General features: G+C 44.4%; 45 protein-coding genes, 2 pseudogenes and 1 riboswitch. Of the genes and pseudogenes, 24 read left to right on the top strand and 23 right to left on the bottom strand.

Going from position 1 to position 57,671, the window contains the following annotated elements; translation table 11 throughout:
- Positions 1-79: 79 nt before the first annotated feature.
- Complete coding sequence (locus tag AB4384_RS13315) at positions 80-901, bottom strand: DUF4437 domain-containing protein (RefSeq protein WP_102320870.1); 822 nt, start codon at positions 899-901, stop codon at positions 80-82.
- A gap of 136 nt (positions 902-1,037) precedes the next feature.
- Between AB4384_RS13315 and AB4384_RS13310 the strand changes: the two genes are divergently transcribed.
- The gene (locus AB4384_RS13310; protein ID WP_102320871.1) at positions 1,038-1,991 is read left to right on the top strand and encodes a LysR family transcriptional regulator; all 954 of its coding nucleotides are present in this window, start codon (positions 1,038-1,040) and stop codon (positions 1,989-1,991) included.
- Positions 1,992-2,310: 319 nt separating this feature from the next.
- On the opposite strand, the gene AB4384_RS13305 is transcribed toward AB4384_RS13310, so the two are convergent.
- Positions 2,311-3,783, bottom strand: a complete 1,473-nt coding sequence (locus AB4384_RS13305) for a carboxypeptidase M32 (protein ID WP_372129661.1) — start codon at positions 3,781-3,783, stop codon at positions 2,311-2,313.
- Positions 3,784-4,079: 296 nt separating this feature from the next.
- On the opposite strand from AB4384_RS13305, the gene AB4384_RS13300 reads away from it, so the two are divergent.
- Positions 4,080-4,715 (top strand): LysE family translocator, encoded by a 636-nt coding sequence (locus AB4384_RS13300; protein WP_017077131.1) that lies wholly within the window; start codon positions 4,080-4,082, stop codon positions 4,713-4,715.
- 106 nt (positions 4,716-4,821) lie between these two features.
- Here AB4384_RS13300 and AB4384_RS13295 read toward each other — a convergent pair whose 3' ends face one another.
- From AB4384_RS13295 to AB4384_RS13280, 4 genes are all read right to left on the bottom strand, one after another.
- Positions 4,822-6,297, bottom strand: coding sequence for an aerolysin family beta-barrel pore-forming toxin (locus AB4384_RS13295; protein ID WP_017063796.1), 1,476 nt, complete (start codon positions 6,295-6,297; stop codon positions 4,822-4,824).
- Between the two features lie 560 nt (positions 6,298-6,857).
- Positions 6,858-7,319, bottom strand: a complete 462-nt coding sequence (locus AB4384_RS13290; RefSeq protein ID WP_372129660.1) for a hypothetical protein — start codon at positions 7,317-7,319, stop codon at positions 6,858-6,860.
- The gene (locus tag AB4384_RS13285) at positions 7,316-8,128 is read right to left on the bottom strand and encodes a transcriptional regulator (RefSeq protein WP_372129659.1); all 813 of its coding nucleotides are present in this window, start codon (positions 8,126-8,128) and stop codon (positions 7,316-7,318) included. The genes AB4384_RS13290 and AB4384_RS13285 overlap by 4 nt, the downstream gene beginning before the upstream one ends.
- 384 nt (positions 8,129-8,512) lie before the next feature.
- Positions 8,513-9,883, bottom strand: a complete 1,371-nt coding sequence (locus tag AB4384_RS13280; protein ID WP_017059726.1) for a sodium:alanine symporter family protein — start codon at positions 9,881-9,883, stop codon at positions 8,513-8,515.
- Positions 9,884-10,011: 128 nt separating this feature from the next.
- Positions 10,012-10,131: riboswitch (glycine riboswitch) on the bottom strand.
- Positions 10,132-10,740: 609 nt separating this feature from the next.
- On the opposite strand from AB4384_RS13280, the gene AB4384_RS13275 reads away from it, so the two are divergent.
- Positions 10,741-11,475 carry a chromosome partitioning protein ParA gene (locus AB4384_RS13275; RefSeq protein ID WP_372129658.1) on the top strand — a complete coding sequence of 245 codons (735 nt, stop codon included), beginning with the start codon at positions 10,741-10,743 and terminating at the stop codon, positions 11,473-11,475.
- Positions 11,476-11,797: 322 nt separating this feature from the next.
- The gene (locus AB4384_RS13270; RefSeq protein ID WP_065584878.1) at positions 11,798-12,025 is read left to right on the top strand and encodes a hypothetical protein; all 228 of its coding nucleotides are present in this window, start codon (positions 11,798-11,800) and stop codon (positions 12,023-12,025) included.
- Between the two features lie 143 nt (positions 12,026-12,168).
- Here AB4384_RS13270 and AB4384_RS13265 read toward each other — a convergent pair whose 3' ends face one another.
- From AB4384_RS13265 to AB4384_RS13240, 6 genes are all read right to left on the bottom strand, one after another.
- Positions 12,169-13,710: an alanine/glycine:cation symporter family protein gene (locus AB4384_RS13265; RefSeq protein ID WP_372129657.1), complete on the bottom strand. Its 1,542-nt coding sequence runs from the start codon at positions 13,708-13,710 to the stop codon at positions 12,169-12,171.
- A 560-nt stretch (positions 13,711-14,270) separates the two neighbouring features.
- The gene (locus AB4384_RS13260; RefSeq protein WP_102320370.1) at positions 14,271-15,443 is read right to left on the bottom strand and encodes an ABC transporter permease; all 1,173 of its coding nucleotides are present in this window, start codon (positions 15,441-15,443) and stop codon (positions 14,271-14,273) included.
- Complete coding sequence (locus tag AB4384_RS13255) at positions 15,440-16,741, bottom strand: ABC transporter permease (RefSeq protein ID WP_065583586.1); 1,302 nt, start codon at positions 16,739-16,741, stop codon at positions 15,440-15,442. Before AB4384_RS13255 ends, AB4384_RS13260 begins: the two co-directional genes overlap by 4 nt.
- A gap of 7 nt (positions 16,742-16,748) precedes the next feature.
- Positions 16,749-17,723, bottom strand: coding sequence for an HlyD family secretion protein (locus tag AB4384_RS13250; protein ID WP_017070946.1), 975 nt, complete (start codon positions 17,721-17,723; stop codon positions 16,749-16,751).
- Between the two features lie 3 nt (positions 17,724-17,726).
- Positions 17,727-19,163, bottom strand: a complete 1,437-nt coding sequence (locus AB4384_RS13245; RefSeq protein ID WP_017059718.1) for a TolC family protein — start codon at positions 19,161-19,163, stop codon at positions 17,727-17,729.
- A gap of 215 nt (positions 19,164-19,378) precedes the next feature.
- Positions 19,379-19,606: a hypothetical protein gene (locus AB4384_RS13240; RefSeq protein ID WP_009846577.1), complete on the bottom strand. Its 228-nt coding sequence runs from the start codon at positions 19,604-19,606 to the stop codon at positions 19,379-19,381.
- Between the two features lie 621 nt (positions 19,607-20,227).
- Here AB4384_RS13240 and AB4384_RS13235 point away from each other — a divergent pair.
- The 5 genes from AB4384_RS13235 (at position 20,228) to gnd (ending at position 26,764) form a co-directional block, all read left to right on the top strand.
- Complete coding sequence (locus tag AB4384_RS13235) at positions 20,228-21,880, top strand: sensor histidine kinase (protein ID WP_102320372.1); 1,653 nt, start codon at positions 20,228-20,230, stop codon at positions 21,878-21,880.
- A 66-nt stretch (positions 21,881-21,946) separates the two neighbouring features.
- A complete protein-coding gene (locus AB4384_RS13230; protein WP_017059715.1) occupies positions 21,947-22,642 on the top strand; it encodes a response regulator in 696 nt (231 codons plus the stop codon).
- A 410-nt stretch (positions 22,643-23,052) separates the two neighbouring features.
- Positions 23,053-24,555, top strand: coding sequence for a glucose-6-phosphate dehydrogenase (gene zwf / locus AB4384_RS13225; protein ID WP_017059714.1), 1,503 nt, complete (start codon positions 23,053-23,055; stop codon positions 24,553-24,555).
- Positions 24,552-25,286 carry a 6-phosphogluconolactonase gene (gene pgl / locus AB4384_RS13220; RefSeq protein ID WP_017066266.1) on the top strand — a complete coding sequence of 245 codons (735 nt, stop codon included), beginning with the start codon at positions 24,552-24,554 and terminating at the stop codon, positions 25,284-25,286. The genes zwf and pgl overlap by 4 nt, the downstream gene beginning before the upstream one ends.
- 29 nt (positions 25,287-25,315) lie before the next feature.
- Entirely contained in the window at positions 25,316-26,764 is a 1,449-nt protein-coding gene (gnd, locus tag AB4384_RS13215) for a decarboxylating NADP(+)-dependent phosphogluconate dehydrogenase (RefSeq protein ID WP_017059712.1), read from the top strand.
- Between the two features lie 135 nt (positions 26,765-26,899).
- On the opposite strand, the pseudogene AB4384_RS13210 reads toward gnd, so the two are convergent.
- A pseudogene (locus AB4384_RS13210) lies at positions 26,900-27,106 on the bottom strand (metal-dependent phosphohydrolase); the annotation flags it as partial.
- 239 nt (positions 27,107-27,345) lie between these two features.
- Here AB4384_RS13210 and AB4384_RS13205 point away from each other — a divergent pair.
- Positions 27,346-27,759: a VF530 family DNA-binding protein gene (locus tag AB4384_RS13205; protein ID WP_010438513.1), complete on the top strand. Its 414-nt coding sequence runs from the start codon at positions 27,346-27,348 to the stop codon at positions 27,757-27,759.
- A 117-nt stretch (positions 27,760-27,876) separates the two neighbouring features.
- Here the strand turns inward: AB4384_RS13205 and AB4384_RS13200 are convergent, their stop codons facing one another.
- The 5 genes from AB4384_RS13200 to AB4384_RS13180 all read right to left on the bottom strand — a co-directional run bounded on the left by AB4384_RS13200 (position 27,877) and on the right by AB4384_RS13180 (position 32,523).
- Positions 27,877-28,068, bottom strand: a complete 192-nt coding sequence (locus AB4384_RS13200; protein ID WP_017066914.1) for a hypothetical protein — start codon at positions 28,066-28,068, stop codon at positions 27,877-27,879.
- Positions 28,069-28,323: 255 nt separating this feature from the next.
- Positions 28,324-29,082, bottom strand: coding sequence for a sulfite exporter TauE/SafE family protein (locus tag AB4384_RS13195; protein WP_017062287.1), 759 nt, complete (start codon positions 29,080-29,082; stop codon positions 28,324-28,326).
- Positions 29,083-29,277: 195 nt separating this feature from the next.
- Positions 29,278-30,798, bottom strand: a complete 1,521-nt coding sequence (locus AB4384_RS13190) for a tripartite tricarboxylate transporter permease (protein ID WP_102320374.1) — start codon at positions 30,796-30,798, stop codon at positions 29,278-29,280.
- A 10-nt stretch (positions 30,799-30,808) separates the two neighbouring features.
- On the bottom strand, positions 30,809-31,309 hold the full coding sequence (locus AB4384_RS13185; protein ID WP_102320375.1) for a tripartite tricarboxylate transporter TctB family protein: 501 nt from the start codon (positions 31,307-31,309) through the stop codon (positions 30,809-30,811).
- 242 nt (positions 31,310-31,551) lie between these two features.
- Entirely contained in the window at positions 31,552-32,523 is a 972-nt protein-coding gene (locus AB4384_RS13180; RefSeq protein ID WP_136974310.1) for a tripartite tricarboxylate transporter substrate binding protein, read from the bottom strand.
- Between the two features lie 499 nt (positions 32,524-33,022).
- On the opposite strand from AB4384_RS13180, the gene AB4384_RS13175 reads away from it, so the two are divergent.
- The 11 genes from AB4384_RS13175 to AB4384_RS13125 all read left to right on the top strand — a co-directional run bounded on the left by AB4384_RS13175 (position 33,023) and on the right by AB4384_RS13125 (position 49,013).
- Positions 33,023-36,196 (top strand): HD domain-containing phosphohydrolase, encoded by a 3,174-nt coding sequence (locus AB4384_RS13175; RefSeq protein ID WP_372129656.1) that lies wholly within the window; start codon positions 33,023-33,025, stop codon positions 36,194-36,196.
- 391 nt (positions 36,197-36,587) lie between these two features.
- Positions 36,588-37,307 (top strand): GntR family transcriptional regulator, encoded by a 720-nt coding sequence (locus AB4384_RS13170; protein WP_108152223.1) that lies wholly within the window; start codon positions 36,588-36,590, stop codon positions 37,305-37,307.
- Between the two features lie 100 nt (positions 37,308-37,407).
- Positions 37,408-38,304: a methylisocitrate lyase gene (prpB, locus tag AB4384_RS13165; protein WP_017062292.1), complete on the top strand. Its 897-nt coding sequence runs from the start codon at positions 37,408-37,410 to the stop codon at positions 38,302-38,304.
- 146 nt (positions 38,305-38,450) lie between these two features.
- Entirely contained in the window at positions 38,451-39,662 is a 1,212-nt protein-coding gene (gene prpC / locus AB4384_RS13160; RefSeq protein WP_372129655.1) for a 2-methylcitrate synthase, read from the top strand.
- A gap of 101 nt (positions 39,663-39,763) precedes the next feature.
- Positions 39,764-42,382, top strand: a complete 2,619-nt coding sequence (gene acnD / locus AB4384_RS13155; protein WP_372129654.1) for a Fe/S-dependent 2-methylisocitrate dehydratase AcnD — start codon at positions 39,764-39,766, stop codon at positions 42,380-42,382.
- 9 nt (positions 42,383-42,391) lie between these two features.
- Positions 42,392-43,564 (top strand): 2-methylaconitate cis-trans isomerase PrpF, encoded by a 1,173-nt coding sequence (prpF, locus tag AB4384_RS13150; RefSeq protein WP_372129653.1) that lies wholly within the window; start codon positions 42,392-42,394, stop codon positions 43,562-43,564.
- 118 nt (positions 43,565-43,682) lie between these two features.
- On the top strand, positions 43,683-45,587 hold the full coding sequence (locus AB4384_RS13145) for a propionyl-CoA synthetase (RefSeq protein ID WP_372129652.1): 1,905 nt from the start codon (positions 43,683-43,685) through the stop codon (positions 45,585-45,587).
- Between the two features lie 147 nt (positions 45,588-45,734).
- Complete coding sequence (locus AB4384_RS13140) at positions 45,735-46,181, top strand: hypothetical protein (protein ID WP_050648228.1); 447 nt, start codon at positions 45,735-45,737, stop codon at positions 46,179-46,181.
- A 236-nt stretch (positions 46,182-46,417) separates the two neighbouring features.
- A complete protein-coding gene (locus AB4384_RS13135) occupies positions 46,418-46,819 on the top strand; it encodes a glycine zipper domain-containing protein (RefSeq protein ID WP_017062298.1) in 402 nt (133 codons plus the stop codon).
- Between the two features lie 215 nt (positions 46,820-47,034).
- A complete protein-coding gene (locus tag AB4384_RS13130; RefSeq protein ID WP_017062299.1) occupies positions 47,035-47,514 on the top strand; it encodes a GNAT family N-acetyltransferase in 480 nt (159 codons plus the stop codon).
- An 86-nt stretch (positions 47,515-47,600) separates the two neighbouring features.
- Complete coding sequence (locus AB4384_RS13125) at positions 47,601-49,013, top strand: NUDIX domain-containing protein (protein ID WP_372129651.1); 1,413 nt, start codon at positions 47,601-47,603, stop codon at positions 49,011-49,013.
- 100 nt (positions 49,014-49,113) lie between these two features.
- Here AB4384_RS13125 and AB4384_RS13120 read toward each other — a convergent pair whose 3' ends face one another.
- Entirely contained in the window at positions 49,114-49,923 is an 810-nt protein-coding gene (locus AB4384_RS13120) for a Cof-type HAD-IIB family hydrolase (RefSeq protein ID WP_065682179.1), read from the bottom strand.
- Between the two features lie 184 nt (positions 49,924-50,107).
- Here AB4384_RS13120 and queE point away from each other — a divergent pair, with 184 nt between their 5' ends.
- Complete coding sequence (queE, locus tag AB4384_RS13115; protein WP_346762947.1) at positions 50,108-50,776, top strand: 7-carboxy-7-deazaguanine synthase QueE; 669 nt, start codon at positions 50,108-50,110, stop codon at positions 50,774-50,776.
- A 58-nt stretch (positions 50,777-50,834) separates the two neighbouring features.
- Positions 50,835-51,530 carry a 7-cyano-7-deazaguanine synthase QueC gene (queC, locus tag AB4384_RS13110; RefSeq protein WP_372129650.1) on the top strand — a complete coding sequence of 232 codons (696 nt, stop codon included), beginning with the start codon at positions 50,835-50,837 and terminating at the stop codon, positions 51,528-51,530.
- 7 nt (positions 51,531-51,537) lie between these two features.
- Here the strand turns inward: queC and AB4384_RS13105 are convergent.
- The 4 genes and pseudogenes from AB4384_RS13105 to AB4384_RS13090 all read right to left on the bottom strand — a co-directional run bounded on the left by AB4384_RS13105 (position 51,538) and on the right by AB4384_RS13090 (position 56,090).
- Positions 51,538-53,517: pseudogene (locus AB4384_RS13105) on the bottom strand (diguanylate cyclase).
- A 162-nt stretch (positions 53,518-53,679) separates the two neighbouring features.
- Positions 53,680-54,030: a DUF2750 domain-containing protein gene (locus tag AB4384_RS13100; protein ID WP_017062305.1), complete on the bottom strand. Its 351-nt coding sequence runs from the start codon at positions 54,028-54,030 to the stop codon at positions 53,680-53,682.
- A gap of 135 nt (positions 54,031-54,165) precedes the next feature.
- Positions 54,166-54,783 (bottom strand): OmpA family protein, encoded by a 618-nt coding sequence (locus AB4384_RS13095; protein WP_102321441.1) that lies wholly within the window; start codon positions 54,781-54,783, stop codon positions 54,166-54,168.
- Positions 54,783-56,090, bottom strand: coding sequence for a TolC family outer membrane protein (locus AB4384_RS13090; protein ID WP_017062307.1), 1,308 nt, complete (start codon positions 56,088-56,090; stop codon positions 54,783-54,785). Before AB4384_RS13090 ends, AB4384_RS13095 begins: the two co-directional genes overlap by 1 nt.
- Before the next feature lie 402 nt (positions 56,091-56,492).
- On the opposite strand from AB4384_RS13090, the gene AB4384_RS13085 reads away from it, so the two are divergent.
- A partial coding sequence (locus tag AB4384_RS13085) for an Ig-like domain-containing protein (RefSeq protein ID WP_372129649.1) occupies positions 56,493-57,671 on the top strand: 1,179 nt, incomplete at its 3' end.

Here is a 57,671-nt window from a genome sequence, read left to right as displayed (position 1 = left end):
ACAGATTTGCGCGTCGATGGAAATTGCCACCGGTTTAAGGGGGATTAAGCCGATGGCGAGGGACAAAGCGAGCTAGGGCTTATTTCACTTGGTACTTGCTGTTAGTACGGATGTAGATTGTTGCCTCAGAGTCCCCCGTGTTGGTGATGTTATGAGAGAACTTGCCCTCAGATTCCACGTAGCTTCCCGGGTTTAAAGTAAGATTGCTGCTTTGTTCTTTTGAGTTGTACTCAATCGAGCCTGCAATCACAACGGCGCGGAACTCACTTGCGTCCGTGGTGATTTTTCCTTCAAAGCCGGCAGGCAGTTTGATCATTGAACCACCCATGTCAGAAGTGCTACCCCAAACATACGTTGATTGAACACCGTCTACTTTGATATCGTGAAGATCACTGCTGTTTAGCCACACGATATTGTCTTTATGCAAGTTTAGAGGACGTTCGCCATTATCGAACTTCTCTTCAGATGGTTGAACTAGATATGGACCCGCATCAATCTCAAGGTAGATTAGGTTTGTTTCACCGTTTGCGGCAGTGGTGTGGTCTTCACCTGCTGGTTGCGTCCAGAACGAGCCTGTTGGCATCCACATCTTTTCTGATGTTGGATCGTCATTATGCATTTGACCTTCAATGACCACACCGCGGTACGTGATGTTATGAATGTGCGGTGGTGACTCAAAACCCTTGTTAAAGCGTACCAACATACCTGTTGCGGTATCCGTTGTACGGTCACCCCAAAGGTCCGCAGCTCCCGGGCTAAGTACGCCGCGCAAAGGGTTTAGATAACCCCACTCAATATCGTTTACCGCGACAACTTTTGAAGAACCTTCATCGGCAAAAGAAGGTGTAGTAAGTAGCGTTGCGGCTAGTGCTAATGTCGATGCTTTAAATAATGATTTCATAGTAATGCCTCTGCTGTATTTGCTTGAGATTAATAATATTCAAAATTATTCATTCGATAAACGGGCTAATCTTTAATACACTTTCCTTAAATCGTGGATAATAAAACTGACCATTCGAGTAGTGAAGAGTATAGTGATGAAAATTTCAGATTTACAGGTTTTGTTGAAAGTTGCTGAGCTTCAATCGATTACAGCCGCGGCGAATCAACTTGATATGAGCTCTTCTGCTGCAAGTGTGTCATTAAAACGGATAGAGCAAGAGTTAGGAGCCGAGTTATTTGTTCGAACGACGCGAAAGATGCGCATGACCCCAGAGGGTGAGCGGTATCTACCTTTGTGCCAACAAGCATTGGATTTGTTGCAACAAGGGCAGGTGTTGGTCAATGAAGAGCAGCAATCCATCAGTGGGGAAGTTCGTATCGCGGTGTCTTCTGAGATGGGGCGCAACCTGATGCGCGTTTTGCTTAATGATGTAATGGACAAGCATCAAGACCTGTCATTGAGGCTCCATGTGAGTGATAGCCGAACCGATTTTTACCGCGATGGGGTCGATGTGGCGTTACGAGCTATGACTAAAGGTGCCGCGCAAGAATCCAACTTGTATGGATTTAAGATCTGCGATATCCCTCATGTTCTATGCGCTTCTCCTGATTATATTGAAAATCATGGTCGACCTTTGGTTCCTGATGATTTATATCAACATAAAGCCTTGCTCTACAAACTGTACGAAGTCGTGCACGACGGTTGGGATCTTTATCATGGTGATCAAAAATACAGAATAAAAATGAACAGTGATCGAGCTGTGAATGATGGTGATATTGTTCGTCGGTGGTGTATTGATGGGGTGGGGATAGCGAAGAAATCCGCTATTGATGTCGGTGAAGATTTACTCGCGGGCCGATTAGAGAGGATATTAGTTAATAGCGATATCCCACTGACCGAAATGTGGCTGATATTACCGAGTCGTCAGTTGATCTCTCCAGCGATTCGATTAATACGTGATGAGCTAAAAGTCAGGATTCACCAGCTTCGCGACAACTTGCTTGAGCAAGGGTTGATTGAAACTCGTGAATGGCCGTTGGATAACTAGCCGTGATCGCTAATAATGGTTCTGGGGACTAGTTAAACTAACGTTTGCCATACTTCAGTTAATTCGTCTTTCCCTAATTTAGCAAAAGTGCTAACTCAGAAATGTCCAGAACCTTCACAGATGGCACTTCGTAACTCATGTGATCACTTCGTAACTCAGAAGTGCCCCTTTTCTAGTTAGAACCAAAGCTACCCTTCAGCCATAATGCCATAATTGTGACTTTTGACTTACAATACTTGTACTATGCTTTTTTCAGCTTGGTTCTACTTACACAGCAAGCTCTGCAAGTAGAAACCTTCAATGTGGTTGGGCGTTTTATCTACAGATAACGACTTCTCAAATGGTCTTTGAAGTATTGCGCATTCAAGGTTTCGCCCGTTGCACCTTTCACCAAGTCATCGGTGGTCAGCAGGCTGCCTTTGCTCCAAATGTTCGATTCTAACCAAGTGAAGATAGGGGATAGGTCACCACTTTCAATCACAGAGTTCACATCGACCGTCTTCTTCATTGAAGCCATGAACTGAGCCGCGTACATCGCACCTAATGTGTAAGATGGGAAGTAACCAAATGCGCCGTCTGTCCAGTGGATATCTTGCATACAACCGTTAGTGAAATTGCCTTGAGTGCTCAAGCCAAGGTAAGACTGCATCTTGGTATTCCATAACTCTGGCACGTCAGTGTGTTTGATCTTACCGTTGATCAAGTCACGCTCAATCTCGTAACGCAGGATAACGTGTGCAGGGTAGGTGAGTTCATCAGCATCGACACGGATGAAGTCTTTCTTCACGCGCGTGTAGATCTTCTGGAAGTTCTCTTTCTCAAATTCTGAGCCTGAGAATTGCTGACCAGCCAAGTTCGCTAAGTGTCCAATGAACGGGTCGCTGCGGCCGACTTGCATCTCGAAGAATAAAGATTGAGATTCATGAATGCCCATAGAACGAGCTTCGCCCGCTGGTTGGCCTGCTAGGTGTTTTGGTAAGCCCTGTTCGTAACGCGCGTGCCCAGTTTCATGCACAATACCCATTAAGCTTTGAACGAACTCCGCTTCGTCGTAGCGAGTTGTGATACGCACGTCTGAAGGGACGCCGCCACAGAATGGGTGAACACTTTCATCCAATCGGCCGTGTTCGAAATCGAACTGAAGCAGCTTCATGACTTCTAAACCAAGAGCTTTCTGTTTCTCGGTCGAATAGATGCCAGATGGTGCGTTAAATTGCTCGCTCGATTGCTTTTCGATCACTTCATCAATCAAGCTTGGTAGCCAGGTTTTAACGTCTGCAAACAAGATATCAAGCGAAGCAGAGCTAGTGCCCGGTTCATAGATATCCAGCATCGCATCATAAGGCGTTAAATTAGCTGCGTCGGCGCGGATCTGAGCTTCTTCACGAGATAGCTCAACCACTTCACGCCAGTTCTTTTCGAATCCAACCCAGTCGTTGTTACCACGTTGGCTACGCCATGCATGTTCACACTTTGAACCTGCTAGAGATTTCGCTTCAACTAGCTTTTCTGGAAGTAGGTTAGCTTGTTGCCATTGGCGTTTTATTTCACGAAGTGACGATTGTTGTTCGTTATTTAGCGCTTCGTTTTCGGCGTCTGCAATCCAGTCACCAAGCTGTGGTTGCGTCATTAATCCGTGAATATGAACCGAAAGCTCTGCCATTGCTTCACTACGAGCTTGGTTACCACCTGCTGGCATCATTGAAGCTTGGTCCCAACCACAAATAGAGGCTAGGTGTTGAAAGCGTGAACATTTTTGAGAGTGTTCGACTAGTTTTTTGAATGCGCTCATTTGACTACTCTTAATTTGGTTTCTTTAAATGATCCTTAGGGCTGCGTCAGCGTTAAGGTTCATCTCGTGTACTTTGATTATGGCTTTGCTTTTTAATGACGCCGACCTTCGCAGTCGAAGATATAGCGAGAAAAGCATGAGGCGATACGATGCCTTGAATTTACTATTTCTTAACAAATCAAACTGTTCTATTGTGCACAAAATCAGTGAGTTGTATAGCTGGTGGCAATTGTTGCTTGCGAATTGTTCAGATACACGGTATTGATGATAGATCGCTGAACAAAAATGACAATGATATGGATATTTTGAACTTTGAGGCATTTCTAATTGCCATCACTATTTTAACGCTAACGCCGGGCTTAGATACGGCTTTGGTGATTCGCAATACTAGCCGCTCTGGCTTATCTGACGGTGTAATGACCAGCTTTGGTATTTGTAGCGGCCTCTATGTACACGCCTTTTTCTCTGCTGTGGGTATTTCTGCAATTCTTGCCCAGTCTGCTGAACTCTTTCAAGCCGTTAAGATGGTAGGTGCAGTTTACCTCATCTGGCTTGGCTTAAGCAGTTTACGAGCGTTGATGAAAAACGGTGGTGGTTTGAAGGTCGGTGAACAAGCTCAGCAAGCATACAGTGCAAAGCGTTCTTTGCGTGAAGGCTTTCTGTCTAACGTTCTTAACCCAAAAACAGCGGTTTTCTATCTGGCCTTTTTACCTCAATTTGTAAACCCTGAAGGTTCGCCTTTATTGCAATCTATGTTGATGGCTTCGGTCCACTTTATGATTGCGATGGTGTGGCAATGCGGCTTGGCTGGGGCACTTAACTCAGCTAAAAACTTGCTCAAGAACGCGAGTTTTATGAAGTGGATGGAAGGCGTGACGGGCATGGTGCTGGTTGGGCTGGGTGTTAAGCTTCTGATGGAAGAGCCTGTGTAGTTCACCGTTTTCAGTTGAACATGAATATATGAAAGCCCACGATGTGTCGTGGGCTTTGTGCTTTATTACTGGTAGATCTTTGTACCGATCTTATTCTACAGCGCAGTTATTCAACGACGCTAATGTTCATCTCAGCACCTTCGAAACCTAAGTCACTCAACTCATCGGCGTTAAAGTTGGTGGTAACTTCGATGTCGCCAATGCGCTCAGTAGATTCGTTGACGGAATCAGTACTTCTTTTGCTGCGTAGATTGTTAGTAATTGGTGTTGCTTGTCCAATTTCGATAGTACCTGCAAATTGAGATTCAGCGTAGAAATCTCCAGACACGTAAGAGTGGAAGGGGCGTAAGCTTCCGCCAGTCGCGTATTGCATGCTTGATAAGCCAGCTTCTTTAATCGCCCAGCCCCAATCCCACCATTTAGTTTCACCTGGGATGTAACGGTGATCCCATTGGTAGCGAATGTCGGCAGATTCACTGCTGCCACGGCCCATGGTGAAGGTATGAGCCTTGTACGGGCGGTTATCTGGATGAGAGTGCCACGCGTTGCCACCCCAACGAAGGAAGCCGTTGAATTCAACATCGTAGCTAATATCGGCGTTGAATCGGTACGGGTAAGAGATGCTTGAACGATACAGCTCAACTCGAATCGGTAGCTCCGAATTCGCAGGAACCATAGGACGAGCTTGAAGTGTTACTTGTTCGCTAGTGGAGTTGCCATTTGTTTCAGCGAAGCTTTGGTTAGCCTCGAACTTAACGGTGAGCTTAGTTTCGCCAACCAAAGGCCACTTGAAGGTGTTCTCTGTTTGAACGCTCTGTGAGAATCCGTAGCTGTTCGTTTTCGACCAGTTTGTTGATTCGTCTACTTTTAGGTCTACCACCACTTGTTGCGCGATGTTGCTGTTGTTTCTTGCCGTCGCGTAAACCGTTTTCACTAGTTCACGATCCGACTCGACAACATCACCATGCCAAAAGTTGTCGTCGTTAACGGTGTAGGCAAAATTGTCGACGGTGATTTTGGTTTTTTCATCACAGCGATAGCCGCTACAAGAGCCATTGTTATTTCCTTGTATTACCCAACTGTTGCCAGAGCGCTTTATCGTCATGTCTTCGCCCACGTACTGACTGTTATTACCGCCAACCCAAGCGTAACCTAGGTTGTGGGCTAAGTAGCTTAATGGGCGTACAAAGTCGTTACGGTTGTTCACTAATTCATACTGAACATCGATTTCGCTGCCTTCCTGAACCGATTTGGCGGAATAGTTGGGGATTTCAGATTGGTCGTTGTTTGGGTAACAGAACGTTGACCCACTGCTTGATTGCTTAATTTCGCCATGATAACCCGGCCCCATGATTACCCAGTTTCCTTTTAACCCGGTGATCTGCCAAGTGCCCATGCGAGCGACCAAAGTACTCTTCTGCTCTTCTGCTTCATAACGGTCTATAGGACGATAACCAGAGCGACAGACATCTTCACCAAGTTGGTCAAACACTATTTGGTCTGGGTAAATCTTCGCATTTACACCGGTTGATAGAACAGACAACACTGCGGTTGCTAAGAGACTTCTGTTTACTGTGATCATTAACAATTCCCTCATTTGTAATTTTTCTATTTTGATAATGTTTTGTGTGCCGTGCAGTTAACAAGACAAGTTCACTTTTTCATGTTGATAAATAGATAGATACTGAAAAGGGTTGAATTAAATTACCCAGTTAATTCAATGGCTTGTATTGTCATTAGTGTTTTTACGGTGAAAGAGTATGCAACTGAACGTAAATTGTTTGATGGGGCTCAAACCGTTTTTAGAAAAATGAAGGCCCATTATTCGGGCTTAGACGTCAAAATTATTTGACGTTATTTTTGGCGTTTGTATGAATGGTTAATTAGAAGAACAGGTATAACCATTCACAATACTCGTAGTTTTAAGGTGGGCAGGTAGTGAGTGACAAAGAGTAAAAATCTAACTTGAATATTTTGCTTTGCTATCGGTTTTAAAATGCAAACACTTAAAGTAAGGAAGACTGTAATAATTGTATTACTGATAAAATAATGAAAATAACCATCCGTTTTTTATGTGTAATATCGGAAAAGCTTGCTACTTGATAATAGGGCGCTTTTTGCTAGTGGTTAAACTATCTCTAATTATCGTTTGGCCAGAAGTTGCGTTCGGCCTGTATTACACGTTTTAATGATGGCAAATAAATCATTCGAACTTAAGATATCAATCTTTACCGTTAATGGGTCATTGTTGATTAACAGGTAAGGCGCCAATCGGCTGTCATTCATTGTTTTATTTATTTTTTGCAAAGAGACTAAGTCAATGGTGCCAGAAATAGAAAAGAAAAGTGATTGAGAAGGACGGGCTGTTCCTCTGAATCGCAGAACAAGTGGGTCGGGCATGTTGTCGTCTTGAACGGATATCAGGTGCAGCACCTTGTTGTTACTTATTTTCGTTAATCCGTCGGTACGTAATACATTGTCATTCACTATCAGGTCCACCACGCTATGTTGGTAGCGATGCTCTTCTTTTGGTTGGGGCGAAGGGATACTCCATATGCCAACCAATAAAACGAATGCAGAAATGAGCGCAACGATTGGCATCATAATTGACCTCTTTCTAGGAATAGGGCCAGTTCGGTACTGGCTTGATCTAGTTGGGTTGGCGTGTAAAAGATGTTGACGGACTGGCGTGTGGCTTTGTTCAGAATAGAGAGCTCAGAATATTCCGCTTCTTCGCTAATGTACGCCACGCAATCACATTGATACTGATAGAGAATGCTTTCTAGCTCTGGCGTCATCGCCATTTCAGGGGCTTGGAAAACTTGTATTTGACCTATCCATTGCTCGCTGAGCCGGTTAACGGGTTTGATATCGCTGAGGTTTCTCTCATTAACCTTAGCAAAAGCCAATAACGCTGATGCCAACAGTAAGCAGCCAGTGGTGAAGTAGCACAACTTGTTTCGGTTTTCAGCAGTGGGAAAGTAAGCCGACGAACTTTGTTTAGGGTTAGGCTTAGGTTCGACTGCAACAGCTGCACCGATAGCAATACCGTTATTGCCGACGGGTATCAGGTTGCTCGCATCAGCAAGGGGAGTTGTGGCTGCATTATTGATGGGGGAGTCGATTACCACGCACTCATCGATAAGGCGATAGCCCACCTTAAGAACGGTGACGATTGGGGTTTCTTTGATGCCTAATCTAACGAACCCTTGGCGCAGTAAACTTATACTTTTCGCTAGTGGCGTATCCCCTATGAACTCGTTTCCCCAAGCGAAGCTAATAATATCTTGTTTGTTAACAATATCGGGTGAGTTTTTATGTAATAACTCCAGGACCCGAGTTTCACGGTATCCTACTTTAATAGAACGTTCATCGTTATAAATACGGTTTTTAATCGGGTCGAATCTGATCATATAGCCAACGTTTTATTTTTATTATAATTCTCTCTACAATGTAGATGACTATAAACTGACTAATATATGAATTAAAGTCACATGTTTTATTCTTCTGGTTTTTTGTGTCGTTGAAACGAAAAGAAATTTAATATGTTTGTTACAAAACGCCTGACACCTACGCACAATCTGTTAAATATAAGTAATATCTAATTAAGTGTTGGTTTTATTAGTGTTCTTTTTAGTAGTCTTCTATCTTCTTTATTAAATCGCATAGTGGTCGATTTAATATTCTTGTTATTTATAAGGGCATATGTGCTACATAATAATTTAAGACGTTTCGCTATGTGATGAAAATAAAAAAGCCCGCAGTTGAATGCGGGCTTGGTATTCAATCACTTCAGTTTACGCTTTAACTGCTTCACAATCATTTGAAGACGTCAACGGTTTGAAGAATAGCTTGGTTTCTTCGATAACAACGTGGCGCAGCAAGATAAGCCCGATTAGGTTCGGAATTGCCATTAGGCCGTTCACGATATCAGCCATTATCCAGATCATGTCGAGCTTTAAGAATGCACCAGAAGCCACCAACGCAATGAAGATGATCTTGTAAGGCAATACAGCTTTGGTACCTAGCAAGAACACAACACAGCGCTCACCGTAGTAGTTCCAACCTAAAATTGTTGTAAACGCAAAGAAGATTAAGCCAACAGAAACCAACATAGGGCCAAGGGTATCTGCATTCAGACCAACAGCGAATGCGTGAGTGGTCATCGCAGCGCCTGAAAGATCAGTCTGCCAAGCACCCGTTAAGATAAGCGCCAAACCTGTCATCGTACAGATGATGATGGTGTCGAAGAAGGTACCTGTCATAGAGACAAGTCCTTGTTTCACACATGAGTCTGTTTTAGCCGCTGCTGCAGCCATTGGTGCGCTACCTAGGCCAGATTCGTTCGAGAACACACCACGAGCGATACCTGATTGGATAGCAAGCATGATGCTCGCGCCAAAGAAACCACCGGTTGCTGCTGTGTTGGTAAACGCAGAAGTCACAACAAGGGTAATGGCATTCAGTAGTTGGTCGGCATTTGAAATCAGAACGCTTAAACACGCGACGACGTACATAACCGCCATAGTAGGAACAACTTTCCCTGCCACTTTAGCGATAGATTGGATACCACCAAGGGTAACCACTGCCACTAATATCGTAAGAACGACAGCAGACATCTCACGCGAAGCGCCAAATGAGATTTGAGTTGCGTCCAAGATAGCGTTGACTTGTGGGAAGGTACCGATACCGAAGCAAGCAACGCCGAGCGCGAAGACAGCGAACATTACCGCTAAGATTCGTGAGCCGACACCGTATTGCAGGTAGTACATTGGGCCGCCAACCATTTCGCCATTGCTATCGGTTCTGCGGTATTTAACGGCGAGTAGACATTCTGCGTACTTGGTCGCCATACCAAATACAGCGGCAAGCCACATCCAGAATAGGGCACCAGGGCCACCAATCTTGATTGCGGTCGCTACACCAACGATGTTACCTGTACCAATGGTTGCTGAAAGTGCAGTACACAAAGCCGCGAAACTCGATACGTCACCCGTACCAGATTTGTCTTTGCTGAACACCATTTTCAGTGCAGTTGGGAGGTGTCTAAACTGGAGTAAGCCTAAGCGAAAAGTAAAGTAGATACCTGTACCCACTAGCAGAATAAGCAGTGGTGGTCCCCAAACGAATTGGTTAATGGTTTGTAGTGTAGCTTGTAGGTGGTTCATAGATTCCCCTTAATAAATTAAAAATTTAAGGAGAAGAGGGAAGGCAGTGCAGATCTCAGGGATCGGGGGCACTACTTAATACATACGGATTTCTAGATAGAATTCTTGTGTTAATTAAGGCTGTTGCTTTCCACTCCTCTGTCCTTTTGCCTGAGAGTTTCACTTAGCGAATCACTTATAGATAAGTAACGGGCACTAAGCTTGCTCCTTCGGCGACCGATCTAACGGTTCTCTCCAGAGGTTCCTCCAACGACAGTCCTCACTTTTCTGGATTTCTCCAGCATAAAGCACCTGAAAGATTTACTTCTTCGGCGGGTCAATCTAACTAAATGTTAATGTTTAGTTAAAAACCACTCTCCTGCAGTCTTCATCGGAACAATTACCTAAATAATTAGGTAATCTGTAGGCGTATCCTAGATCATATAAAATGTGATGTCAGCTACAAAATATCTGTTTGCACAAATGTTGTTCAACTAAATGATCAAACAACGAGTCTCTGACGTAACTTGCTTATTTAAATGGTATAAAATAGAGAAACAAGGAGGAGTTATGACTCGACTAATAGCGATTGTTTTTTTATTGGCTTTGGCATTTGTACTATTTCGTTACCGGACAAACGAAAAACTGCAAAAATGGGTAGTGATAGTTATCGTTAGCAGTTTCCTTTTGTATACTGCCAGCTTGATGATTTCGGAGTTAACTCGTTAAGCCTGCCTGTAAACAGGTGGGATGAATGTGTTAGTAAAGCTTAAGTGCTTCTGGCTTGAGCGATAGGTTTAACTGAGCCTTCACAATCAGTATTGGCATTCGTGTCAGTGACCGCGTAACGTTAAATAAATTTTTGGGAGTACCCGCTAGTGAACCAGCAATCTGGACAAAGCGAACAAGATGAAGTGGTTGTTATAGAAGAACGCGATAAGCGCAGTCAGCTCTATATCGGCATTGCTGCGGTTATAGGTTTAGCACTGGGTGGCTTAATTGGTTCTACAGTTACGGCTTCTAAGTGGGAGTCCACTTACCAGGTACTCGAAACTCGTTATCAAGAACTGCATGACAGCAGAGCACAGTTGATGGCATCCGTTGAAACTAAAGTGGCAAAAGTTGATACCGAAATCGATGCGAAAGTAGAAGCCGCTCTAGTGAAACAAACGGAAGAGCATCAAAAAGAGCTCCAGGAATTAGCGAAGCAGTCTTCGGTTTTAGAGAAGGCGAACTACTCGTTAGAGCAACAGCTAAATGAACAGAAGCAAACGTTAGAGCAAACTCAGCAAGACAACCAGAAACTTAATCGTCAGGCTGACATGCAATCGACTTTGTTTGAGCGTGCGCGTGAAGTTTTCCGAAAAGAATTACAGATTTCTCAAGAACTTGAAAAACTTGAGAAAGAAAGAGATCAACTCGAGCAGAATCTTGGTTCTCTTAAGAAAGCGTGTGATGTTTACTTAGATGGCACATCATGGGATGCGAAATCTGACGCGTGTGAGAAGCAAGATAACGCTAACTCTCGACTGAGTGATATAAGACAAATGATTGAAGTCCACACCATGGACCTCAAACAGATCAAAACTCTCACTGAAGAGATGGGTCTATAAGCCGAAGGCTTTACCAACCTAACGTTAGTTTTGCACTAAATATTGAAACGCCCACATCACACACGTGATGTGGGCGTTTTGCGTTTGTCGAGAGCATAGATCCGGTGCTTTCTCATTATTGATTATTTGCGTGTTTTCATTGTTTGCTTAGATATTTGTGAATAGTTACGTATATCCACAATGATATGTTACTTGTTGTCTATTAAATGACTTTGCATACATATTTTCAGCTCAGAGTCGCTGCATAATAGTGTTGTTCAGGATGAACACGCAGTCGATTGCTAGCTCGCATTTGGCTGCTTTGACGACAAGGGATGGAGTGATGCCAGAGTATCTTTGTGAGAACTGCACCATAGCTTATTGTTTCGATGATTGTCGCTCGCCATTAGCGCAAAAAGAGATGATCAAAGTAGAAGAGTTGGTTCGTCGTGTCGATGTTGAACACGATGATGAACAGAGTGAAAAGGGTGAAAAGAGTGAGCAGGGCATTGAAGGTAGTTATTCGCCTAATCGTTCAGACATAAAAAATCCCCACAAGCCAAGCTGGTAGGGATTTTGGATAAGTTGCAGTCCTGTTCTCGCTTTCTCAAGCAAAGGGTCTTACAAAAATTTTTAGAACAGTTTCGTTTTTAGAGCTGTGTCGTTTCTTAGAATGCAGTTAGCTACTAGAGCAAAACCTCATTCCACTAAACGTTATTTCTCATACGTTTTGATTTCGCCTGATTTCACACGAGCAACAAACGATTGCAGTTCTTTCTTCACAACTGGCATCAAGAAGTACAGACCAAGAATGTTGAAGATAGACATCGCAAAGATAGCCGCATCAGAGAAGTCGATTACCGCACCAAATTGAATCGTGGCACCAATAACAACAAACACACAGAACATCACTTTGAAAATCAGCTCCGTTGTTTTGCCTTCACCAAATAGGTAAGTCCAAGCTTTAAGACCGTAGTACGACCAAGAGATCATGGTAGAAAACGCAAACATGATTACTGCGAGAGCGAGTGTGTATTTGAATACTTCTGCCGTTTCAGTAAACGATGCAGCAGTCAGCGTTACACCCGTTAAACCAGAGCCATCGAATGGACCTACGTTTAAACCAGCGATAGTGATAACCAATGCGGTCATTGTACAAATGATTACCGTATCAACGAACGGTTCTAATAGTGATACTAGACCTTCGGTGATTGGTTCTTTTGTTTTAACCGCTGAGTGAGCGATAGCTGCTGAACCTACACCTGCTTCGTTCGAGAATGTTGCACGTTTCAAGCCTTGAATTAGCGCACCAATAAATCCACCAACAACACCTTCACCAGTAAATGCACCTGTAAAGATTGCGCTGAACGCAGGGCCAACTTGATCAAGGTTAGAACCGATAACAATCAGAGCCATACCGATATACAGAGCAGCCATCCAAGGAACAACTTTTTCTGTTACCGATGCGATAGAAGGCATACCACCAACAATCACAGAGAAAACTAAAGAGGCAAGTACAAGGCCAGTGATCACACCGTATTCACTTGGTACATCAAATGCGTAAGTTAACATGGCGTGTGCTTGGTTAGCTTGGAACATGTTACCGCCGCCTAATGCGCCTAAAATACACATTAATGCGAAACCAATAGCGAGCACTTTACCTAGTCCGCCTAAACCTCTTTCACCCAGACCTTGGCTTAGGTAGTACATTGGACCACCCGAAACAACACCTGAAGGTAGGATAGTTCGGTATTTCACACCTAAGGTACACTCACAGAACTTAGAAGCCATACCCAGAAGGCCACACAAGATCATCCAGAATGTCGCGCCAGGGCCACCAATCGCAAGTGCAGCACCTACACCGGCAATGTTACCAAGCCCGACAGTACCAGAAAGCGCCGTTGTTAACGCTTGAAAGTGAGAAACCTCGCCGTCCTCTTTAGAGTTAGGATCGGTATACTTACCTTTGATAATGTCTAACGCCATGCCGACACGTTTAAATTGAACAAAGCCAAAATAAACAGTGAAGATGATCGCAGCGAGCAACAGCCAGCCAACAATCACTGGGAAGTTAGCTTCACCAATCGGTACACTTTTAAATATCAGCCCAACGAACCAACCTGTGTATTCGTTGAAAAAACCATCAACACTTTGACTTAAGTTGCTGATAGCTTGGTTAAATGATCCTTCTTCTGCAAATGCACTGGAACTAAACAATAATATAAACCCAAAAAATAATTCACGTATGTTTTTCATGGTTTTCCCTGTCTTTTTAATAAATTATGTTTGTTGCTGTTGTGTTTGTTTTCTATTTGATTTGTATATCTCAGTGGTTTATCTACTTCATTCGACGGCAACATAAACGGCTGTAGCTAGGTTGAAAAACGAAATAAATATAAGTACTGATCTTGCTTTGTATGGATATCCTTTTGGTATGTGCACCAATAAGACTATGGTATTCGGGCTACCAAGTCCCACTGATAATCCTATACATAAAAATAATGCCAACAAAGAAATTTTTACAATAAATTTACAGTTGTTCGGGTTTTGTCATCATTTGGGAATAAGTCGATGCTTTTTATGCTGAGAAAAGCATATGCAGTAGCTGCTATAGAGTCGGGTGAAGGAGAATTCAGAGTGATGGGCTGGAGGGACATAGAGGGCGCGTAGGGGATTTCGAGTATTCGATATGTTTTCGAGGTGTATAAACATTCTAAGGCTGAAAGTGTATTCGGATCTTAGGATATTAAAAAAGCCCTTTATAAGAGCTTTTTTGATGAGCGGAAAGCATGACTACTTTCCGATAGCACATAAAACTAAACGGCTCGATCACTATTGCTATTGCCAACCGTGCTTTTGCTGGATTTGTGGTAGAGCTTAAGTGCCAATAACGAACCCCACAACAAAACTTGTCCCCAGAGTAATGTCCATTGAGATGCCACCTCTTGCCAAGATGCACCCATCTGATCAAGTGCTAAGAAACCTTGGATAGCCGGTGTGCTTGGGAACAGCTGTGATAATAGCACTAACCATTCGGGCATCATTTCAACTGGCCAGATAAAACCTGAAGAGAAGATCAGTGGCATTGAACTGATTAACACTACAACCGTGACTAGCTCTCTTCGTGGCACTAACTCACCAATAAAAATCCCGATCAAACAACTGGCCAGTAAGAAGGGCAGAAGTAAGGTTAAGATCTGTGTTGTTGAGGCGAGCTGGTTTATCCCATACATCGAAAAGCTAGCGCCGAAATAGTACATCGACAACAGGTAATAAATGCCGACTAAGGTACAACAGCGGGCAAGCATCAGTTTCGCTGGAGAGGTCTTACTCCAGTAGCCAAATGTCGATTGAGCGTTTTGGGTTGCACCCACTAAACCAGAAGCCATGGCTAAGGTTTGTTGCAGGATCAACACAAAGACGGCTGGAACTACGTAATCGATGTATCCCATGCGACTATTAAACGTTGGTTTCAGGTTCAAGCTGAATGCACTGTAGCCTTTGGCTGCCGATTCTAAAGGCACACCTTCGACTAACAAATGGCTGACCTTAACTTGCGCAGCTAACGTACCACCGGCCTTGGCAAGCCCTTCAACAATGGTTCCGTAGACCAAAAAGTAAGAAGCATCACCAGCGTAAGAAAGTGTCGGGCTCTTACCGAGCAACAAGTCTTTATAGAAATCTTCTGGAATGACAAGGAATCCGCCAATCTCTTGGTTAAGCACGGCTTGTTTCGCATCGGCGATGGTGGAGTCTCGACGGACCAATTCGATCTGAGAGGTGGCATCCACCATACGCTCTAATTGATAGCTGCTTTGACTCTTATCCAAGTTCACAACCGAAGCTTTCAGTTGTTGAGGAACTTGGTTCGCGTAAGGCAATGGATACAAGAAGGAATAGAAGACCACACCACCAAATACCGTAAGAAGCACGACAGGGTTGCGCAATACCGCTAAGAGTTCTTGCTTGAGCAGTTGAGTAAAGCTCATCGTTTTACTCCTTGTTGTGCTGATGCTTCTGGCTGTGTTGACGGCGTTGTTTTTGCAGATATAGCTGCTTTTGTAGATGGATCTGCTTGTGCAGTTAGAGTTGATTGCGCCAAGTGTTTCTTAATTAGCAACATTACCACGAAAGCAGGAACTGCATACCACAACATAGAAGAGAGGCTGATCAAAGACTGTGCTGCGCTCACACCATAACTAGACTGCGCCGTTTGTACTTCGATGTAATGACTCACGGGCAATAAGCTTCTCCAAATTTGAGCAGCTGTATTCATATCTGTTACTGGAAAGGTAATACCCATGAACGCAAAGCTTGGTGCCGTAAATGCGCCAGCGAAACTCATCGCCCTTGCTGGATCAAGTGTTAAGAAGAAAAACAAACAACCCATAATGATACAACTGATCACGGTTAGCAGTTGGGCAATAGTCAATGCCACAAAGCTGCCGTTAAATGGCCAGTCTAAGAGCACATAGAACCAAAAACTAAACGCGATACCAAACATCAAAAACAAGACAAGGTAGGGCGTTAATGTTGATGCGAGTGACTTCATAGGGGCGTTGGATAACCAAGCGTGAAGCCCACGAGCTCTAACGTTCGCCGTCAAAACCAATATCGTGCCCACCACAATCATGATCTGCCACAGTGCAGGAATAACCGCAGACACCAAGAACTGTGCATAACTGGTGTTCTTGTTGAACAGCGGCGTGATCTGGCTTTGTACCGTTACTGCTTGGCCTAATGCGGATTGCACCGTGGTATCACCGTGTGACAGCTGTTTCACGACTTCAAGTTGCGCGTTAAAAGTCCCTTGAGCCTGCAGCAAGGCAGAGTTCACCAGCTTACCGATTAAGATAAATTGGCTGTTATAGAATACAGACACTTGCGGATTCAAGCCGAGCAGAAGGTCTCGGTCGAAGTGCCTTGGTATCACAACATAACCATAGATATCACGTTCGATCATCGCTTTCGCCGCATCACTCGCAGAGCTGTATTTCTGAGTGACTTGCAGCGTTGGTGACGCATCAACAAGGCGTGTGAACTGTTGCGAGATTTGACTGTGCTCAAGGTCGACAACTGCGACCGGTAAGTCACGAGCGATCCCTTGTGAAAAAATCAGCCAGATACTGGCAGCAAGCAGCAAAGGAATCCAAGTTAGGCAAGACAACAACCATTTGTCTTTGCGGACAATCGCCCACTGCCGAAGCAAGGTATTCTTCGCTCTATGATGCTCAGTTGATTGCGAGCCTCTAGATTGCGATCCAGTATATTGAGAGTTAGCAGACATAAGTCACCTAAAGCTCAACCACTAGGCTCATGCCCATACGCAGTGTTTCGCTCGTATCGACAGGGTGTGCTTCTACTTCAAAAGTACGTAAATCGAAGCCTTGTGCTGCGTCTGTTGAGCGCCAAGTTGCGAAATCACCCATTACGGCGATGTGAGTTACTTGGAAAGTTAATGATTTATCCAGAGCCGGTAGGTACGCCTCAAACTGGCTGCCTTTCTCGAAATGCTTAAGCATGTCTTCACGAACATTGAGCACAGCCCAAGCATCCTTGGTGTCGATAACAGTCACAACAGGGAAGCCTTGTGGTGCAAGTTCTCCACTGCTCAATAGAACCTGAGAGACTTCGCCATTAAACCAGCTGTGGATCTGTGTGTCTTTTGCGTAAGCTTCAACTTCTGCTACCGCACCCGCTGCCATTAACGCTTTTTGAGCGGCGGCCACTTTGGTTTCGTCACGCGCACCTTCTTGCGCTAATTGATACATTTGGAATGCAGCGCTTTCGGTGTACTTCGCCGCTTGCCACTGTGTTTTGGCTTCATCACGCTTCTGCTCGGCAACCACACCATCGTTGTAAAGGTTGTTTACACGTTGGTAGGTTTTGTCCATCAGATCGGCAGCTGCTTTGGCTTTCAACCATTGGTCTTTAGCCGCTTGGATCTGTTGAGTACGCGCGCCATTCTCTGCTTCTTGTGCTAATGCACCAGCGGCTTTCTGACCAGCTTTTGCTTGCTCTAGCTTCGCATCAATCTCAGGGCTTAGTAGAGAGAAGATCAATTCGCCTTTTTCAACCGAATCGCCTTTGCGCACGAATATTTCATCAATTCTGCCAGGTACTTTCGATGAGATGCTGTATTGCTGCACATCGATTTGACCTTGAAGCTTAACCGGCTGAGGTTGATAAGCTTGATAGAAACTGTATCCGACCCAGCCAATAACGCCGATACCAACTAAAGATAGAAGAAGGGGCTTAATAGGTTTCATGAATTATCCTTTTGACTGGCTAACGGTGTCTGTTTTTGAGTCGAAATCAGACGGAACAGAGGAGGTTAAGTAACTGGAGTAAGCATTCATTTCGCTGGTTAGCGCTAACAGCTTGTTGAGAGAGATTAGGTATTTGAAGCGAGCAGCAGATTGCTGGGTTTTAATGCTCGCAAGATAAAGCTCGGCATCAACTACTTCTAATGAGTTAGATAACCCTTGTGTGAAGGCTTTTTTACGAAGTAATAGGTTTTCCTGAGCTAAAGACAAGCTCGAGTTTAGGCCTTGAACCTCTTCAATGGCTTGGTTTGCTTCAAGGTAAGTCTTTTGTACCAACACGGTTAAGTCTTGCTTAGCTTGTGACTTAAGGAATTGAACCTGTGATACGGCACTGTGAGCCGCAGCGACTTTGTCGGAACGGCCAGAGGTATCAAGCAGTGGCACATTCACACCAATGCCAACCAACCAATCGGGTTTCATTTCACTGGCTAGAGAGTCATCTTCATACAGGCTGTAATCACCATAAAGGTAAACCTCTGGGTAGTATTTACCTTTCTCGGCTTTAATTAAGCTGCTTGCTTGTTTCTCTTTTGCATCAAGAATCTTAAGGCCGGGGTAGGTCATGAGTGTCTGGTCAATGAACACGTCCATATGAGGCAGGTTCTTATTGATAAACAGTTGTTCAGAGGGTTCTACACTTTCATTTTGACCAAGGATTTGGGTCAACGCCAATTGCGCAATTTTAAGATCGTTCTGAGCTTTCGTGCGCTCTACAATCGCTTTATCTAAAGAAGCATCGGCTTGTAGGCGTTCTACTCGGGCGATTTGTCCTTGCTGTTCAAGCTTGATGGCGAAATCACGATGCTGAGTTAAGCCTGCTTCAACGGCTTGACGCGTTCTCACCACGTCTTCCGCTAAGATCACCGAGAAGTAATACTTACTTAAGTCTTCGTAGCGAGCTTGTTTCTCCATCAACAGTTGGCTTTGCGCTTCTTCGCTTTTACCTTCAGCGGCATTTTGCGCAGCGGTTATTCGACCACCAGTGAAGATAGGCCACACAGCACGAATGGAAGAGCTAAAGATGTCTTGTTCGGTAATGGTTGAGGTGATGCCACCTAACTGAGCTAAGAAGGGAGCAAATGCTGGATTTACGCCGCTTAAGCTGTCACCGAACTGTTCACCATTAATCGTCACATCACTATCAAGGTGCGTGTAGTTAGCCCCTAAGGTAATAGAAGGTAGATTAAGGCTACTTGTTGAGTTCTGAAGGTGTTGATAACGTTCAACGTTGGCTTGTTGAGCCGCAAGTGAGTTGTTGTTTTCTTGCAATATTTGCCACGCTTCAGAAAAAGTGAGCGGAGCTGCATAGCCTGGCGAAGCCATAGTGCCGAGAAGCATACTGGCGATCGCAAGGTATCGGAATTTTGGTTTGGTCATCTGCATTAAATACCAATTAGAGTATTAACTCTAATGTTAACAGGGCGATAGTCATTTGTCTTGAATAGATTGTCTCATATGAATAGAAATTTTCATAACTCGTTAATCAAGTGTAAATAAGATTGAGTGACGTGAATATCAAAGATAAATGAAACTTAAAAAGCACGCATAAGCGTGCTCTTTAAGTTCAGTATAGAAGTGTTTTTACAAAATGAAGTGGCTTATTTAAAGCTAGGACAATGGTGATCGGCGCGCCATACCAATTGTCTTGAACCTTGCATTGTTTGTAATAAATCTCTCCCTGACATTTGCGGGAATGCTAACAATACCTTGAGATCGAGTGGGGAGGTGCCATCTTTCTCATAGGCTCTTACGTGAGTAAAAGTCGATTGTAAGTGTTTGAACAGCATAGTCTTAGTAAGACAAATTCCAAAGTTATCGCGTTTCATTGCCTTGTTTCCTTTTCAACAATGTTTATACGTTATGTTTGTTATCCTGTTTCTATTGGACGTTGCCACTGACTGATCGATACCTCCTGCTCATCAATGTTTTATTATTGGGTGATGCTTTTATCAGTCACCTCTTCGTTGTCTGGCTAGCCGAGTTTGAAATAGCGATGGATGAATAGGGGAGAATACTTAATCCGTTTGTTCATCATTCGTAACGGCGAGCGTGCAACTTTTAGTTATAGATACGTCCAGCGAGCGAAGGGTTGTTGCTATTTTGTTAATCGAAGTTTCGATTCAAAGCGCGGTCTGAAAATCATGACCTATGGCTTAGCAACAATAAACTTCTTCATATGCAACCATTATAATTGTATTTATTTTAAACAACCTAAAAAACACCTAAAAGCTTAGTGATCTAGCTCAATATTTATTCGTTTATTTTGGTTTTTAAGCTAATCAGTCCTAAAAATGAACGATTAATCGAGATGAACAACGTAAAGGATTATCAATTAACAATCTGCTCAATTATTTAGTTGAGTAGCAGTCACAAATTCACGCCCCTAGAAAGGTCATGCGATTAACTTGGTGTTAACATTGATCGTCTAACACTAGGGACGGTGGAATATGAAATGGAGCAGTATCAGTTTCCGTAAAAGGTTACTGATTATCATGACGGTCACTGGCCTCGTTGAACTTTTGATTCTTGCAGCTGCTGGTTTTTACTACATCAAACAATCTCAAGAACAAGAGATGGGTTTGAAAGCGTTAGGTGTTGCTGAATTTCTATCTGAATCGCCGCTTGTCACCAGCATTATTCAAGAAAATGGAACGTTGGACCCTAATGGCGTTCCCTACGTTTTGTCTGAAGAAACCCAAGTTAAATTTCGTAACCTTACTCAGCTCATTGGCGCGGCGTTTATCGTTGTTGGAGATGATAAAGGTATCCGCCTGATTCACCCTTATGATGACAGGCTCGGTAAACCCATGCGTGGTGGCGATAACCAAAAAGCATTGGTATTGGGCGAGTCTTATGTGTCGACAGCCAAAGGATCGCTGGGTTTTTCAGTTCGTGGTAAATCCGCGGTAAAAGACACCCAAGGTACCGTTATTGGTGTGGTGTCAGTTGGTTACTTATTGGATTCTTTACAAGATCGAATCGAACCTTACTTAGCCTTTTTGATTGTGATGGCGTTGCTGGTGGTTGCGGTCAACGCTTTGATTTCGAGTTATGTATCTCGCCGTTTTCAACGCGCTATTTTGGGCTTTGAGCCTGAAGAGATAGGCCGGTTGTATGTTGAGCTAGATGTAACCATGAGTACCGTGAAAGAGGGCATTCTGAGCATCGATAAGCACGGCATTTTACGTTCAATTAATAAGAGTGCCTGCGATATTTTATCGATAGACAGGGATAAAGCACTCAATCAACAGCGCCTTTCTGATGTATTGCCAGGCAGTGATTTAGAACAACTGCTATCAACCGGCGACACCGACCACGATGTTGAGTTGTATTTAAACAATAAGCGAATCATTGCTAACCGAAGCCCGATTATAGTGGCAGGTGAGGTGGTCGGGGCGGTATCGAGTTTCCGATTACGAGATGAAATCAACGATTTAACAGACCAGCTCTCACAAACCAAAGAATATGCTGATCTACTGCGTTCACAAACCCACGAGCATCAAAACAAGCTCAACACCATCAGTGGCTTGATTCAGATGGGCGAGCTGGACTCTGTTCAACAATTGATTGGTCAAGAAACCGCTCATTACCAGAGCTTAATTGAGTTCTTAAGAGAGACGGTGAAAGACCCTCTTATTGCAGGCATGCTTTTAGGCAAAACAGAGCGAGCTCGAGAGATTGGGTTAGAGCTTAAAGTGGAAAAGGGATCAAGGCTTGAAGCTCTGCCTAGCTGGTTAAACGCGGATGACGTTGTCACAATTCTTGGCAACCTGATTGATAACGCCTTTGACGCCACCATGACGGCGATTAAGCAAGAGGGTCAAATTGCGCCAGCGCGTCGGGTTATTGAAGTTTCAATCAGTGATTTTGGTAATGAAATTATCGTAGAAGTAGAAGACAAAGGGTGCGGTTTGCCGAAAGAGTTGGCGACCAAAGCACTCACCGAAAAAGGCGTATCGAGCAAAGCGAAGCAAAATCGTGGTGTGGGTTTGTATCTGATAAAGCAGCTGGCAGACCGATATCAAGGGCAGCTTGAAATGGTCGACAACCACGATTTTGGCACGCGAATGACGGTTTATCTGCCAAAAGAAGAACAATAATTAAGCACGAAACGATCTTGCGAAGATCATCGTGACGGAAAAAGCATGGTTAAAGGAAGAACATAAATGAACGCAATCACGAGAGTCATGGTCATTGAAGATGATATTGCGATTGCAGAGCTACACCATCGTTATTTAGAACAGATGGGTGGCTTTGACGTGGTCGGCATTGCCACCACACAGTCTGAAGCGCTCATGCAACTGGACATCTTAAAACCTGATTTGGTGTTATTGGACGTGTACCTGCCGGACGGGTGTGGGCTCGATATTCTTAATCACGTAAGAGGGAGCAATCAAGGCTGCGACGTTATCTTGATTACTGCTGCTCGGGATGTGGATACGCTGCAGCAGGCAATGCGCGGGGGAGTGGTGGATTACCTATTAAAACCAGTCATGTTTCCTCGTTTGGAAGCAGCACTGAAGAAGTATCAGTCACAGTTACAAGAGTTCGAAAGCGTGTCTGATTTGAACCAAGGTTTGGTTGATAAGATGCTGCAAGCCAATGCCAAAGCGGACTCAGGAAAAGTATCAACCTTGCCCAAAGGAATTGATGGCGTAACGTTGGATAAGATCAGAGCCATTTTTCAGCAAGCTGATGCCGTTAATATTACCGCCGATGAAGCCGGAGAACGAATTGGTGCTAGCCGAACCACCGCCAGACGCTATTTAGAATTTTTGATTACCACTGGTGAGTTAGTCGCAGACTTAAATTACGGTACCGTAGGTCGCCCGGAGCGCTGCTACAACAAAGCGCAAAGATAAACACGACACCATCAAAATAAATATAAAGCCAGTTGAATAAGCTGGTTTTACCTTTTTCTCCCTTTCCTATTGCTCACTCCACCGACCAGATACCGTTCTTTCTTGACTACACTGTTTGAGAATGCCGATTTGCTTCACCCGTGGGTTAAATGAACGGAACTATCGATTAGAATTTGTTCGAAATGAGTCAATATTTAATCGATTGCTTTCACAGTGGTTGATGTAAATCAAATAGTCATAGACAATACTGTCCCGAATAGAGGTGATAGCTTTCACCCTCGTTTACCAAACGCATTCTCAAATTTAATAGGCGCTTACTATTGATGTAATAGTTAAGACCTATTATCTATTTTCGTATGTCGCTGATACCTTTGGCGAATACTAAAAACCTTGTTTTTATAGGAAAGATGATGGTAATACCTGAAAACAGCAGCATCGTTATTTTTGGTGCGTCGGGAGATCTAACTTACCGCAAGTTAATTCCTGCTCTATACCACCTGTATGCTAGCAATCAACTACCAGAATCCTTTGCGATTCTTGGAGTGAGCCGTACTGAGTACAGCGATGAGTCTTACCGTGAGAAGCTGAAGAAGTCTCTTCAGGAAATGGAAAAAACTGAACCAGAGACGCTGAATGCATTTATTGAACATCTGCATTACCAAGCGATCAATACTTCAGATGTAGACGACTATGCTCGTTTAGCACAACGTCTAGACAAGCTTGAGCAAGACTACCAATTCGAAAACCATAACACATTGTTCTACTTGGCAACCCCGCCAAGCCTATACGGTGTGATTCCAGCAAACCTTGCTGCGCATGGCCTTAACGATGAATCGAACGGCTGGCGTCGTCTGATCATCGAAAAACCATTTGGTTACGACTTAGCATCAGCTCAAGCGTTGGATGAAGAGATCCATCATCACTTCCAAGAACACCAGATCTACCGTATCGACCATTACCTTGGTAAAGAGACGGTTCAAAACCTTCTAGTGCTTCGTTTCTCAAACGCGATGTTTGAACCACTGTGGAACCGTAACTTCATTGAATACGTTGAAATCACAGGTGCTGAGTTCCTTGGCGTTGAAGAGCGTGGCGGATACTACGACGGTTCTGGCGCAGTTCGCGACATGTTCCAAAACCACCTGCTGCAAGTGCTAGCGATGGTAGGTATGGAGCCGCCTGCACAAATTAACGCTGATTCTATTCGTGATGAAGTGGTTAAAGTGCTTCAGTGTCTGAAACCATTAGAAGAAGATGATCTGCGTAAAGACTTAGTATTAGGTCAGTACACAGCATCAGATGTTCGTGGTCAGCACCTACTAGGTTACCGTGAAGAGCATGGTGTAGCGGATGATTCTCGTACCGAGACTTACATCGGCTTGAAAGCTCACATCAATAACTGGCGTTGGAATGGTGTTCCTTTCTACGTACGTACAGGTAAACGCTTACCAACACGTGTGACTGAAATCGTGATTCACTTTAAGAACACGCCACACCCAGTATTTGGTCAAGATGCACCAGAGAACAAGCTGATTATCCGCATCCAACCGGATGAAGGTATTCAGATGAGCTTTGGTTTGAAAGAGCCAGGCGCAGGCTTCAAAGCAAAAGAAGTGAAAATGAACTTCTCTTACTCTGACTTGCCTGAAACTCAGATGCTGACGGCTTATGAGCGTCTTCTTCTTGATGCACTGAACGGTGATGCGACTCTGTTTGCACGTACCGATGCGGTAGAAGCATGTTGGAAGTACGTTCAACCAATCTTAGACTTCAAGCAAGATCCTCAAGCACTGTTTGGCTATGCTTGTGGTACTTGGGGCCCACAGGAAGCAGATGAACTTCTGCAACGTGATGGCCGCGCATGGCGTTTCCCATGCAAAAACTTAACAGACACGGATTACTGCGAACTATGATCAATCACAAGATCTTTGCAACGCCTGAACTGGTTGTTGAAAACCTAGCAAATGAAATGAAAGCATACAGCGAGCAGGGCAAACCTGTTCACATTTCACTGTCTGGTGGCAGCACGCCAAAAATGCTTTTCAAACTTTTAGCACAGGCGCCATACGCGGAAGGTATTCAATGGAATAACCTTCACTTCTGGTGGGGCGACGAACGTTGCGTTGTACCAGACGACGCTGAAAGCAATTTCGGTGAAGCAAACGCGCTCTTATTTTCAAAACTAAAAGAGTTTACTCAAGTAAACCTTCCTGCTGAAAACATCCACCGCATCCGTGGTGAGGATGAACCAAAAGCAGAAGCAGAGCGTTTCGCAAAAGAGATGGCAGACGTAATCCCAACAGAAAACGGCACGCCTGTATTCGATTGGATTCTGCTTGGTGTTGGCGCAGACGGTCACACAGCTTCACTATTCCCGGGCGCAACCAACTACCAAGATGAGAACCTGTCTGTACTGGCTTCTCACCCTGAGTCTGGTCAAATCCGTGTTTCTAAAACCGCAAAAGTTTTAGAAGCAGCAAAACGAATCAGCTACCTAGTACTGGGTGCAGGTAAAGTTGAGATCGTTAAAGAAATTCATACTACTCCTGCTTCAGAGTTGCCTTACCCGGCAGCGAAAATCCAGTCTAAAACTGGCGAGACAGAGTGGTTCCTAGATTCAAATGCAGCAAGTGCTATCGCATAAGTGCGAATAGCCGCAAGGAGATATAAATAATGAAAGGTGATATCGGTGTAATTGGCCTAGCAGTAATGGGTCAGAACCTTATCCTAAACATGAACGACCACGGCTTCAAAGTTGTGGCTCATAACCGTACTGCTGCTAAAGTAGACGAGTTCCTAGAAGGCCCAGCTAAAGGTACTAACATTGTTGGTGCTTACTCTCTAGAAGAGCTAGTTGAGAAGCTAGAAGCGCCACGTAAAGTGATGCTTATGGTTCGTGCTGGTGACGTTGTAGACACGTTCATCGAAAATCTAATCCCACTTCTAGACGAAGGCGACATCATCATTGATGGTGGTAACACTAACTACCCAGACACTAACCGTCGAGTAGCGCATTGTCGTGAGAAAGGCATCCACTTCATCGGTACTGGTGTATCTGGTGGTGAAGAAGGTGCTCGTTTCGGTCCTTCAATCATGCCAGGTGGTGCGGCTGAAGCTTGGGAAGCGGTTAAGCCAATCTTCCAAGGTATCTCGGCAAAAACTGACGCTGGTGAGCCTTGCTGTGACTGGGTTGGTAACGACGGTGCTGGTCACTTCGTTAAGATGGTACACAACGGCATCGAATACGGTGACATGCAGCTTATCACTGAAGCATACCAGTTCATGAAAGATGGCCTAGGTATGTCTGCTGACGAGATGCAAGCAGTATTCGCTGACTGGAACAAGACTGAGCTAGACAGCTACCTAGTTGAAATCACTGCTGACATCCTTGGCTACAAAGATGAAGACGGTGAAGCGCTAGTTGAGAAGATCCTAGACACTGCAGGCCAAAAAGGTACGGGTAAGTGGACGGGTATCAACGCACTAGACCTAGGTATCCCACTAACACTGATCTCTGAGTCTGTATTCTCTCGTTGCCTGTCTGCTCTTAAAGACCAACGTGTTGAAGCTGAAGCTTTGTTTGAGAAGACAATCACTCCAGTTGAAGGCGACAAGCAAGAGTGGGTTGATGCACTACGTCAAGCTCTACTGGCTTCTAAGATCATCTCTTACGCTCAAGGTTTCATGCTAATGCGTGAAGCGTCGAACGAAAACGGCTGGGACCTAAACTACGGTAACGTAGCGCTAATGTGGCGTGGTGGTTGTATCATCCGTTCTGCATTCCTAGGCAACATACGTGATGCGTACGAAGCAAACCCAGACATCGCGTTCCTAGGTTCTGACGAGTACTTCAAAAACATCCTACAAGGCAGCCTAGTGGCATGGCGTAAAGTAGCAGCGAAATCTCTAGAGTCTGGTATCCCAATGCCATGTACGATTTCTGCGCTATCTTTCCTAGACGGTTACACAACTGCACGTCTACCAGCGAACCTGCTTCAAGCTCAACGTGACTACTTCGGTGCTCACACTTACGAGCGTACTGACCGTCCACGTGGTGAATTCTTCCACACAAACTGGACTGGTACAGGCGGCGATACTGCTTCTACAACTTACGACGTATAATCGTTAGTTAGAATCAGTAGAGAACAAATTTGTTCTTTCAGCTGCAAACTAGAAAACAAAAGGATGCCTCAGTGGCATCCTTTTTTGTTGGTTCACGTTCTCTTACTTGGGCCTGAATAACAAAGGTGCCATAGTTTAAGCTGTCATTAAATGCGGCTGAGCATCGTCATTGTATTGCTCCCGAATTGCCATAAAGCCGTCTAGGTTTTGTTTAGGCGCTTCAACCCACTCTGGGTCAAACATTGAACCAGTGTTTGCTTCTATATAGGCCATCACCTCATTCAGTGACCAAGCGTGTTTATAGGCTCTTTTACTCATTAACGCATCGAATACGTCTGCCAGTTAATAGCGTATGCGCTATTGCTTAACTAAAGTGCTGTTAATGATGATCTGGACGTTAAATAACCATTTTAAAATTAAATGAAAAGATAAATAGGATAACGCACATGCTTTATGCCATCATAAAGACATAAACAAGGGCAATGGAAATAATGCCCAAATGATTGAGCTAGAAGCGGTCAGTGATGACGGTGTTCTAGAGTAAATTCAAGGCCTTTAGTTGCCTTGAAAAAGGTAATGTTATGACTGAAGAAGAAAGAATCGAACTGCAACAAAATAACCCGCTACACGGCTTAAAGCTTGAAACCATGATCACTGAATTAGTGGATCATTATGGTTGGGAAATTTTAGATGCGGCAATGCGTATGAACTGCTTTAACACTAAGCCTACAGTGGCAAGCGCAGTTAAATACCTGAAGAAAACCGAATGGGCTCGTGAGAAGGTTGAAAACTTCTACCTTTACCGTTTCAAGCGCATGCCTAAAGCATCGGACATCGAATACCAGATGCCTCCGCGTTCACGTACATTCCGCCATGGGCTAGAGCCTCGTGAGCCAATGGAACTAACGGTTGAGTCTATCCACGCTTCTCAAGCTAAAGCTGCGTCTGCATTTAAAGAGCGCCGCGGCGGTAACGGTCGTAACTTCCGTCGTTAATAAGAAGGCGTCGTTAGATAAGGCGTCGACGATTAGTACGCCTAATTAGATAAGCGAAAAACACAAAAGGAGCCTATGAGCTCCTTTTTTAATTCGTTCGATTTAAACCGTAAATGGCTAAGCTTCGCGGTTCTTTCTTTGATTCTTCCAAAGATCGGTGACATAAACGATTGCACTGATAAGTAAGAATAGCGCTGACACAGAAAACAGAGCGGGCATTTTTAGGATCCACGCGAATGTGGCAGCAAGAAAAGCGACAAAGCAAATGAGTCGACTTGATGACATGACATGACCGAGTTTAATGTTCATAACGCCTCCTAATGAAGTCTCACTTTCGACAGGAGAAGTATCCCACCCTTGGAAAAATAAAGGCTAAAAAACAGTCTAAATTGTTATCAAATTTACTAATTGAAGGACTCGTCTCACACATATCGACACGGTTATTTTATAAGTAATAAAATAGCGAGATAGGTAATGCGAGAGTCAGCTTTCCCGCTGTGTTTTCCAGTTAGAATTAGATTCAGTTTCGGGTTTAATTAGTGTCAAACCGACTTAGCATAAAACCTAGTTATTATAGAAAAAGTAAGCGGTGATTAAGAAACTCGCGATGATCACTGTATTACGAACATATTGTTGTGGGATGCGGCGAGAGACTTTTGCTGAATAATAACCACCAACCAATGTACCCAATAATACAGCCATGCCAGACGGCCAATTAATCGAACCATTTACGATAAAAAACACGATCGCTGCGAGGGAAGCACACGCGGACACGAGCAGTTTGATGCCATTCATCACGTTGATGTTGGTGTAACCAGCCAGCGCCAAATAGCTCAATGTCACAATGCCCAAACCTGCATTAAAATACCCACCGTAGATACAGACAATCAAAAGTAATAAAGCGGAAAAGAATGCGCCTGCGCTAGTGGCGTGCTTATGTTTTGCTGTAGCTTGTTTAAGCCATTTATTGAGCGTGCCGCCAAACGTGAAAAGCAGAGCAGCATACAGCAACAGCCAAGGGACAGATTGAGTGAACAGAGCTTCTGGTGTGTGCAGCAGTAAAAATGCCCCGATACCACCGCCAATCACACATAAAGCTATAGTCAGTTTTAGCTGCTTAGTACCAGATTGAATTTCGTGGCGCAGAGCGTAGGCTCCGCTAATGTATCCAGCACACGAAGCAAAGGTATTGGTCGCGTTGGCTGCTATTGGTGGAACGCCAGCAAATAACAAAGCAGGGAAAGTGATGAAGCTGCCGCCACCCGCAATGGAGTTAAGCACACCGCCAACCACCCCTGATAAGAATAGAATCAACCAATCCATAGTTTTAGAATCCAATACGTTAACTAACTGGTTACCTTACTTGAATTTGTTATGAATATCAGCGCCATGTGTGTTGTAAAGATAGGTTTGTGAGTTTGCTACCACCTTAGAGCTGTGGTTTTTTGAAATAGCTGGTACGAAAAAAGGAGTCTGAGGCTCCCTTTATTTCGTTTTGTTTTCTAGGCTAAGCCAAGTTTATACTTCAACAGGCTTTGCTCTAAAGCTCTTGAACAGCTTAACCAGAATAGGACTAGATAGAACCAATACCGCTAAAATAGTGAAGGTCATAGTGATAGGGCGTTCCCAAAGGAAGCTGAGTTCACCATCACTGATCATCAGTGCGCGTCTCAAGTTCTCTTCCATCAAACCACCTAATATGAAGCCAAGCAGTAACGGTGCGAGCGGGAAGTTGGCCAGCCTTAACGCTATCGCCGCCATTGCCACAATTAGCATCACAAACACATCCATCGTGTTGAAAGACACCAAGTACACGCCTGTGATTGAGAAGAAAATGATCATTGGCAGTAGTACCGTTCTTGGTACCGCTAGCAGTTTAGAGATATATGGGATCAACGGTAGGTTTAAGATAACCAGCACGATGTTGCCAAAGTACATCGAGATAATCACCGACCAAAATACGTCTGGGTGATCAACGAACAAGCGAGGACCCGGCTGAATACCGTAGGCAATCAATGCACCAAGCATAATTGCTGTAGTACCAGAGCCCGGAATACCGAGTGTTAACAGCGGTACAAATGAACCACTTGAAGCTGCATTGTTTGCTGATTCAGGAGCCACAAGACCACGAATACTGCCTTTACCGAACTCTTTCTGCTTGTCTTTTGGCGCGAGGCTACGCTCCATACCGTAACTTAGGAATGCCGCAATAGTGGCACCTGCGCCCGGTAGAACACCGGTAAAGAAACCGAGAATAGAAGATCGAATTGAAACTGGTGCCACTTCTTTGAACTCTTCTTTGGTGACCTTCATGCTACCAATATCCGACATCTTTTGGCTTTCTTCCGCGCTGGTGTCTTGCTCTGGTTTTAGAATACCCATTAAAGTCTCACCTAAAGCGAAGGTTGCCATAGCAAGAAGTAGGAAACTAAAGCCATCCATCAGGTCTGTTAGACCAAACGTGAAACGCTCAACACCAACGCCTTTGTCGATGCCAACAGTAGACAGCATCAAACCAAGAATGGTCATCATCCATGCCTTGATTACCTGACCTGGGCCCGCAAACGCCGCTACTGCCGATAAACCTAACAACATCAATGCGAAGTAGTCTGAAGACTGGAAGCTCAATGACACGCTGGCTAAAGCCGGAGCCGCAATCAAAAGCATGATTGCCGAAAGTGTGCCACCAGTGAAAGAAGAGTAAGCCGCGAGTGCAAGTGCTTTACCCGCTTGGCCTTTTTGTGCCATCGGGTAGCCATCGAATGCGGTTACTACCGTTGAAGAACAACCTGGAGCGTTGATTAATATTGATGACGTCGAGCCACCAAATACAGCGCCATAGTACACACCAGCCATCAAGATTAGGCCAGAAGAAGGGTCTAGGCCGTATGTAATCGGGATCATCAACGCGATTGCTGAAATTGGACCTAACCCCGGTAGCATACCGATGAAGGTACCCACGAAACAGCCCACAATTACCATCATGATGTTCATTGGCATCACAGCGGTAGAAAGTCCTTGTAAAATTCCGTCTAACATAATGTTATCCCTACCAAAGAGTGAAGATTAAACCAGGCTCTAGGTAGATATCTAAGCCTTGAGTTAATAAAAGAAAGAACGCGATAACGAAAGGAAACGACGCGCCAAATAAAACAGTTTTGCGGCGCTCACCCAACAGGTAAAAGCCTGCAAGTAAGAAGAAGCTGGTTGCTAAAACAAAGCCAAGATAAGTCAGCCCAACACCGTACAGTGCCATTAACACCAAGAAGCCAATCAGCAGTTTCCAGTTCAGCGGCGTAGTGTCGCATGTAACTTTTTTATCCGGCTGTCCGGTTATAAGCAGGATCAACGAAAGGCCAATGCCGATAAACGTTAGCAGGATAGGTAAGGTTCTTGCTGTGAAGGGTTCGTACTCGTCACCGGGGAACAAAGGAATCAGCGTGGTTTGATAGCCGTAGCACAAGCTCGCCAGCATAAAGATCATGGCTCCGATGCGATCCTTCGAAAGCAAAGATTCCTTACTCAGAAATTTGGTTGGTAAGTCCGACATATCCAACTCCATTTGGGGTGGTATAAAAAGTAAAAAAGCCGCACATGAGCGAGTTAATGAAGAATGTCTGGGATCACTAACCAAAGGTGAGCGAATTACATGACTTGGTTAAGTCACTTGCTTCTACAACGAATCAGCAAGCTTTAGCAATACACTACGAATAAACAAAGGAGTTTTAGTTAACTCATGTACGGCGAAACAGGAAAGAGTAAGAGGGCACAAAGACCCTCTCTGGTTGTTGGTTACTTCAAGAAACCAAGCTCACGCATTAGATCGCCCATCTGTTTTTCTTGGTCTTCTAGGAAGGCGTAAAAATCTTTGTCAGCTTTGTAGTTGTCGATCCAACCGTTACGGTCACGAACCACTTGCCACTCATCGGTTTTGTACATTTTGCCAAGAGCTTCGTTCCACTCGTCGATTTTTGCTTGGCTTGTACCCGGTGCCGCAAAGAAACCACGCCAGTTAGCAAATACTGTCTCGTTGCCGTATTCAGTCAGTGTTGGGATGTTAGGCGCAGCGTCAAGACGCTTTGGAGCCGTCACAGCAAGCACTTTTACTTGGCCAGACTTAGACATCTCTAGTACTTCACCAAGGCCCGTTGAAAGCAGCTGTGTTTCGCCAGAAAGCAGTGCCGCCATCGCTTTACCGCCAGCATCGTAGGCAATGTAACGCACTTTCTTCGCATCAAAACCTTCGCCTTTGAACGCTGCCGCAACCACAAGGTGATCCATGCTGCCACGGGCTGAACCGCCAGCAATTTTCACTTTACGTGGGTTGGTTTCGAACTCTTTAACGACGTCTTCCCAAGTGTCGTACTTAGAATCCGCAGGAGCGACGATTGCGCCGTAATCGGCAATGGTTGCTGCTACCGGAGTTAGGTCACGGAAAGATTGAGGGAAGATACCTGTTAGTGAACGAACAACGATAGGCGTTGAGTTCACCATTAGCGTGTCTTCTTGGCGTTGTGCTGTTTCGATTAGGTGAGCAATCGCTTTACCGCCACCGCCACCAGACAGGTTTTGGAAAGAGACATTTTCTACGATGTCTGATTTCACCAATACATCACCCGTACCACGAGCTGTCATATCCCAACCACCACCAGCGCCGCCAGGGATTAGGAAGTGGATTTTTTCTACGTCAGCAGCAAAAGTGTTGAAAGAAAAGGTTGCTGCGATGATAGAAGCCGCAAGAGTAGGTTTCAGTGCCTTGAACATGGTTCACGTTCCTTATGTAGGGGATCTCTTCAATGGAGAGAAACTTATGTTTTATTTCCAGCTACTAAACAGATGAGTAGGATATTGCTTAGCAGATGAAGCTAAAGTTAACGGTGTGTTAATGAAATGTCTGTAATGCGGCGATATTGAGAATAAAGAACATTGGATTAATATTGTTCATAAAGTTCACGGTAACGTGTTTTTGTCCATTTACTGTTGAATGATATCTGGATTCTAAAATCGTAGTTATTGTCTCAGAATGATTGAATTCATTGACAAAGGTTGGATTTAACTAGCGTTTTCTACTCGAGTGCATTGGTTGTTGGTCTATATTGTTAGATGTGACTACGATAACTATTTCTGCAAAAGAGTCAGGTGTATAGAGGTGTTAGATTTTAGATGTGGAATAATGAGTTACTATAGTTGATATGCAACTTAAGCGGTATTGATTGCGCTAGGCTGTTAACTTTGGAGTTGGCGATTATTCAAGGATGAAATAATGGCATTAAAAAAAATTTCGTTACGCTTTACCGTTGGAACAATGTTCATACTCGCGACTGTGCTAACGGCTGTGGTTGCGGTCTCTCTTCAATACTACTTCAGTAAAAAAATGGCGACGGAGAATACTCTGTCAAAGTTGACGATGGTATCTCATGACCTGAGTGATTATATCGGCGCGATTGACTCTGACGCAGCCAACACCGCGCGTTTACTTGCTACAGTGAAACGATCTATCAGTAACAAAATATCGAAAGAAGAGTCGCGTAGTATTCTTTCTGAAGCCATTAAAGATAACCCTCTCTTTTATAGTATTTACATTGGCTCATCCGATGAAAATTTCTTCCAAATTATTAACCTAGAATCTGCCCCTGTCGTTAGAGAAAAAATAGGAGCACAACAAACGGATCGTTGGGTTGTGGTTGAGATTCAAAATATAGGGCAGGAGCGAGTCCGGACAACGAAATACTTTGACCAAGAGTTTTCCCTCAGAAGCTCAACTACGGAGCAGAGCAACTACTTTCCAACGACCAGGCCTTGGTATGTTGCTGCCAATGTTCTGTCGGTCGAAAAAACTCAGCCATATCTTTTTCAGCATTTACAAATTACCGGACAAACTTATTCTTTAGCGTTTGAGTCGAAAATCGAATCTGAAATTCAACATGTGATTGGTATTGATATTGTGCTGTCTTCTTTGGCTAACAAATTATCAGGTACGGCGCTTGGATTAGCAGAAGATAGTAAGGTTGAGTCTTTCTTATATTCGAAATCGGGTAACATTATTGCGTCTAACCTCAAGGTTAATAATCAGGAATCGGAGTTTGATGTATCAAAACTGATGCTATCATCTGAGCAAAAAGCCTTGGTTAATGATACTCCTCCGCTTTTAGTGTCTAATCAAAATGATTGGGGGCCGATGGACTTTTCAGTGGCGGGAAAACCAAACGGCTATGCGATAGACCTTCTTAAAATGATTGGTGAGATGACAGGGATCAGGTTTGAATTTGTTAATGGTTTCTCTTGGGGCGAGCTTGTCAGTAAGTTTCAAGAAGGAAGTATTGATGGCCTGCAATCGGTTCAAAATTATAAAAATAATGGCATAGATGGCCTATACACGACTCCAATTTATGAATTGCCATTTTCTATCGTGACAAGGGTCGGCGCGAAGGTTGTCACTAATTATGCCGAGCTTGAGGATAAAAAAGTGGCCATTTTATCTGGGCGGTCAATTATTCCTAAGCTAAGGGAAGACTTTCCGAATATTGATTTAGTTGAGTTTGAAAACCTAGAGTCCGCATTTGATTCAATTGAAAGCGGAGAGAACTTTGCATTCTTAGACGCTGAACCCGTACTCTCGTTTGCATTAGATAGGTTTTTCCAACCAGGCCTTGTTGTAAATGGGGCTCTAGAAGATCTAAAACAGAACTACTCAAATCAATTCCATTTGGTGTTGCAGAGCAAGCATAAGCAATTGCTTCCAATTATTGACAAAGCTATCGGCAGGTTAAGTGATGAACAACTTGATACCTTAGCGAAAAAGTGGCTCCATGATACCGGCTTTAATACGAATACGACGGTTCCTTATATTGAACTTTATGATTTGACTAAGGAAGCAACGGTTGAAGGCAGTATGGTAAGGGTAGAGTTGAATGGCGAGATCAAACATCTCTATTTAAAGAAAATAGACACGGGCGAACACTACTCTGAGTATTTTGCGGTATTGATTCCCGAATCTGAAGTCTTCAGTACAGTCAATAAACGTCTAGCAACCTCTGTTGGTGTAACGGTGTTACTGATGAGTTTGACGTTGCCTATTGCTTGGGCTTTTGGTGCGCCGATAGTGCATCCAATTCGCCAATTAGAGGAAGAGACTCATAAGGTTAAGCTGCGTGATTATGACAACGTGACAATTCTTGATACTCGAATCAAAGAAGTGTGGGAATTATCTGTTGCCGTAAAAGATATGGCTATGGAGATTAAACGACATGAACAGATGCAAGAGGCGTTTGTTGAGTCGTTTATCAAGCTCATCGCTCAAGCGATCGATGATAAGTCCGCTTATACGGCAGGGCATTGTAATCGTGTACCAGAACTCGGCTTGATGTTGGCTGACGCGGCTGAACAATCACAATCTGAGCACTTCAAAGACTTTGAGTTTAAAAATGATGACGAACGCCGTGAGTTTAGAATTGCGGCTTGGCTTCATGATTGTGGCAAGATCACGACACCGGAACACATCGTCGATAAAGGTACGAAGCTAGAAGCGAACTACAACCGAATCCACGAGGTGAGAACTCGTTTTGAAGTACTTTGGCGTGATGCGGAAATCACTGCTTTGAGAAAACAACTTGAAGGTACTCTATCAACGCAACTGATAGCCGATGAGCTTGCGGCAACGAAACAGCAGCTACAAGATGACTTTGCCTTTATCGCGACATCGAACGTTGGTGGTGAATTCATGAGTGAAGACAAAGTCGCTCGTATTCGCTCGATAGCTGAGACGACCTGGACGCGTCATTTTGATGATCAACTTGGTCTATCACCGATAGAGGCAATGAATCGAGAGCCGAGTTCAAGTTTACCAGCCACAGAACCACTTTTGAGTGATAAGCCAGAGCACATAGTGAAAAGAGATAGGCCGTTAGAATTTGACCCGAAACATCAAATTAAAATGGATGTGCCTGAGCACTTATACAACCTAGGCGAAGTCTACAATCTGAGTATTGCACGCGGTACATTGACTGCTGAAGATAGATTTAAGATAAACGAGCACATGCTTGGCACGATTAAGATGCTTGAGAACCTGCCATTCCCGAAAGAGCTAAGTCGTGTTCCTCGCTATGCTTCGACGCATCATGAAACACTCAAAGGTACGGGATATCCAAGGAAGCTGACTGGTGATGACCTTTCAATCCCAGAACGTATTCTGGTGATCTCCGATATTTTTGAGGCGTTAACTGCTGCGGATAGGCCTTATAAGAAGGCGAAGCCAATCAGTATTGCTGTCGACATCATGTACAAAATGGCGTTGGACGAGCATCTCGATATCGAACTGTTTAGATTGTTCTTAACCAGCGGTACTCACCTGCGTTATGCAGAAGAGTATCTCAAACCGGAACAAATTGATTTCGTTGATATCGGCAAATACCTAGATGTTACTCGTCAGATTGCTTGAGTAAAGGTGGCTTGTTAGAACGGGGTCTATGAATGAAAGGCGCACATGAGTGCGCCTTTTTTATATCTGTTTATCGGTGAGCTGGTGGATAGATACAAAGGGGGCTGCTTTTGACAAGTTTCGGCTATAAGTTGTCGACATATCGATTTCAAATGATTTTAGGGTAGATAGGGGGTTAGTGACTCTTACTCTGATTAAATCGATAAATAACAGATGGTTGAGTTGTTTGTAGTGTCCTTTTGGATTAGTTTTAATCGTCTATGAAAAATACTACCTTAGTCTAAATTGTCGACAATTGGCTTGATTGTCGACAATTCAATCGTGTATTTTATGTTCATGTTATGAAATTGTTGACAGTTAGGGTCGGCAATCAGAAGTGAGCAGCGTGAATATGAATACTGCGATAAAAGATCTCACCTTAAGTGCAAACACGAAAACACGTGTGAGCAACAAAGAAAACACCAAGTCGGAAAATCTGACAGAGTATCTCGTTGAGGCGATTGTTAACGGTGAATTAGCACCGGGCAGTAAGATCTCGGAGCCTGAACTGGCTAAACGCTTCGAGGTAAGTCGAGGTCCATTACGTGAAGCGATAATGCGTGTGGAAGGGCTAGGGCTTATTGAGCGAATTCCTCATGTCGGCGCTCGAGTTATTACTTTTTCGGCAGACAAACTGCTAGAGCTTTACGCGGTGCGAGAGGCATTGGAAGGTATGGCTGCGCGATTAGCAGCGCGACATATCACACAAGAAGAGCTTATCGGGCTTGAAGGGTTATTGTCGACACACTCAAAGCACATCGATGAAGTCGAAGGTTCTTCTTACTTTCATCAACATGGGGATTTCGATTTCCATTATCGCATTATCAAAGCGAGTCGTAACAGCAAACTCATTTCGCTGCTGTGTGACGAGCTTTATCACCTATTACGAATGTACCGCTATCAATCGCCTAGGGCTCAGTCTCGACCAAAAGAGGCGCTCGATGAACACAAATACATCCTACAAGCGATCCGTAACCGTGATGAAGAGCTAGCAGAAATGCTTATGCGAAGACACATATCGGGAAGTCGACTGCTTATAGAACAACAAATCCAATCCAAAGATCTTGATTAACTGGCGACTGGTATCTGTCAGCGGGTCAGAGCTGGCGATAACCAAAAGCCGTAAGTCTTAAAGGTTAGCTAGAAATAAACAATTAACAGGGAGCGTCATTATGAAGTTATCAGCAGGAGCTAAGTTCCGACAAGCTGTGCAAGACAACGACCCATTGCAGATCGTCGGCACGGTCAATCCGTACTGCGCGATGATGGCAAAGAACTTGGGGCATCAGGCGATCTATTTGTCTGGCGGAGGCATCGCCAATGCGTCTTATGGGTTGCCTGATTTAGGCATCACCACATTGAACGATGTGTTGGTAGATGTTGAACGTATTACCAACGCGTGTGATCTGCCATTGCTGGTGGATATCGATACGGGATTTGGTGGCGCATTCAATATTGCACGTACGATTCGCGCTATGGAGAAGGCAGGCGCAGCAGCAATCCATATGGAAGACCAAGTGGCCCAGAAACGCTGTGGTCATCGACCAAATAAAGCGATTGTAAGTCAGCAAGAGATGGTCGATAGAGTCAAAGCGGCAACCGATGCTAGAACCGATGAAAGCTTTGTGATTATGGCACGTACGGATGCATTGGCGGTTGAAGGCATTGATAGCGCAATTGAGCGAGCGATAGCTTGTGTTGAAGCGGGCGCAGACATGATCTTCCCTGAGGCGATGAATCAACTCGATCAATACGTGAAGTTCTCGGCAGCGCTGAAATCAGCAACGGGCAAGCACGTACCTATTCTTGCGAACATCACTGAATTTGGCCAAACACCACTCTACAGCTGTAACGAGTTAGCCCAATCAAGTGTCGACATGGTGCTTTATCCATTGAGTGCGTTCCGTGCGATGAACAAAGCGGCGGAGAATGTTTACAAGCACTTGCTAGTTGAAGGCAATCAAGAAGCTCTGTTGGATTCAATGCAAACCCGTAAGGAGCTTTACGAACACCTTAATTACCACGACTACGAGAACAAGCTTGATCAGTTGTTTTCAAGCGAAGGGTAAACCAGTTTCAATTAATCAAAAATCAACTTAATCCAATAACGTGAAATGGTTAGTCGCCAAATCCAGTACCGATGATAAAGATCATCGGGCATATAAATAGGCAGCACCAAAGAGTGCAGGCGGCTAACACAGAAAAGGAGTTCACCATGTCTGTATCTTTGAGTGATAAAGCCGCTGTCGAAAATGCTTCAAAAGTAGAGCAAAAAAGTGAAAAAACAGCAAACAAACCAGCCAGCGCACCGGCAATCGGTGGTGCTGGTCTACGTGGTCAAAGTGCAGGGTCGACTGCGCTATGTACGGTAGGAAAATCAGGAACGGGTTTAACTTACCGTGGCTATGACATTACCGATCTTGCTAACCACGCTCAGTTTGAAGAAGTGGCACATCTGCTATTAAGAGGCCATTTGCCCAATGAAAAAGAGCTAGACGATTACAAAACATTGTTGGTTGGTTTACGTGGTTTACCTCAACCTTTGAAAGCATTGTTGGAGCTTATTCCTGCAGACGCTCACCCAATGGATGTGATGAGAACGGGTTGTTCGATGCTAGGTAATCTAGAGCAAGAATCTGATTTTTCAGAACAATTGCCTGCGACTGAACGAATGCTCGCGCTTTTCCCTGCGATTATTTGTTACTGGTATCGCTTTAGCCATGATGGCGTGCGCATTGATACGGAAGATCAAAGCGAAGCATGTTTGGGTGGCTACTTCTTGAAGATGTTAACGGATAAAGCACCGAGTGAACTTCACAAGAAGGTAATGCACTGCTCGCTCACCCTATACGCGGAACATGAGTTTAATGCTTCGACTTTTGCCGCTCGTGTGTGTGCATCAACGCTGTCGGATATCCACTCTTGTGTCACCGCAGCGATTGGCACACTACGAGGCCCTTTACATGGCGGTGCGAATGAAGCGGCGATGGAAATGATCCAAGATTGGCAAACCGCCGATGAAGCGGAAACGAACATCATGAATATGCTTGCTAACAAAGATAAGATCATGGGCTTCGGTCATGCCATTTATCGTGAAAGCGACCCGCGAAATGCTCTAATAAAGCGTTGGTCAAAAGAGTTAGCTCAAGAGGTGGGAGATGAACAGCTTTACGCCGTTTCAGAACGTGTTGAAGCGGTAATGAAGCGCGAGAAAGGGTTGTTTTGTAATGCGGACTTTTTCCACGCATCGGCCTACCACTTCATGGATATTCCAACCAAACTGTTTACTCCGATCTTCGTGATGAGCCGCCTTACGGGTTGGACGGCGCACGTGTTCGAACAGAGAGAAAATAATCGCATCATTCGTCCAAGTGCAGACTACACCGGGCCAGAGCATCAAGACTGGCTGCCAATCCATTTACGTTAGTTCTCTATATCGAGCCGACTTATATCTCGAGGTGACTTTTATCTTCATGTGATAAGACCTCGAGAACCAACGAATAGAATTTAACAGATAATGGTGGATGTATGTCTGATGTGAAATTTGAACCAAAGCAGTACCGTAAGCCTTTACCCGGTACCCATTTAGAATATTTCGACGCTCGTGAAGCGGTAGAAGCGATATCTCCGGGCAGTTATAAAACCTTGCCTTATACGTCGAGAGTATTGGCAGAGCAATTAGTAAGACGCTGTGATCCTGAAACCCTTGAAGACAGCTTAAAACAGATCATTGAACGCAAGAGTGACCTTGATTTCCCTTGGTATCCTGCGCGTGTGGTGTGTCATGACATTCTTGGTCAAACAGCCCTAGTAGATTTGGCTGGATTAAGAGACGCGATTGCCGACCAAGGCGGAGACCCTGCCAAGGTGAACCCCGTTGTCGAAACCCAACTGATTGTTGATCACTCTTTAGCTGTGGAACATGCAGGCTTTGATAGTGAAGCCTTTGATAAAAACCGTGCGATTGAAGAACGCAGAAACGAAGATCGTTTTCATTTTATTGACTGGTGTAAAATCGCGTTTAAAAACGTGAGTGTGATTCCTGCGGGTAATGGAATTATGCACCAGATTAACTTGGAGAAAATGTCTCCAGTGATTCAATCTAAAGAAGGAATCGCGTTTCCTGATACCTGTGTTGGCACCGACAGTCATACTCCTCATGTTGACGCTCTGGGTGTTATTGCAATAGGTGTAGGTGGTTTGGAAGCTGAGACTGTGATGCTCGGTCGTCCGTCTATGATGCGATTGCCTGATATTGTAGGCGTTAAACTGACGGGTCAACGACAAGAAGGGATAACCGCAACGGATATTGTGCTTGCGATTACAGAGTTTCTTCGCAATCAGAGAGTGGTTTCCAGTTATCTAGAGTTCTTTGGTGAAGGGGCTCGTGCACTGACCATTGGCGACCGCGCCACTATATCGAATATGACACCAGAATACGGCGCGACAGCAGGTATGTTCTATATCGATGAACAGACCATACAATACCTAAAGCTGACAGGACGCGAGCCTGAACAGGTTGAGTTAGTTGAGCTATACGCTAAGCAAACTGGCTTATGGGCCGATGATTTAGATTCCGCTCAATACGAACGTGTGCTTGAGTTTGATTTGTCTAAAGTTGAGCGCAACCTTGCAGGGCCATCCAATCCACATCGTCGTTTACCAACCAGTGAACTTGCCAAACAAGGCATCAGCCAAGCTTCTTGGAAAGAGCAACACGCTGAACAATATTCTGATGAACAAATGCCAGATGGTGCCGTGATCATTGCGGCGATTACTTCTTGTACCAATACCAGTAACCCAAGAAATGTCGTCGCCGCAGCATTGGTTGCGAAGAAGGCCAATCAGCTTGGATTAGTTCGTAAGCCATGGGTAAAAACGTCATTCGCGCCAGGCTCAAAAGTTGCCAAGCTTTATCTTGAGTCCGCCGGTTTGTTGCCTGAACTGGAAAAACTAGGCTTCGGTATCGTCGGTTATGCGTGCACAACCTGTAATGGAATGAGTGGTGCGTTGGATCCTAAAATTCAACAAGAGATCATCGACCGTGACCTATATTCAACCGCTGTGCTATCGGGGAATCGAAACTTCGATGGTCGAATTCACCCTTATGCCAAACAAGCGTTTTTAGCATCACCGCCATTGGTCGTCGCTTATGCCTTAGCTGGTACGATTCGCTTTGATATCGAAAAAGACAGCTTAGGTACAGACAGCAACGGAAAATCGATCTATTTAAGTGACTTGTGGCCGAGTGATGCAGAGATCGATGCAGTGGTCGGTGAACATGTTAAGCCTCAGCAATTCCAACAAATCTACGTGAAAATGTTCCAGCCAGACGAGGAACAGGTGACTACTGAACCGCTTTATGACTGGCGACCTCAAAGTACCTATATTCGCAGACCACCTTATTGGGAAGGAGCTCTGGCGGGAGAGCGAAGCCTATCTGGTATGAGACCTTTAGCGATTTTGGGTGACAACATCACCACAGATCACTTATCCCCTTCAAATGCGATTCTCGCTTCGAGCGCTGCGGGGGAATACCTCACCAAAATGGAAGTGCCGGAAGAGGACTTTAACTCTTACGCGACCCATCGAGGCGATCACTTAACCGCGCAACGAGCAACATTCGCCAACCCTAAGCTGTTTAACGAAATGGTGAAGGACGCTGGAGAAGTCGTGCAAGGTTCATTAGCAAGAGTTGAACCTGAAGGTCAAGTTACGCGAATGTGGGAAGCGATAGAAACTTACATGAATCGTAAACAACCCTTGATTGTCGTTGCTGGTGCCGATTATGGACAAGGTTCATCACGTGATTGGGCAGCCAAAGGTGTGCGTTTAGCGGGTGTTGAAGTGATTGTTGCTGAAGGGTTTGAACGAATTCACAGAACCAACTTGGTTGGCATGGGCGTGTTGCCTCTGCAATTCAAAGCGGGGACCAATCGCAATACCTTAGAATTGGACGGTACCGAGCTTTACGACGTGTACGGCGACATTGAAGCAGGTTCAGACTTGGCTTTAGTGATCACTCGTAAAAGCGGTGAAAAGCTTGATGTGCCAGTAACCTGTCGATTAGATACCGCAGATGAAGTGAATGTGTATAGCGCTGGTGGTGTGTTGCAGCGTTTTGCCAAAGACTTTCTTTCACAGTAGGAGCTAGTTATGAACATCAAACAGATAAAAGTACCTGCTACCTACATGCGGGGCGGAACAAGCAAAGGCGTTTTTTTCAACTTAAGTGACTTACCTGAAGCTGCGCAAGTTGCCGGAGAAGCTCGAGACGCATTACTTCTGCGCGTGATTGGTAGTCCAGATCCTTATGGCAAACAAACCGATGGTATGGGTGGTGCAACATCCAGTACCAGTAAAACCGTGATTGTTTCGAAAAGTAGTAAAGCCGATCACGATGTTGACTACCTATTCGGCCAAGTTGCCATTGATAAGCCGTTTGTGGACTGGAGTGGTAACTGCGGCAATCTGTCTGCTGCAGTGGGCCCATTTGCTATTCATAGTGGCCTAGTCGACTCGAATCGTATTCCAGAAAACGGTGTGGTCGAGGTGCGAGTATGGCAAGTGAACATAGAGAAAACCATTATTGTTCATGTACCTATCGCTGGTGGCGAAGTTCAAGAGTTAGGTGATTTTGAACTCGACGGTGTGACTTTCCCCGCCGCTGAGATCCAAGTTGATTTCCTAGACCCCGCCGATGCGAGTGGCTCTATGTTCCCAACAGGGAATGTTGTCGATTTTTTAGATGTTCCCGATCTGGGTTGCATCAAAGCGACATACATTAATGCTGGGATACCCACCATTTTTGTTGATGCTGAATCGGTTGGCTACCAAGGCACTGAACTTCAATCAGATATCAATAGTGATACCAAAGCCTTGGCTCTGTTTGAATCCATACGAGCACATGGTGCAGTAGCAATGGGTCTTATTGATTCTTTAGAACAAGCTGAATCACGTCAACATACACCTAAAGTCGCGTTTGTTGCTAAGCCTCAAGCGTACCAAGCTTCCAGTGGTAAATCGGTTGCTGTCGAAGATACTGACCTTCTGGTGCGTGCTTTGTCTATGGGGCAACTGCACCATGCCATGATGGGTACGGCTGCGGTTGCTATTGCTTCAGCGGCAAGTGTTCCTGGCACCTTAGTGAACTTGGCAGCCGGTGAGGGAAGTCGTGATTTCGTGACCTTTGGACACCCGTCAGGAACCTTAAAGGTAGGTGCGAAAGCGCTGCAGGCCGAAAGTGGGTGGAAAATAGAGAGGGCGATTATGAGTCGTAGTGCCCGAGTGCTCATGGAAGGTGCCATTCGTGTGCCTTTTCCCAAGTAAAGCGATTGTCGTGAACGGTTAAATGTTCACGAATACAACGCTGAGAAAAGAGTGCACCCAAGTGAAACTGTTAAAAGCTAGTCGCTTGGAATAATGGATAAATCATGGAGGAGGCACTATGTCTGCTACGAATCGAATGACTAGAAAAACAGATTACATCACCGAGTATCAATGGGCGAGGGAAGACCCAAATTCGTTTTGGGAAACACAATCACAAGCGATAGATTGGTTTGAACCACCAAAAACGATATTACAAACTGACGATAACGGAATTGAGCGTTGGTTTCCTGATGGGGTGATGAACACCTGCTGGCTCGCGCTGGATTATCATTGTGAAAATGGGCGAGGTGACAATACCGCACTGATTTACGACTCTCCAGTTACAGGAACTCAATCCTCGTACACTTACAATCAATTGCGTAACCAAGTGGCTAAAGTCGCTGGTATGTTAGCCACGCAAGGCGTTACCAAAGGTGATCGTGTGGTGATCTACATGCCAATGATTCCTGAAGCGGCGATGGCAATGTTGGCCTGTGTACGACTAGGTGCGGTGCATTCGGTGGTGTTTGGTGGTTTTGCCCCTCATGAGCTTGCCGTTCGAATTGAAGATGCCGAGCCCAAGGTGTTGATTACTGCATCCTGCGGTGTCGAGATAAATAAAGTCCTGCCATATAAGCCGATGGTCGATCGCGCGATCATGGACAGCCGATGGAAGCCTGAGAAAGTGGTGGTATTCCAAAGAGAGCAGTCTCTAGCCGAATTGAACAACGAACGTGATGTACTTTGGCAGCAAGCTGTTGAGGATGCTTTGCCTCACGTATGTGTGCCTGTTCTAGCGACTGACCCACTATATATCTTGTATACATCAGGGACGACGGGTAAGCCAAAAGGCGTGGTGCGCGATAATGGTGGTCATGCGGTCGCGATGAAATACTCGATGAGCACTATCTACGATATGCCGCAAGATGGTGTGTTTTGGGCGGCTTCTGATGTCGGCTGGGTAGTGGGGCATTCCTATATTGTGTATGCGCCATTGATTCATGGTTGCACAACCATCTTGTTTGAAGGAAAGCCAGTCAGAACGCCAGATCCGGGGGCATTCTGGCGTGTGTGTGAAGAGTACAACGTCGATGTGTTATTTTCTGCGCCAACGGCATTTAGAGCTATCAAGAAAGAAGATCCTGAAGGCGAGTTACTCACCAAGTATGACTTATCATCGCTCAAGTCGATTTTTATGGCTGGCGAGCGCTTAGACCCGCCAACATTGGATTGGGTCGAGTCTCATACCAATAAACCGGTTATCGACCACTGGTGGCAAACCGAAACGGGTTGGGCTATTTCTGCCAATCCAACAGGGCTTGAATCTTTGCCAGTGAAAGCAGGTTCTTCAACCAAGCCAGTACCCGGTTACCAAGTGGAGATCCTCAATGAATTGGGTGAAACGGCACAGCCTAATCAGCAAGGCTTTGTTGCACTCAAACGTCCACTACCACCCGGTTGTCTGCCAACGGTTTGGCGTAATCATGATCGATTTGAATCTGGCTATCTGAGCCAATTCCCAGGCTATTATGTTTCTGGGGACGGTGGCTATCTCGATGAAGATGGGTATCTATTTATCATGGGCCGTATCGACGATGTGATAAACGTAGCGGGACACCGTCTGTCGACGGGAGAAATGGAAGAGATCGTGGGTGGTCACCCAGCCATTGCAGAATGCGCGGTAGTCGGTATTCACGATGACTTAAAAGGACAACTTCCTTTAGGTCTAGTTGTGTTAAAAGATGGCGTAAAAGTCGATGGCATTGAGTTGCAAAGGGAATTGGTTGGCAAGGTTCGTAATGAGATCGGCGCGGTAGCTTGTTTTAAGCAAGCCTTGGTTGTTGAGAGGTTACCTAAGACACGCTCAGGTAAGATCTTACGTAGAACGATCCGGCAGATCGCAGAAGGTGAACAATATGTGGTGCCTTCAACTATTGACGACCCTACCAGCTTAACTGAAATTGCTGAAAAGCTCGGCAAATAGACGTCGCAGTTTAGGTAATCTCACCTTCGGCTTGTTGATTTATACATAATCCGGCGTGATGGTTTACCTAAACTCTACTTTATTCATCCGCTTATCCATTGCGTTTACTATGACTTCATTATGAATCCCACATATTGAGGTCTTTTTATGCGAGCTTACTTTTTGTTGATTGCTTTATTGGTCAGTGGTGCTGCTAGTGCCAGTATTTCAAAGGATGAAGCGAGTAGAGCGTTGTTAGAACCTTTGAGTCATCCCAAGGTATTTAAATGTGTATCAAAGACTGGCGTCGATCTCTATCAAGCGGTTTTTGATATTGGTGTGGGATATGAAGCCGACCCTATTAACTCGAAGATGATCGTTAATTCAAGGAAAGGCCGCTACGAATATCAAATCTTAGGCGCAGTAAGGTCTGAAAGAGCTGGTGAAATTGTTGTGTTGACTCGCCATGTGGGAGACGGTGTTAAAGTTGCGGCTATGATTGATGACGAAAATGGCAAGATACTGGGGATCGGCGATAAAAATCATTATCGAGATTGTGGTGTTAGGCCTCCACCTAGCGTAGCAAACATGCAAAACTTTTGGTCTAAAGGCTAAGAGATATGTGAAAGGCAAGAATTATAGAGAAAGCGCGATTGAGGCGACCTTATTGGTCGCCTTTTTTGTTGGTGAGGATAAAGCGAGCTCAAAGCTATATATCATTAATCAGTTATGCGATGGCTGAATAATACATAGCTGAACATGATGTATCGTCTAAACGTGGCTTTATTTATCTCATTAACGGCTCTGCTTAAGATGGTTCTACTCAAAACGAAGAACTAAGCGAGACTCCTATGAAATTCACTAAACCTTTTCTTTTAGCGACACTGATTGTGACTCTTTCTGGTTGCGCATCACCAGCAATGGATAACGAAAATGAGAATGCCGCACGTAATCGTGGTGCGGTAGGTGGTGCTTTATTAGGAGCAACAGCCGGCGCTCTAACTGGAGATGCGAGTTTAGCCGTTAAGGGCGCTGCATTAGGTGGTGTGACCGGTGGTGTTGCGGGTTCAATGAAAGATACGGACGATGCAAGAAACGCACAACGAACCCAAGTTACTGCTGATGGTCTAGCGCAAGACAATCGCACTGATGCAGAAAAGCGAGTTGCGGAAGTAGAGGCGGAAATTAAGCTTATTGAACTGGAACAACAGCTTGCTGATCTCAAAGAAGAGAAAGAAGATAACGGTGCATAAAGCTGAAGCTACAGCAAAAGCCACAGCAAAAAACATAGCTTCGATATTCGTTTAATTCAAAATCATTCAAACAGAATGGCCACGTAATGTGGCCGTTTTTGTATCTAAAATACACACTTCAAACAATGAATTAATTCAATAACTTGTATAGATACTCACGCCAAGTAAACTAGACTCAGTTTAGATATTGATTTGGTTTGAGAAGCGCAATAGTCATGAATGTCACCTTAAGGGCCGCAAAGCACGCGGATTTGGAACAACTTAACGAGTTAATGTTCGATCTCCACCATTATCACCACCTTGCTAGCCCAGAGCACTTTAAAACGGCAGAAGAGATTGAGCAGGAAAAAAGCATTGCACGATACTTGGATGACCCTGAATGTTTGGTTTATGTGGCATTAAAAGGTGAGCTCATTGTTGGCTTTATCTCTGGGCATTTTTGTGAGCTTATCTCAACGGTCAGCAAACCAGTGCCGATGGGAAGTGTCGATGAACTGTTTGTCTTGCCTGATTATCGAAAAGAATCGATTGCTGAAAAGTTGTTTAACAAAGTTGAAAGTACTTTTGATGATTATGGGGTTGAACAAGTCTTTGTAGAAGTTTGGGACTTTAACTCGCCTGCCAAGGACTTCTATCAAAAAATGGGGTTCACACCTCACATTCAATGGATGAGGAAGGCTTTGCACAAAACGTAGACAGCGATTTTGTGTGGCTTTGATTACAATAGTTCAACTGCAAAAGCAGTCTTCAATATTCTTCTATTATTTTTTAGGTAAACTCGTTGGTTATTCGATATTTATTAGTTTTCATACTGTCTCTTTTGAGTACTACTTCCGCTTGGGCAAACGACACTTTGCCCGATCATATCGCGGGCGCCTTGTGTGTAGTACGTGCTGATAACCAAATCGTGTTGGTTGATGAGTTGATCACAGGTCAATTGTCTCTACCGGGAGGCACTGTTGTTTCAGGTGAGCCGCCAGCAGTCGCGGCGCAACGTGAAACGTGGGAAGAGGCGGGTTTGTCGGTAACGGTCGGCGATGTACTGGGTTATACAGACAGTGCCGTCGTGTTTGATTGTATTTCTGACTCGGAAGTGATCAGCTACAAGGCTCGGAATGAGTTAGGTGGCTTTGAGCTGCCGATTTGGTTTGCGCCTCATTATGGCGTGGAAGTCAGCCGAGCGATGTTACTTCCTCCTACTGAATTACAAGATCACCAATACCGCTACCCAGAACAGTGGTCTGAGATTAACGAGCTGTTTTTATCTGCGACAGATCAACCGGTGACGTATGTGGCTGAGCTGGTGGGCGCGGCACCCAAAGTCCATCAAGTTGAATTAAATTGGATTGTGTCACTTCAAAACACGTTCGATAAGATGCCAAGCGTATTTGCGAATACTGTGCTTTTGACTGACTTGTTGGCCAAGCCATGGGTCTTCATTGTGATATTGCCGTTAATTGCTTGGTACTTTGGCCGTAACTTCGCGTTGAAGTTTGGCTTCACTTTGATCTCGGTGACACTACTTACTTTAATCGCGCACCAAGGTTTTGGTTTTCCACGTCCACACGCTTACATGCCAACATTGAAACTGGTGATGAGCAGTGGGTATAGTTTTCCAAGTCTGTTGGCTGCCTTGTGGGTCAGTTTAACCTTGTTAGTCTTTTGGAAACTAAAGCGCCTCTTGGAGCAAAAAGCCATTCTGGTAGTGCTCGCTGGCCTGCTGTGGATCATGCTATTTAAGTCTTATTCAGGTAGTGCGTTTTTTAGTGATGTATTAATGGGTGGCGTATTAGGCGCTTTAACGACGTGGCATATCGTGAGATTAGACGCGAAACCGGATGTTGATATTAGCGCCTTATTGAGTTCTAAAGGTGTTTGGTGGGCATTGTGCTTACTGTCGATTGTTCTGACGGTGATATGGCCACTGCCAACATTCTCATTCTGGGTGGCGATTTTGATGACGACTGCATGCCTAGTGACGTTAACAGACTCGAAACCTTTGGTTGGTCAGTTCTCATTCAAGATCGTTCTTGGAGTGATGGCGATGTTGTTAGCGGGAAATCTGCTGATTAGCTGGGCTGGAAGCTTTGTCTCTTTCAGCGGTATTGCTTCATTTATTGTTGAAACGTTACGTTTCCCAATCTTGATTCTGTTTGGTGTGGTGGCATTTCGTCTGCCATGGAAAAGAGAGTAAGCGAGTCGACTAACACAAAATCAAAAAGGCTGTGCAGTGCACAGCCTCTGTCATTTCTGCAACAAGCAAAAAGTAATTCTCATTAGAACCTGTTCAGCGTTTATGAGTTGAAAATAAACTTCTCAATCGCGACCGCTACACCATGGTCGTCGTTGCTCGCTGTGATGTGATCCGCCAGTTTCTTGGTTTCTTCCATTGCGTTTTCCATTGCAATGCCAAGGCCAGCGTATTCAAGCATATGATGATCGTTTTCAGCGTCACCCATGCAGATTACTTCTTCCGCTTTAATACCCAAGTGCTTAGCTATCGCCTCAATACCGACACCCTTGTTTGAATTTGGGTTTAGGAACTCTAAGAAGAATGGTGCACTTTGCACGATAGTAAATTGAGTCTTAAGCTCTTGTGGCAACTTGCCGATGATTTCAGTCAGCTTGCTTGGTTCTGCGACAATCATAGTTTTGATGATTTCGTGGTCATCTTCTAGTTGAGAAAAATCGAACTCGGTAATCTCTAAGCCATTAATACGCGCTTCAATAGCTGTGTACTCATTGTTTTCAGGCGTGATTAAGCCATGAATCTTGCTGAATGCATGAACATAACCGCCAAGCTGTACAGCGAGGGCTGCGATCTCTTTCGCGGCTTTACCATTGCTGATCTCACTGTGAATGAGTTCTTTTGTAGAGACGTTTTGAACCATAGAGCCGTTGTAGAAGAGCACAAAGTCATCTTCGCCGTTGATTGAAAGCTCGTCTAACTTACTCTGCATGCCTTCTAAAGGACGACCAGAAGCCAGAACCACTTTCACACCTGCAGCGCGTGCTTTGGCAATCGCGTCTTTGTTCTCTTGAGAAATTACTTTATCACTGTTGAGCAGTGTGCCATCCATATCAAGAGCAATCAGTTTGTACATGTTGTTCCTTACTAAAAAATTAAAAGCTAACGAAATCTATGGGCGAAAGGATAAGGGAACTTGAAAGTTCAGGCTAGGGCTTTGATCAACTCATTTATCAGTACTCATTTGTTTGACCAAAAGGGGGAAGTGCTTTAAGGTCTGCGGTTGATTAATTTCATCAAATGATTGAGCTGAGGGAAAGTTGTACAAGATTAATGAAATGTTTGAAACCATTCAGGGTGAGGGCGTGTTTACTGGCGTTCCCGCTGTTTTTGTTCGTCTGCAAATTTGCCCAGTGGGCTGTTCTTGGTGTGATACCAAGCAGACCTGGGAAGCGTTGCCAGAAGAGGAAACCAGCCTTGGCGATATTATGGTTAAGACAGAAGATTCACCTACTTGGTCAGCAATCGATGCTCAAGGAATCGTGAATGAATATATCAAGCAAGGTTACACTGCTAAGCACATTGTGATTACTGGTGGTGAGCCATGCATTTATGATCTTGTTCCTCTTACTGAAGCGTTTGAGCAGCACGGTTGTCGCTGTCAGATTGAGACTAGCGGAACATCAGAAGTTAAAGCCACACCGGACACTTGGGTTACGGTGTCACCGAAAGTGGCGATGAAAGCGAAACTGGAAATCTTAGATAGCGCCTTGCAACGTGCTAACGAAATTAAGCATCCAGTAGGTACAAGCAAAGACATCGAACAACTTGACGGTTTATTGGAGCGAGCAGCAGTTCCTAACGACACTGTTATCGCTCTGCAACCAATCAGCCAAAAAGACCGCGCTACTCAGCTTTGTATTGATACCTGCATTGAGCGCAATTGGCGCTTATCAATACAAACTCACAAATATTTGAGCATCGCATAGGTTGTATTTTTACTGGGCAAGATAAGTCGCTAGTAGAAGGTTCTCGTAAGGATTTAAGATGAAAAAAGCAGTGGTAGTATTCAGTGGTGGTCAAGACTCAACAACGTGTCTTGTTCAAGCATTAAAAGAGTATGATGAAGTTCATGCGATTACGTTTGATTATGGTCAGCGCCATAGACTCGAGATTGAAGTTGCTGAGTCATTGTCGAAAGAGCTTGGTGTGAAAGCGCACAAAGTGATGGATGTGACTCTGTTGAATGAACTGGCTATCAGCTCTTTGACTCGTGACGATATTCCTGTGTCTCATGAGCTGCAAGAGAATGGGCTGCCGAATTCATTCGTTCCTGGTCGTAATATTCTATTTCTGACTCTAGCGGGTATTTACGCTTACCAAATCGGTGCAAATACCGTAATCACGGGCGTGTGTGAAACTGATTTCTCAGGCTACCCTGATTGTCGTAATGACTTTGTGAAAGCGATGAACTCTGCGCTTGTACAAGGTATGGACGAGCCGCTGGATATTAAAACACCGTTAATGTGGCTCAACAAAGCTGAAACATGGGCGTTGGCCGACCAGTACTCAGCACTTGAGCTTGTTCGAAATAAAACACTGACTTGTTACAATGGCATTGTCGGGGATGGTTGTGGCGATTGCCCAGCGTGTGAACTGCGTAAAGTTGGCCTTAACGATTACCTAGGTGATCGTGAAGGTATTATGGCTGAGTTGGTTCGCAAACAGACTGAGAATAAATAACCTCAGGTCAATCAATTGGTTCGTTGTAAGCATCAATGATGCAGTTTCGGCCGTTGCTTTTGGCTTGATAGAGTGCTTGGTCAAGCACTGAATATAAGTCATCAAAGTCACTTAATGCGTTTGAGGTTGCTAGATAAGCAAAACTCGCGGTCACATTAAGTGACTTTTTGTTTTCTGATAAAAAGACAGTGCTTGAAATTGCGTAGTGCAACTCTTCAACGCGTTCTCGTACCTCTGCTGGTGGGGTATCGGTTAACATGATGACAAATTCTTCACCCCCTAAGCGACCAAACAATTCACCATTCACTAAGTGTTTTCTAATTTGATCACTAATATGGACCAGTGCCCGATCACCAGTAGGGTCCCCATGCTCATCATTAATCTTCTTAAACTTATCGAGATCGAGCAGCACGAGCACATGCTGTTTGTCCGTCCCTTTACAGCGTTTCACTCTTTTGATTCTTCGAATTATCTAAGTTCGGCTATATGCTTTCGTTAAGCCATCAATTGCTGCTTTTGCGCGAACCGTTTTGTTTATCAATACCGTGAAGCTTGCAGCGCAAAGCAACAGAATAACAACGATGTTGTACATCCATCTTTGATGTTCCATTTTTTCAATTTGAACGCGGTCGAGTTTCGTCTGATGTGTCAGGAAAGAGCTTTCTAGTTCTTGTTCATATTTGGCGTGCGTCAGGCCGAGCGCTTCGAGTGCGAGTCGATTGTCGATATCTCTAGCTTCCATTTGTATTGACGAGTATCGCTGGTAGAAATAGAAAGCTTGTTGGTAATCGCTGAGTGATTGATGAATATCAGAAAGCTGAAGAAGTGACTGCGCGATGTATTTATGCCTTGTGACTTGTTCAGCTAATTCTAGCGCTTGTTGAGCATAGTTGAGTGCTTCCGTTGGCAGTTTCTGTTCTTCGAACATATCGCTGATCGCCAAGTAAGCATTGATGCGAATGACATCATTGCTCAGTTCGCTCGAAGCTGAAAGAGACTCAATTAGGTAGGTTCTCGCCACATCATAGTTTTTCGTTTGAGTGTACGCTTTTCCTAAGCCAAGACTTGTGAGTGCAATACCGTAGCTATGCGACGTTGAGCTCAGCAGTGTTCTTGCTGTCTGAAAGTGGTGAATTGCTAGTTCACTTTGCTCTTGGTTAAGGTAGAGATCCGCAAGGCTGTGATGCACTTGTGCTTTCATTAAATCTGAAGCGTTTACTCTGAGAATGAGAGCTTGCTCTAGATACTCCGCCGATTTTTCATATTGCTTTAATTCTTTGAGCAAGTTACCCACATCGTTGTAAACCCCTGAAATATCATGCCCTTGTGGAAACACGTTTATTAGTGATAGGTAGGTGTCTAGTGCAGCTTGATAGTCACTGCGGAAATGATGATTGTTCGCGATGACTCGATAAGTCCCGAATTTTGGTAATACAGGGTCAGCGATGTCATGTAAATCTGACTGAAGGGCAGAGCAGTAATAGTTCGCTTGATGGTATTTAGCTTGCTCGTTAAGCGATCGGCATAGCTGGTACTTTAGTAAGGCTTTACCAGTTAAATCACTGCGAGATTGCATTTTCGCCAAAAGTGTTAGAAAGCCTTGTTGTGCTTGTTCATATTGGCCTTTGCCGTCTTTCCTCAGAGCAGAAATAAACGCTGTTTCTATCGCTTGGTAGTCATTGTCGTTTGAAGCGATTCCGTAGAACGGCTGATCTCGGTGGCTCATGTATTGATACAGAAGAGACGCAAGGTAAAGCTTATCTCCATAAACCGTTGAGCCGATGTAGCGTGTTTGCAGCATGTTTAATGCGCGCTCAGGAGAGTGGTTTAAAGTAGAGAGATAAAGCGCGTTCCAATCAGCATTTGGAGTAGAGCTTAGATTGGAGGTATAGACTGGTGAATTGTGGTCACGATCTGATGTTGATACTTGGCTATAAGAACAAAAGCTAATGAATAGTAGAAAGGTAACAAAAACGAAGTGATTCACAAGAGACGATCAATCAGATAAAGAACGATATTCTATTATTAGTTTGATGTTGCTTCAAATTTTGAATGGTGCGACTACGTGGTTATGCGAGGTAGGTCTCTAATTTATTGATACTAATCAGAGGTATATCGGTCGCGCGAATCGTGCGACCGATATCGGAAATTAGATGTATAATTTCGCTAGGTCAGAAGGCTCAAGTTCTTTGCCTTCTAATGTTGCATTCCAGTTAGTACCAACAAGAACGCCGTCTTCAGCAAGAGTCAGTAACCAATCTTCTACAAAGATATCTAGTGGAATTTCTAATACTTCGAAGTCAGCCCACTCTTCAACGTTGTGAGTTTGAGCATCTTCTTTTGAAGACCAGAATGGCATCACTTCGCTGTTTTCGAATTCACTTGAGTCACATGCTAGCCAACCTTCTTCGTTGCGAAGGCCCCATACCAGTTTAGTTTCTTGTGTTTCAGAAACGAAAAGTTCTAGATTTGCTTGAGTATCAGCTGTTAGTTTGCTCATGGATTAATTCTCTATGTTGATAACGTGGCAAGATTAACATTATAGACGGCTTAGGTATATGCTATTCAAGGAATTATCACCATACTGAAACGTTAACTTAAGATAACGTTTCAGTATGGTAAAAGCTGGGTACGCCTACTTTTTAATTTTGGTGAAGATGTGCCATTCTTCTTTGATATTACCCTTAAATCCAACAACGGAAGCAACAACTTTTCGATGTAGTGCGTGATTGATTTGGGTGTCATCACTGCTGAATTCAGAATCACCATGACCTACGATGCTGACTCTAGATGGCTGAATACCGTTGCTAATTAGCGCTCGTCTTACATGTGATGCACGTTCTTTCGAAAGCTTTAGGTTATGTTCCGCGTTACCTACTTTGCTGGCATAACCTTGCAATTCAATGCTGGTACTTTCGTAGCGCTTTAAAAATGCCGCCATTTGGCGTATGTGCCCTAGAAAGACAGGGTTTATTTCCGTTGAATTATTAGCGAAGAGTATATGCAGCTCTTTCTTTTCCGATGACTCGAAATATGATCCACAACCGTCGTTATCGATCTCGGCACCAATTTGTGTATCGGGACATAAATCTCGCGCGTTTATTACACCGTCATTGTCATCATCTTGAAGATCGTAAATTTGAGTGGCCGGCGGTAGAGCGCGATATTCGAATTCATCTTCGTTGTTTTCAGCTAAAACATTGGCAGATACAACCATGAAGCAAAGCGATAATACTGTGTTGGTAAGCTTCATTAATATTCCACCTTTTCATTCCATTCTTCTGGGATCTCAACTCGTAAACCGATGAGTAGGTTACCAGTTGCGTTCATTACGCGATATTTTGCGTATTGCTCGTCATACTTAGCATCTAAATAGCCTTTACGAGCTTCGAATAATTCATTCTCAGTGTTAAGTAAGTCGAGAAGGGTACGTTTACCGATACGGTATTGTTTCTCATATGAGATTACCGTGTCTGATGCCGAGTCTACGTGGTCAGATAGGAACTCTTTTTGCTGAACCGTTAAATCAAGTGCGCTCCATGATAGACGTAGACTCTCTTCTACATTGCGGTAAGTACTTTCGCGAAGGTCCTTGGCTTTGTTGAGTTGGTAGGCTGCACTTTCTGTGCGGTCTTGATCCGAACCACCATTGTAAAGGTTGTATCTTAAACGAACCATGGCAGAAAACTCATCGCTGCTGCCTTCTGTACCACCGGCGTCATCACGCCAAGTTTGAGCGGCTTCAAAAGAAACAGTCGGGTAGTTGGTACTCTTAGATTGTTTGTATTGGAACTTCGCTGAGTCAACATCGGCTTGTGCAATCTTAATGACTGGATGCTGGTTAAACGCTTTTGCCAACGCACCATCAACGGTATAAGGAATTGCACCCGCATCTGCGCGAGGGAAAGTTAACCCTAAAGGAGATTGACCAACAAGTCTTTTAAACTGAGTATGCGTATCAAAAAGGTTGTTTTGAGCAGCAAGCAAATTCCCGTGCGCTTTCGCAATACGAGCTTCAACTTGTGACATATCTGCGGTTGAACCAATACCTGATTCCACGCGCTTACGAATATCGTTATATATCTCTTTGTGCGTCGCTAAGTTACTTTCCGAAAGAGAAAGCACTTCATAGGCTTTCACTGCATCAAGATAAACCTTTGTTACTTCTAAAGCGATGTCTTGCGCGTTAGATAGTAGTTGATAGCGCACGGACTCTGCATCAGCCGCAGTACGGTCAATATCATTGGATGTATTAGCGCCATCCCATATTAACTGGGTCAAGGTGATCGTTGCTTCTTTTCTAGTCAGATCGGTAGTGTCTTGGTTGGTTGCTAGATCAGTATGTTCATAACCAATCCCACCATCTAAGTCTATACTTGGTCGATAAGCACCACCAGAAGCGTCGTTAAGATAACGCTTACTGATATATTCGTTATAAGCACTTTTGATTTCAGGGTTGCTTTCTAATGTAAACGCAACGGCTTGCTCTAAGGTTTGTGCTGTTGTCGGCAAACTTAGCGCTATAGCTAACCCTAATGTTGTCGTTTGAATGTAATTCAATTTCCATCTCTCCAAATTGGACTGCATCTAAACCTACGCTTTTTAATGTGCTAGATACGAAATTTAGATGAACCGCCAAAAAAATAACGTTCGCTCGAGAAGCTACCGTAAATGGTTGTAAAGTTGTTAACAGTTTGCTGTGCGTTTTATGATGATTTTGAGAACGTCAATTTTACGTTTTTAGCTCTGTTATTTTTCGCAAACACAATAACTTATATTGATAGTGTGAGCACTTTCATTATTGCGTGATGTGATCAGCGTCATTACCTTGTCACTCGGTATGTTAAATGCACGATTCATAACTAGGAATTATGTGATGTTAAATGTTATATTTAGGCTAATATTATAAATAAGATGTCACAAAGTTGACGTGACAAGCGAAAATGGTTTTTAGGGGTTGATATGGACATTACAGCATTGAATTTGACCGGTGCTCTTGCATTGGGTCAGCGCATTGTTATTTCAGTTGATGGCACGGTTAGAGTACTCGAAGAGGGAGAGCCTCTACAGGCTGGAGATGTAACTCTTGAATCTCAAAATGGACCTAATGAACCTCAGGTATCAGTTAAGCGTTTTTCACCTGAAGACGGTGAAGTTGAACTAGACCAGGATATCGCAAATATTTTTGCCGCATTAGAAGAAGGTGAAGACCCTACTGAGTTAGGAGATGAGTTCGCTACCGCTGCTGGTCAAAATGGTTCTAGCTTGGCAACTAGTGGGACTGTAGAGCGAGACGGTGAAGAAACGATCCCAGCAACCGAATTTATAACAACGGGATTTGAAGCGCTGGGCATGTCGCGAACTCAAAGCCTGAGCCTTCTAGAGCAATTCCGTTCGTTTGAGCAAACTAATAGCGCCCCTACCTTTGTTGATACCAATAACTCGCCTGTCGGTGACACTCTCTCATTTACAACCGATGAAGATACTCCAGTAAGCGGAACGTTGTCAGCATCAGATGAAGATGGCGATTCGCTGTCTTTCGTTAAGTTCACCGATCCATCAAACGGTACTGTCGTTGTCGATGAAAATGGTGATTGGACTTATACCCCCAACGAAAACTACAACGGTACCGATAGCTTTACGGTTATCGTCGATGATGGAAATGGTGGTACTGACACAATTACGGTTAACGTTGGCGTAACTCCCGTAAATGATGCGCCGATAGGTAATGACCTTTCAGTAACCACCGACGAAGATACCCCAGTAAGCGGAACGCTAAACGCAACAGATACGGACGGAGACTCGTTAACATTCTCAAAAGGCACAGATCCGTCAAACGGTTCTGTAGTCGTTGATGAAAATGGTAATTGGACCTATACGCCAGACGAAAACTACAACGGAAGCGATAGCTTCACCGTTGTAGTTAGCGACGGGAATGGAGGCACAGATACTATTACTGTTGATATTGGCGTGACGCCTGTAGATGACGACTCTTTATTTTTTAACCAAGAACTAAGTTATGCGGAAAACCAAGTGGCGGGCGCGGTGGTGGGTACCTTGTCCGGCAGCGATCTGGATGGCGTGACCAAATACGAGTTCAAACACAGTGACGGCACCTTAAGCACCATCAGTGAAGACGGT

It is taken from the genome of Vibrio sp. 10N.261.51.A4, assembly GCF_041471945.1.
GTDB lineage: Bacteria > Pseudomonadota > Gammaproteobacteria > Enterobacterales > Vibrionaceae > Vibrio > Vibrio crassostreae_C.
This window is presented reverse-complemented; position numbering and strand designations above follow the sequence as displayed.

What these genes read in the sequence shown, in the direction of transcription:
- AB4384_RS13315 (WP_102320870.1), bottom strand. Translation starts at nt 901, where the DNA reads ATGAAATCATTATTTAAAGCATCGACATTAGCACTAGCCGCAACGCTA.
- AB4384_RS13310 (WP_102320871.1), top strand. Translation starts at nt 1,038, where the DNA reads ATGAAAATTTCAGATTTACAGGTTTTGTTGAAAGTTGCTGAGCTTCAA.
- AB4384_RS13305 (WP_372129661.1), bottom strand. Translation starts at nt 3,783, where the DNA reads ATGAGCGCATTCAAAAAACTAGTCGAACACTCTCAAAAATGTTCACGC.
- AB4384_RS13300 (WP_017077131.1), top strand. Translation starts at nt 4,080, where the DNA reads ATGGATATTTTGAACTTTGAGGCATTTCTAATTGCCATCACTATTTTA.
- AB4384_RS13295 (WP_017063796.1), bottom strand. Translation starts at nt 6,297, where the DNA reads ATGATCACAGTAAACAGAAGTCTCTTAGCAACCGCAGTGTTGTCTGTT.
- AB4384_RS13290 (WP_372129660.1), bottom strand. Translation starts at nt 7,319, where the DNA reads ATGATGCCAATCGTTGCGCTCATTTCTGCATTCGTTTTATTGGTTGGC.
- AB4384_RS13285 (WP_372129659.1), bottom strand. Translation starts at nt 8,128, where the DNA reads ATGATCAGATTCGACCCGATTAAAAACCGTATTTATAACGATGAACGT.
- AB4384_RS13280 (WP_017059726.1), bottom strand. Translation starts at nt 9,883, where the DNA reads ATGAACCACCTACAAGCTACACTACAAACCATTAACCAATTCGTTTGG.
- AB4384_RS13270 (WP_065584878.1), top strand. Translation starts at nt 11,798, where the DNA reads ATGCCAGAGTATCTTTGTGAGAACTGCACCATAGCTTATTGTTTCGAT.
- AB4384_RS13265 (WP_372129657.1), bottom strand. Translation starts at nt 13,710, where the DNA reads ATGAAAAACATACGTGAATTATTTTTTGGGTTTATATTATTGTTTAGT.
- AB4384_RS13260 (WP_102320370.1), bottom strand. Translation starts at nt 15,443, where the DNA reads ATGAGCTTTACTCAACTGCTCAAGCAAGAACTCTTAGCGGTATTGCGC.
- AB4384_RS13255 (WP_065583586.1), bottom strand. Translation starts at nt 16,741, where the DNA reads ATGTCTGCTAACTCTCAATATACTGGATCGCAATCTAGAGGCTCGCAA.
- AB4384_RS13250 (WP_017070946.1), bottom strand. Translation starts at nt 17,723, where the DNA reads ATGAAACCTATTAAGCCCCTTCTTCTATCTTTAGTTGGTATCGGCGTT.
- AB4384_RS13245 (WP_017059718.1), bottom strand. Translation starts at nt 19,163, where the DNA reads ATGCAGATGACCAAACCAAAATTCCGATACCTTGCGATCGCCAGTATG.
- AB4384_RS13240 (WP_009846577.1), bottom strand. Translation starts at nt 19,606, where the DNA reads ATGAAACGCGATAACTTTGGAATTTGTCTTACTAAGACTATGCTGTTC.
- AB4384_RS13235 (WP_102320372.1), top strand. Translation starts at nt 20,228, where the DNA reads ATGAAATGGAGCAGTATCAGTTTCCGTAAAAGGTTACTGATTATCATG.
- AB4384_RS13230 (WP_017059715.1), top strand. Translation starts at nt 21,947, where the DNA reads ATGAACGCAATCACGAGAGTCATGGTCATTGAAGATGATATTGCGATT.
- zwf (WP_017059714.1), top strand. Translation starts at nt 23,053, where the DNA reads ATGGTAATACCTGAAAACAGCAGCATCGTTATTTTTGGTGCGTCGGGA.
- pgl (WP_017066266.1), top strand. Translation starts at nt 24,552, where the DNA reads ATGATCAATCACAAGATCTTTGCAACGCCTGAACTGGTTGTTGAAAAC.
- gnd (WP_017059712.1), top strand. Translation starts at nt 25,316, where the DNA reads ATGAAAGGTGATATCGGTGTAATTGGCCTAGCAGTAATGGGTCAGAAC.
- AB4384_RS13205 (WP_010438513.1), top strand. Translation starts at nt 27,346, where the DNA reads ATGACTGAAGAAGAAAGAATCGAACTGCAACAAAATAACCCGCTACAC.
- AB4384_RS13200 (WP_017066914.1), bottom strand. Translation starts at nt 28,068, where the DNA reads ATGAACATTAAACTCGGTCATGTCATGTCATCAAGTCGACTCATTTGC.
- AB4384_RS13195 (WP_017062287.1), bottom strand. Translation starts at nt 29,082, where the DNA reads ATGGATTGGTTGATTCTATTCTTATCAGGGGTGGTTGGCGGTGTGCTT.
- AB4384_RS13190 (WP_102320374.1), bottom strand. Translation starts at nt 30,798, where the DNA reads ATGTTAGACGGAATTTTACAAGGACTTTCTACCGCTGTGATGCCAATG.
- AB4384_RS13185 (WP_102320375.1), bottom strand. Translation starts at nt 31,309, where the DNA reads ATGTCGGACTTACCAACCAAATTTCTGAGTAAGGAATCTTTGCTTTCG.
- AB4384_RS13180 (WP_136974310.1), bottom strand. Translation starts at nt 32,523, where the DNA reads ATGTTCAAGGCACTGAAACCTACTCTTGCGGCTTCTATCATCGCAGCA.
- AB4384_RS13175 (WP_372129656.1), top strand. Translation starts at nt 33,023, where the DNA reads ATGGCATTAAAAAAAATTTCGTTACGCTTTACCGTTGGAACAATGTTC.
- AB4384_RS13170 (WP_108152223.1), top strand. Translation starts at nt 36,588, where the DNA reads ATGAATACTGCGATAAAAGATCTCACCTTAAGTGCAAACACGAAAACA.
- prpB (WP_017062292.1), top strand. Translation starts at nt 37,408, where the DNA reads ATGAAGTTATCAGCAGGAGCTAAGTTCCGACAAGCTGTGCAAGACAAC.
- prpC (WP_372129655.1), top strand. Translation starts at nt 38,451, where the DNA reads ATGTCTGTATCTTTGAGTGATAAAGCCGCTGTCGAAAATGCTTCAAAA.
- acnD (WP_372129654.1), top strand. Translation starts at nt 39,764, where the DNA reads ATGTCTGATGTGAAATTTGAACCAAAGCAGTACCGTAAGCCTTTACCC.
- prpF (WP_372129653.1), top strand. Translation starts at nt 42,392, where the DNA reads ATGAACATCAAACAGATAAAAGTACCTGCTACCTACATGCGGGGCGGA.
- AB4384_RS13145 (WP_372129652.1), top strand. Translation starts at nt 43,683, where the DNA reads ATGTCTGCTACGAATCGAATGACTAGAAAAACAGATTACATCACCGAG.
- AB4384_RS13140 (WP_050648228.1), top strand. Translation starts at nt 45,735, where the DNA reads ATGCGAGCTTACTTTTTGTTGATTGCTTTATTGGTCAGTGGTGCTGCT.
- AB4384_RS13135 (WP_017062298.1), top strand. Translation starts at nt 46,418, where the DNA reads ATGAAATTCACTAAACCTTTTCTTTTAGCGACACTGATTGTGACTCTT.
- AB4384_RS13130 (WP_017062299.1), top strand. Translation starts at nt 47,035, where the DNA reads ATGAATGTCACCTTAAGGGCCGCAAAGCACGCGGATTTGGAACAACTT.
- AB4384_RS13120 (WP_065682179.1), bottom strand. Translation starts at nt 49,923, where the DNA reads ATGTACAAACTGATTGCTCTTGATATGGATGGCACACTGCTCAACAGT.
- queC (WP_372129650.1), top strand. Translation starts at nt 50,835, where the DNA reads ATGAAAAAAGCAGTGGTAGTATTCAGTGGTGGTCAAGACTCAACAACG.
- AB4384_RS13100 (WP_017062305.1), bottom strand. Translation starts at nt 54,030, where the DNA reads ATGAGCAAACTAACAGCTGATACTCAAGCAAATCTAGAACTTTTCGTT.
- AB4384_RS13095 (WP_102321441.1), bottom strand. Translation starts at nt 54,783, where the DNA reads ATGAAGCTTACCAACACAGTATTATCGCTTTGCTTCATGGTTGTATCT.